Here is a 42,243-nt window from a genome sequence, read left to right as displayed (position 1 = left end):
TGCTCGACCGCGTACTCGTCCAGCTCCGACAGCAGGCCGTCCACATCGTCGCGATCGACGGTCAGGTCCTCGGCGAAGTGCCGGTCGCCAGTGGCGTCGGGCACATACTTCACACAGACAACGATCCTCAAGCTCACGCCGGCTCTCCTTACTGTTCGTGGATGTCCGCGCTGCCCCACCGGAGCACCTGAACGAGAGTATGGCACTCAGTACCCTCAGTAAAGGTACTCAGTGTCGCTCTCGCCACGCGCTGATGCTACGTTCCCTTCATGGCGGACGTACGCGACGAGGGCAGGGCGACCCCAGCGGTGAGCGGGCCCGGGCCGTCCGGCAGAGCACCCATGCGCGAGGTGCTCATCGAGGCCGCGTTCCAACTCTTCGTGGAGCATGGCTTCGAGCGGACCACGGTGGACGACATCGTGGCGCGGGCCGGAGTGGGGCGACGGTCGTTCTTCCGCTACTTCCCGTCCAAGGAAGACGTCGTCTTCCCCGACCATGAGCGCTGCCTGACCGAGATGAGCGCCTTCCTCGCGACGAGCACCGACGGCGAACCGCTCGATGTGATCTGTGACGCGGCCCGCCTCGTCATGCGGATGTATGCCGCGAACCCGGAGTTCTCCGTGCGGCGTTATCGGCTCACCCGCGAGGTGCCCAGCCTGCGCGGCTACGAGCTGTCCGTCGTACACCGCTACGAGCGCACCCTGGCCCACTACCTGCGGCAACGCTATGCGGGGGACCCGAACGGAGCCCTGCGGGCCGAAGTGGAGGCCGCGGCCATCGTCGCCGCGCACAACAGCGGACTGCGGACCTGGCTGCGCGGCGGGGGGCACGGCGATGGCCCGAAGGCGGTGGATCAATCGCTGGCCTTCGTCCGGCAGACGTGGGGCAGTGCCGACGAATCCGCGGAGAGCGGCGCCGCCGCCGCGCCGGGGAGCGAGGAGGACGATGTGGTGGTCATCGTCGCGCCACGGAAGGCTCCCCTGTGGCGCGTGGTGCAGAAGATCGAGAAGACGCTGGGGGACGACTAGCCACCGGCGTGGCACTCAGCACCTTGGGCGGGTACTCAGTGCCATACCGTGGCCAGATGCCGGGTTCATGAGGGCGGCGCCGACCCGTTCGTTGCCGCCCGCGAGTACCGATGCACACCGTCGGCGAATGCCACCGTCGCCCGGCCCCGCAGCACCAGGACATCCAAATGGGCGGCCGTCTCATTGATCGCGAGCATCTGGTTGAAGGCGCTCAACTCCGCGAACGGCACGGCACGGCGCGTCCAGGCGAGCCGGCGCGCCACCGCGTGGGCGTCGAGTGTGTTCTCGCCCAGCGCCGCCAGGCTTCTGGCCAGCCGCTCGTCGTGATGGTCGAGCAGTTCGGCGACCCGGGTGTGGGTGCTGTCGGCCACCGGCCCGTGTGCGGGCAGCAGGCGGGCGTCGGCGTAGCGGGTCATCAGCCGTAGCGAGTCCAGGTAGTCGGCGAGCGGACGGCCGCCGGGCTCGGCCAGCTCGAAGCCGATGGACGGGGTGATATGCGGCAGGACGTGATCCCCGGAGAACACCAGCCCCCGCTCTTCGTCCAGGAAGACCACATGGCCCTTGGTGTGTCCGGGGGTGGGGACGACACGCAGTTCGCGCTCGCCGAAGCGCAGGGTCTCCGCGCCGAGCCAGCGGTCGGGTGCCTCCCACACACTCGGGTCGTAGCCGCCGTGGTCCATCGCCTCGATCTGGTCGGCGAGGTCCCCTGCTCCCGCCGCGCGCAGGGTCCGCAGTGAGCCCACCGGCTGGTCGCTGCGCAACCGGTCGAGCATCTCCAGGCCGGGGAGTTCCCCGGCGCCGAGGTAGACGCGCGAGCCCAGCAGCCGGCGCAGTTCCACCGCCTGGGTGTAGTGGTCGCGGTGGATATGGGTGACCAGGATGTGGCTGATGTCGCCGGGGTCGCGGTCGATGGCGGCCAGGGCGTCCTCGAGCACCTTGCGCGCCTCGGGGATCGCCCAGCCCCCGTCGATCATGACGATGCCGTCGTCGGCCAGATCCTCCAGGAGGTAGACGTTGACGGCGCGCAGCCCGTCGCCGGGAAGTGGCAGCGGCACGCGGTGCACCCCGGGCTGTACGGTCTGGATTCCGGCCGCCGCCCAGGGAGCCTGGTCGAACCGTGCCGTCATGATCCTCCCTCGCGGGTGTGCAGCCTGATGGCCAGCTCCCGGGCTCCGCCCCGGTCGAGCTTGCCGACCTTTGTCTGGGGCAGTTCCTCGACGTCGTAGACGTACTCGGGCCATTTGGTCTTGGACAGACCGACGCTCTCCAGATGGCCGGTCACCTCGTCCAGTTCGACGCCGCCGCCGTCCTCGGCGACGACGAGCAGCGCCACGCGTTCGCCGAGGACATCGTCGGGGACCGGCGCGACACAGGCTCTGGCCACGCGTGGATGGCTGGCGACCGCGCGCTCGATCTCGGTGATGTCGATGTTGCGGCCGCCGCGGATGATGATGTCCTTCTCGCGGCCCATGACGGTGAGGGTGCCGTCCTCGTGGACCATCAGCAGGTCGCCGGTGGGCAGATAGCCGTCCTCCGTCAGCGCCGGCGGATCGGTTCTGCCCTCGCGGGCGTATCCGAGGAAGAGGGAGGGGCCGCGGACCTGCGCCCGGCCGGTCACTCCGGGCCCGGCCGCCTGACCGTCGGCGGTGAGCGCGCGTACGTCCGTCCCCGGGAAGGGGCGGCCGTCTCTGCCGAGCCGGATCTCCTCGGGGTCGTCGGGGCTCGGCGTGGTGTGGCCCAGGCATTCGGACATGCCGAAGACGCGGAGGATCTTGGTGCCCAGGGACTGTTCGGCCCTGGCCAGGGCTCCGCGGTCCATGGGCCCGCCGCCGACGGTGATCGACCGGACGCCCCGCAGAATGCCGGAGCCGGCCGCTTCGGTGCCCATCTGAAGCGCCATGGTCGGTACGCACATGGTCCAGCGGACACCGGCCTCGGCCATCCGCCGCAGTGCGACCGCCCGGTCCCACTTCCCGGTCAGGACGAGGGGCCCGCGCAGCACAAGGGAGAGATAGACCCCGAAGCAGTAGGCCGCCGTGGACGACAGCGGCACGATCGCGGCGATGGCGTCGCCCGGTGCCAGGCCGTTGACGTCGATGGTGCTCGTGGCGGCGTAGCGCAGGGCCCGCTCGGACTGGACGACGCCTTTGGGGCGCCCGGTCGATCCGGAGGTGAGGCCGATGAGGGCGCCGCCGGACCACCGCGACACCTCGCGTTTTCCGGGTGCGGACCGGCAGGCCCAGCCGTCGAGCACGGTCCGTGCCGGGTCGGGCAGCCGGGTGGGCACGGCCCACTCGTCCATCGCCGAGGGCTCGGCGACGACGGCGTCCGGGCGGATGTCCTCCCATGCGGCGGTGAACTCGGCGGGTGTGGTGTGCCGATTGACCACCGCGAGGACCCCGCCGCGCAGTCCCACGGCGAGGGTGGCGGCGACGGTGCGCCATGAGTTGTCCGCCTGGACCAGGACGGTGCCGACCGAGCCGTCGGGCTCGCCCGGGGACAGCGCTCCGGCCAGCCGTTGGGCCTCGTCGAGCAGTTGCCGGGCCGGATGGCTGCCGGTGTCGTCGATCACGGCGATGAAGTCGGCCTCTTCCGCCTTCTGCTGGAACTCCCGCACTACCTGTCGCATCCTGCCCCTCGTCGCGCTGTGCCGAACTCCGTTTGCCGAACTCTGGTGCTTGCCCTGCCGCCGGACCGCGCCGGGCGGCCCGGAATCCTCAGGATTCTCAGGCGGCGAACATCTCCGCCTCGTGTCCCATGACCGCGATCCGGCGGCCCTTCATGTCGCCGACCTGGGCGACGGCCGCGGCCCACTCGGGGCTCGCGAGGGCCTTCTTCAGGTCCTCCGGGGAGTCGAAGCCGAGCACGGAGATCCCGTCCCAGCCCTCGGAACGCGGCTCCAGAGCGGTGTCGATATCGGTGTGGCGCCAGGCGCGCAGCCCGGGCAGGCGGTAGGTCAGCTCCGCGTGGTCGCCGCGCCACCAGGTGATGAACTGCTCATGCGTCCACTCCGGGGGCCGGGCTGCCAGCAGGACCAGGTTGTACATGACGGTGCTCCGCACGGGGTCGAGGGGATGGGGTGGTGAGCGGATCCGATACCGCTCAGGTGAAGCGGATCTCGGATGAGCGCCCGATCAGCAGGCGCCGCAGCCGGCCTTCGCCGTTCACCTGCCCGGCGGCGACGAAGCCGGCCTCGGGGACGCCCGCGCGTCGTACCTCGCCCAGGAACAGCTCGTCCTGGCCGAGCGTGGTGGCCGACAGCATGTGGTGGGTGCGGGTGCCCTTCTCACGCTGTTCGAGATAGCCGACGAGGGCGGCGCGGTCCCCGGCGAAGTCGGTGGCGTTGCCGTCGCCGGTGGAGAACAGGATGGACAGCGAGAAGTCGTCGCTGATCAGGTCGAGGATCCGGGACGGCTCGTCACCGTCCAGTATCTCGAACCACGCGGTGAGGAAGGGGGCCGCGGCCGGGGTGTCCGTCATGCCCGGCTCCCGTCGTCCGCCCAGTCGACCAGTTCGAAGGAGGTGGTGAAGAAGGACTGGTAGCGCGACAGGAGGCCGCCGTGCGAGATCACCGCGGCGGAGAGGAAGGAGCCGGTGTACCGCCCGCCCTCCGTCACCACCCCGTACACGGTCTCGACGTCGCCGTCCCGGCTGTGGCGCAGGATCTCATGCGACCGGTCCTTGGGATTCCGGCCGGCGATGTAGGCGGCGAAGTCCTCCTTGGACTTGCCGGTGACCTCACTGCCCGGCAGGGCGATGAGGAAGCGGAAGTCGGGTTCGAGCAGGTCCAGCGTCCGTTCCGGATGGTCGCTGTCCATACTGGCCATATACGTGCGCAACGTCATGACTGCGCCCTTTCGATGGGGTGGCCGAGCGCTCCCGGCGATCCGCGGCCGCTGCGACGGCCCCAGATCAACCTGAGTTCAGTTCAATTCAGGTTGGATGCTAATCCCGGGGAAACACGGCTGACAAGAGTCCGTACGAAACGCGAAACGGCCCCCGGCGGATATCCGCCGGGGGCCGGAAGCGACAGGGCCGCTCAGGGGGTCAGGTGGCGACCATGCGTACGCAGGCGCCCTCGATCAGCTCGCTGACCTCCGACAGCGGCGTCGGCCCCGAGGGCCGGTACCACCGCCAGACGCTGACGATCAGGCCCAGCACACCCGAGCCCAGCAGTTGTGCGTCCCGGAGCGGGAAGGCGCCCATGGACATGCCCCGGACCAGCAGGTTCGTCCAGTTCCGCTCGACGAGCTGGACCAGCTTGCGGGCCTCGACGCGCTCGGCCTCCTCCCGCTTGGACTTGCGCGTGCCGGAGAGCAGATCCATGTGGTTGTGCAGGATCCGCATCTGGAGGACCTCTTGGTCCGAGACGTCGTAGGCCGCGCGCACGGCTGCCCGGAGCGCCTCGGTCGGGTCCTCGACGCCCTCGGTCGCCTCCGTGAACTTGTCATGCGACCGCTGGAGCTCCAGCCGCATGATGGTCAGCAGGCAGTGCGTCTTGGACTCGAAGTAGTGGTACAGCGCGGTCTGCCCGATGCCGACCCGCTCCGCCACGGTGGACCACTTGGTGGCCTCGAATCCCGTCTCGCCGAAGCAGTCGACGGCGGCCGCCAGGATGGCGGCGCGCTTGGACCTCGGCCCCGCTTCCGGTTCAACGATTCTCGTCGCCATGCCTCGTCTCCTGGCTGCCGCCCACCGTGTCCGTACCCGAGAGTAGCCCCAAGTTGAACTCAGTTGCCAATCGACGTGAACAGCGCCGGGTCAAAGGCGCTCCAGCACGGTCGCGTTCGCCATCCCGCCGCCCTCGCACATCGTCTGAAGACCGTAGCGCCCACCGGTCCTGCGCAGTTGGTGGACGAGCGTGGTCATGAGGCGGGCGCCGGTGGCGCCGAGGGGATGGCCGAGCGCGATGGCGCCGCCGAAGGCGTTGACCCGCTGCGGGTCGGGGCCGATCTCCTTCTGCCAGGCGAGGACGACGGAGGCGAACGCCTCGTTGATCTCCACCAGATCGATGTCGCCGATCGACAGCCCGGCCCGGTCCAGGACCTTCTCGGTGGCGGGGATCGGACCGGTCAGCATATGGATCGGATCGGAGCCGACGACGGCCATGGTGTGCACGCGCGCGAGCGGGGTCAGGCCGTGGCGGCGCACCGCCTCCTCGGACGCGATCAGCAGGGCGGCGGCTCCGTCGGAGATCTGGCTGGAGACCGCGGCGGTCAGCCGGCCGTCCTCGGTGAGGGTCTTCAGCCCGGCCATCTTCTCCAGGGTGGTGTCGGCGCGCGGGCCCTCGTCGGCGGTGAGCCCGAAGGCCGGGGTGATCTCGTCGTCGAAGGCGCCGTCGGCATGGGCGGCGAGGGCGCGCTGGTGGCTGGTGAGCGCGAATTCCTCCATGTCCGCCCGGGAGACGCCCCACTTCTCGGCGATCAGTTCGGCCCCGTGGAACTGGGAGACCTCCTGGTCCCCGAAGTGCTCGCGCCAGCCGTCACCCGCGTACGGGCTGCCCATACCGGCCTGTTCACCGACGGTCATGGGGCTGGCGATGGGCACCAGGCTCATCACCTCCACCCCGCCGGCCACCACCAGATCGGCGGCCCCGGAGCCGACCGCCTGGGCGGCGAAGTGCACGGCCTGCTGGGAGGATCCGCACTGGCGGTCGATGGTGGTGCCGGGGACGTGCTGCGGCAGCCCGGCCGACAGCCATGCGGTGCGTGCGACGTTGCCGGTCTGCGCGCCGATCTGGCTGACGCACCCGAAGTACACGTCGTCCACGGCGCCCGGGTCGGCTCCGGTGCGCTCCAGCAGGGCGCGCAGTACGTGGGCGCCGAGGTCGGCGGGGTGCACGCCGCTGAGCGTGCCCTTGCGGCGGCCGACGGGGGTGCGGACGGCTCCGACGATGAATGCTTCCGACACGGTGGGGCTCCAGGGGTTTCGGGGAGGTGTCAGGTGCTGGGGGCGGCGCGGGTGAAGTCGGGCGCCCGCTTGCCCAGGAAGGCGGCGACGCCCTCGCGGCCCGTGGCGGAGGCGGCCGCGGCGGCGATCGCACGGGCCTCGCGGTCCAGATGCGTGCCGAGGTCCGCGGTCAGCCCGGTGGCGACGAGACGGCGGGTGGCGCCGAAGGCGGCGGTGGGTCCGCCGCACAGCGCCTCGGCCGTGCGGAGGGCCTCGGCGGCCAGCAGGCCGGGGGCGACGGTCCGGCTCACCAGGCCGATGGCCTCGGCTTCCGCCGCCTTGATGCGGCGGTTGGTCAGCAGCAGGTCCAGGGCCCGCTTCGGGCCGATGAGCCGGGGCAGGAACCAGCTCACTCCGGCGTCCGGTGAATAGCCGATCCCGGTATAGGCGGTGGTGAACGAGGCGTTGTCGGCGGCGAGGGTCACATCGGCGGACGCGGCCAGGCCGATGCCCGCACCGGCGACGGCTCCCTGCACGGCGGCCACCACGGGCGCGTCGCCCGCCGCGAACATGCGCAGGGCCTCGTGGAGCGCGCCGGTCACCGTGCTGAGGTGCTTCTCCAGCGGCTCACCGGAGAGCCGGGAGAACTCCCCGAGGTCGCCGCCGACGCAGAAGGACTTCCCCTCGCCGGTCAGCAGCACGGCCCGTACGGGCTCGGCCGCGCAGACCCGCGCCGCGTCCAGCAGTTCGCGTGCCATCTCCAGGTCGATGGCGTTGCCCGCCTCGCCGCGGCGCAGGGTGACGCGGGCCAGGCCGCCGTCGATCTCGATGCCGACCCTCATCGCGCGGTCCAGCCGCCGTCGACGGTCAGCACCTGCCCGGTGCAGTACGAGGAGGCGTCCGAGGCCAGGAACAGCAGCGCGCCGTCGAGTTCCTGGGCGTCGCCGCCGCGCCGCAGCAGGGTGTTGCGCTCGACCCAGCGGCTGGAGCGCTCGTCGCCGAAGAGGTCCGCGGTCATCTCGGTGCGGAACCAGCCCGGGGCGAGCGCGTTGACGCGGGTTCCGCCCGGGCCCCACTGTCCGGCCAGCTCGCGGGTGAGCCCGATCAGTCCGGCCTTGGACGCCACGTAGCTCGCGCCGCCCAGGGGGGCGGCGGTGACCAGGCCGAGGATGGAGGAGACGTTGATGACGCTGCGGGGCGGCGCGCCGTCCCCGGCGGGTTCCTCGGCCACGAGGCGTGCCAGGTGGAAGGGGGCGGTGAGGTTGACGCCGAGGACGTCGGCGAAGGCGTCCGGGGATTCGTCCTCGGCGCGGGTCTCGCCGGACGTGGCCGCGTTGTTGACCAGGATGTCGATGCGGCCGGTGGCGGCCCGCGCGGTCTCGATCAGCCGCGTACGGTCGGCGGCGAGCGAGACATCGCAGGCGACGGGGTGGATTCGGGCGTCGGAGTCGGCGAGTTCCGTCAGCCGGTCGATCCGCCGGGCGGCGGCGTACACGGTGGCGCCTGCCTGTGCGAGAACGGCGGCGAAGCGTGCGCCGAGCCCCGCGGACGCGCCGGTGACCACGGCCGTCCGGCCCTCGAGCGAGAACAGTTCCGCGGCGGGCCGGGGCGCACTCATCCCTCCACCCCGATCGGCAGGGCGGTCGCGCCGCCGTCCAGCACCAGGGTCTGGCCGGTCATCCAGGAGGAGGCGTCGGAGGCCAGGAACAGCGCCGCGTGGGCCACGTCCGCCACGGTGCCCAGGCGCCGCAGCGGCAGCTTGGCGGTGAGGATCGGCTCGCGGACCTCCCATACCGCCCGCGCCAGCTCGGTCTTGATCAGGCCGGGGGCGATGGCGTTGACGCGGGCGTGCGGCCCCAGTTCGTAGGCGAGCTGCCGGGTCATATGGAGCATGGCGGCCTTGGTGGCGTTGTAGTAGCCGATATGCGGGTCGACGACGAGCCCGCCGACGGAGGCGATGTTGACCACCGCTCCCCCGTGTTCGGCCATCCAGGCGCGCCAGGCGCACCGGGTCCAGGCGATCATGCCGTACTGGTTGACGCGGACGGTCTTCTCCGCGCGCGGCAGGTCCAGGTCGAGCAGATCGCCGTGGTACGGGTTGGTGGCCGCGTTGTTGACGAGGATGTCGAGGCGGCCGAAGCGGGCCATGGTCTCCTCGACACACCGCTCGGCCTGCTCGGGTTCACCGGCGTTCGCCACCACCGTGTGCACATCGCCGTCGCCCTTGACGCGCAGCAACTCCTCGCGGGCCGCGGCGAGTCCGGCCGGTTTACGGGCCGCGATCACCACATGTGCGCCGGCCGCCCGGTAGGCGGTGGCGATGCCGAGGCCGATGCCACGGGATCCGCCGGTGATGACGGCCACCTTGCCGTCGAGGCTGTTGGCGCTCACGCCGCTCCTGTCTCCGTGCCGGTCTTCTTCTTGTATTGCGCGAGTTCCTGGCGGGCCACCGTGCGCAGATGGACTTCGTCGGGGCCGTCGGCGATCTGTAGCGCCCGGGTGATGGCGTACAGCCGGGCCAGTACGGTGTCGTCGCTGACGCCCGCCGCGCCGTGTGCCTGCACCGCCCGGTCGACCACCTTGTGGGCGACCTCCAGCGCCGCGACCTTGATGGCGGCGACCTCCATACGGGCGGCGGCGTTGCCCACGGTGTCCATCAGCCAGGCCGATTTGAGGACGAGGAGACGCAACTGCTCGATCTCGATGCGGCTGCGGGCGATCCACTCCCGGACCACTCCCTGGTCGGCGAGCGGTCCGCCGAAGGCGGTGCGTTCGGTGACGCGCTCGCACATCAGCCGCAGGGCGCGCTCGGCGAAGCCCACGGCGCGCATCGCGTAGTGCATCCGGCCGGGACCGAGCCGTCCCTGGGCGAGCGCGAAGCCCTCGCCCTCCCCGCCGAGGATGTTCTCGACCGGCACGCGGACGTTCTCGAAGAGCACATCGCCGTGTCCGAGCCGGTCGGTGTAGCCGAACATCGGCAGGTCGCGCAGGACCGTGACGCCCGGGGTGTCCCGGGGGACGAGCAGCATGGACTGCTGCCGGTAGGTGGGCGCGTCCGGGTCGGTCTTGCCCATCAGGATGATCAGCTTGCAGTCGGGGTCGAGGATCCCGGAGGTGTACCACTTGCGGCCGTTGACGACGTAGCTGTCGCCGTCGCGGGTGATGCGGGTGCGGATGTTGCGGGCGTCGGAGCTCGCGACCTCCGGCTCGGTCATGGCGAAGCAGGAGCGGATCCGAGCGTCGAGCAGCGGGCGCAGCCAGCGTTCCCGCTGCTCGGGGGTGGCGTATAGGGCGAGCAGCTCCATGTTGCCGGTGTCGGGCGCCGAGCAGTTGAACACCTCGGGGCCGATGATGGAGCGGCCCGCCAGCTCCATGAGCGGCGCGTATTCGAGGTTGGTGAGCCCCGCGCCCCAGTCGCCGTCGGCCATGAAGAGGTTCCACAGGCCCTCGGCGCGGGCCTTCTCCTTCAGCTCGGCCATCACCGGCGGCAGGGCGTGCGGGTTCTCCCCTTCGGCCAGTTGCCGGTCGTACGTCGTCTCCGCGGGGAAGACGTGTTCGTCCATGAACGACCGCATGCGGTCCTGGAGTTCACTCGCCCGTGGCGAGTATCCGAAATCCACGATTGCTCCTGTTGGGTGGGGGCGTACCGCTGCGGATCAGCCGAGGATGTCGCGGGCGGTGCGGATCATCGCGGCGATGGTGGGCGGCAGGCGTTCCTGGTCCGGGTCGTGATGCTTGCCCTCGCGGTGCCGGCGCAGGTTATGGCCCATGATCGCGGCCATCTTCATGCGGCCGAGTGCCCGGAACCAGTCCATCGCGGGCAGTGCGGGCCGCCCGTCGAGGTAGGTGTCCAGCAGTTCGGCCTCGCCGGGCAGTCCGGGCACGGCGTGTCCCAGTTGGGGGAAGTTGCGGTGGTCGGCGAAGAGCAGGAACCAGCCCAGGTCGATGCGCGGGTCGCCGACGCTCCAGATCTCCCAGTCGACGACGGCCACCGCGCGCTCGCCCACGCACAGCACATTGCCGAGCCGGAAGTCGCCGTGCAGCAGCACCGGTGGGAGGCCGTGGGGTACGCCGTCGGCGAGACGCGCGAGCAACTCCTCGCCGTCGGGCCGCAGTTCGACGGGAACGGCCCGCAGGGTGCGGCTCCACCGCTCCAGCTCACCGGCGGCGTCCAGCGGTGCGGGCGCGTCGAGCCCGGGCGTGTGCACATCGGTGCCGTGCAGCCGGCGCAGGACGGAGGCGATCTCCAGCATCCGGGCGCGGGCCGTCGCGGGGTCCACCTCATGGTCGTCCAGTACCGGCTCGATGGCCTCCCCGGCCGCGAAATCCATGGCGAACCAGGCCGGTTGGGTCTCGTCGACGGCCACGACGCCCGGCACCGGCACCATGGATCCGGCCAGCGCGCCGAGCACCCGTGACTGGCGCAGGACGTCGTTGCGTCCGACGGGCCGCTGCCCCGGGGGCACCGCCTTGACAACGTAGCGGGCGTCCCCGGCCGCCACCTCGTAGGTCAGCCCGGAGTGGCCGCCCGGCAGCACCGTCAACTCGCCGACCGGCGCGCCCGGGTGGTGGCGGGCGAGCCGGTCGCGGACCCGGGCGGCCAGCTCCGGCACCTGGGTGGCCATGCTCATCGGACGGGCTCCTTGGGCAGGCCGAGTACGCGCTCGGCGAGGATGGTGCGCTGGATCTCGTCGGTGCCGCCCGCGATGCTGTAGCCGGGGGCGCCCAAGAGGTGTTCCGTCCAGGCGTAGGTGCCCCACTCCCCCGTGTCCGCCACGAGGCTCGGCCCCAGCAGCTCGGACACCAGGTCGCTGGTGCGCCGCATGGTCTCGGTGGCGTACAGCTTGCCGACCGATGCCTCGGCGCCCGGTTCGCGCCCGGCGACGAGAGCGGCGGTCACCCGCAGTCCCATGAGCCGCTGGACGAGGGTGCGGAGGTGGAGGTCGGCGGCCCGCTGCTGTTCGCCACCGGTGAGCGGGCGCGACAGGTTTCCGGCCAGGTCCAGCGCCCGGTCGGCGTTGTCCAGGCCGAGGCTGCCGGAGTCGAGCCGTTCGGCGGCCAGCACACTGAGCGTGACCCGCCACCCCTCGCCGACCGGCCCGAGCCGGTCGGTGTCGGGCACCCGCACACCGTCCAGGTAGACCTCGTTGAAGCTGGTGCCACCGGTCATCTGCCGGATGGGCCGTACGGTGACGCCCGGCGCGTCCATGCGCACCAGGAAGACGGTGATCCCGGCGTGCTTGCGGACGTCCGGATCGGTGTGGCACACCGCCACGCCCCAGGTCGCCACGCGGGCCCCGGAGGTCCACACCTTGTGCCCGGTCAGCACCCAGGCGTCGTCTCCCTCGCGCACCGCCCGGGTGCGCACCGCGGCGAGGTCGGAGCCCGCCTCGGTCTCCGAGAACAACTGGCAGGCCAGTTCGTCGGTGCGCAGCATGGGCACGAGCCAGCGGCTCTTCTGTTCCTCGGTGCCCCACAGGCCGATCGCGGGGGCGACGAGCGCTTGGGTGACGGGGAAGATCTCGGGGCGGTGCGGTACGTCGAAGGCCGCCTCCTCACCGCGGTAGAGCTGCTCGTAGTACGCGGGCAGACTTCGTCCGCCGTACTCCTGCGGCCAGTTCAGCGCGGACCAGCCCTGGTCGTAGCGGGTGCGTTCCCACTCCTGGACGCGGGCGGTGTGCTCGCGCTCCTGCTCCTCGGTCCAGTTCTCGAATACGGCGACGGAGTCGGAGCCGCTGCCCCACTCCCCGCCCGTGGCGCGGGGCCGGGCCACTCCGGCGAGCCACGTCCGGGCCTCGGCGCGGAACTCATCGGGTTCCGGGATACCGCTCATCTCTTCCTCCACCTCCGATCGGGGGCCGTTCGGCGGGACGTTCCGCCGGACATTCGGCGGGACATTCGGCGGGACTTTCAACGGGACAGGACCGTGCAGGCGCTCACGCCGGGGGCGCCGTACACATGGGTGAAGCCGATCCTGGGGCGGTCCGGGACCTGGCGCTCACCGGCCCGGCCGCGCAGTTGCTGGACGACCTCGTAGACCTGGCGCAGTCCCGAGGCGCCGATGGGTTCGCCGTTGGCGATGCAGCCGCCGTCGGTGTTGACCGGCAGTGTCCCGCCGATCGCGGTGGCGCCGGAGGCGATCAGCCGCTCCTGCTCGCCGTCCTCGCAGAATCCGCACTCGGCCATGTGCATGACCTCGGCGCCACTCTCGGTGTCCTGAAGCTGGCAGACGTCGACATCGCCGGGGCCGAGCCCCGCCTCCTCGAAGGCGGCGGCCGAGGCGTCACGGCTGACGCTGGTCAGTGTGCCCCCGGGAATCCACGGGCTGAACACCTCGAACGAGCCGAAGCGCCGGGTGCGTACGGCCGCCGAGCGCAGGGTGACCGGTGTGCCGTCCATCGCGCGGGCGGCCTCGGGCGAGCAGAGGACCAGCGCCGCCGCGCCCGCTCCCGGGGAGCAGAACATGAAGCGGGTCAGCGGATCGCTGACCATGCCGGATTCCAGGATCTCCGCGGCGGACACCGGTTCGCGCCGCCATGCCTCGGGGGTCAGGCCACCGTTGCGGTACGCCTTCTCGGCGACCAGCGCCAGGGTCCGCGGGGTGATCCCGTGGTCGAGCATATAGCGCTGGATCTTCATGCCGAAGAACTGGGTGGTCACCATCAGCCCGTCGCTGCCGTACTCCGCGCCCAGGCCCCAGTCCTCGGGCCTGGGGTCGAAGGCGCCGCGCGGGTGTTTGTCGAAGCCGACGGCGAGGACGACGTCCGCCATACCGGAGCGGATCGCGTTCACGGCGGAGATCAGTGCGCTGCCACCGGTGGCGCAGCCGTTCTTCACATTGACGAACGGCAGCCCGGTGAGGCCGAGTTGGGCCACCAGGGTGTCCGCGAGGCCCGCGCTGTCGCTGCCGCCGAACGCGGCCCGCACCCGCGGCCACGCGATCCCGGCGTCCGCCAGCGCGGCGTTCACGGCGGCGACGGCGAGCTGCCGGCCGGCCGCCTCCGACCGGCCGAACGGGGTGCGCCCCGCGCCGCAGATCAGCACATCGGTGCTCAAGAGCCCTCCTCGCTCAGGGGTGTGGGTCTGGCCCGGGGCACCCCGGGACCGGCGGTCACGGAGAGCGGCATGCCGATGCGGACGGCGTCGAGGTCCTCGACATCGAGGACGGCGGCCACCCGCACGCCCTCCGCCAGCTCGACATAGCCGAGCGCGAACGGCTCGAAGCCTCCGGGCGGGGCCTGGTAGGGCGGCGACTTGGGGGCGTACCGCTGCACCGTCCAGGTCCACAGCGTGCCCGTGCCCTGGAGGGCCGCCGGATCGGCCGGCCCTCCGCAGCGCGGGCACGTGTCGTCCGCGGGGTACACCGTCACCGAGCAGCCGGAGCAGCGTGCGCCCTGGAGCCCGCCGGCGGCAGGGCTCCGCGGATCCGTGGTCATCCGGATCAGCGCCCCTGCCACTTGGGTTCGCGCTTCTCCAGGAACGCCGACACGCCCTCGTTCGCGTCCTCGGAGTTGAGCGCCACGCCCACGGCGAGGTGCTCCATCACCATCAGGGACTGGGTGTCGGCGTCCAGGCTGCGGTCGATCGTCATCTTCGTGAGCCACATGGTGAAGGGGCTCTTGTCGGCGAGGTGGCTGATGAACTCCTCGACCGTCGCGTCCAGCTCCTCGGCCGGGGCCGACTTGTTGATCAGGCCGAACTCGGCGGCCTCGATGCCGGAGAGCAGCTTGCCGGTGAGCATCAGCTCCTTGGTCTTACGGATGCCGATCATGCGCGGCACCCGGTAGATCGGACCGGCCCCGCCGAACAGCGCGCGGCGGATGTGGAAGTCGCCGATCTTCGCGTCGTCGGCGGAGATGGCGAAGTCGCAGGAGATCATGATCTCGAAGCCGCCCGCGGTGACATGGCCCTCCAGGACCGCGACCGAGGGGGTCTTCATCGAGTACAGGCGGTCGCACACCTTCGCGGACTTCACCGCGACGTCGATCGCGTTCGACTTGCCGACGTAGTCGGCCTTCAGGCTGTCGAGGTCGAACCCCGAGCAGAACGTGCCGCCACGGCCGCGCACCACCAGGACCCGCAGCTCGGGGTCCTCGTCCACCTCGGTGATGATCTCGTCGAGCCGGTCCAGGATCGGCACGGTGACGCAGTTCTTCTTCCACGGACGGTTGAGCCACACACGGGCGACGTGGCCGTCGCGCTCGAACTGGATCTCTTCTTCCGTTGTCATCCCTCACCCCTCTGAAACTGAACTGAATTCATTACAACTTTGATTCCGGAGCCGCACGGTGTCAAGCCCTTGATCGAGACACACCTATTCGGGTTCAGGCGGCGGGGCGAGGGGCGAGGCCCACGAGCCCGGCGAGCCGGGTCCGGTGCTGGTCCGCCGTGCCGAACAGCACCTCGGCGCCGCGCGCCCGGCGCACATACAGATGAGCCGGGTGCTCCCAGGTGAAGCCGATCCCGCCGTGCAACTGGACGTACTCGGCCGTCGCCATGCGGAAGGTCTCGGAGCAGACCACGGCGGCGGCGCAGGCGGCCACCGGCAACTGCGGCGAGGCGATGGCGGCGCAGGCGGTCGCGTACGCGGACCCCGAGCGCGCCGCCTCCAGCGCCACCAGCACATCGGCCAGCCGGTGCTTGACGGCCTGGAAGGACCCGATGGGGCGGCCGAACTGGTGGCGCTGGGCCACGAAGGCGACCGTGGCGCCCAGCGCGTGCCCGCTGCCGCCGACCTGCTCGGCCGCCAGCGCGGCCCGCCCGGTGTCCAGCGTGGCCGAAACCGCGCCCTCGGCCTGCTCCGCCGTGCCCACGGCGGTGGCCGGGGCACCCCTGAACTCCACCAGCGCCTGGCGCCGCGTCTCGTCCAGGACGCGGCGCGGGGTCCGCAGGCAGGTGCCGGGGGCGGGCTCACAGGCGAAGATCCGAGGTCCGGCGGGTGTTCCGGCGCGTACGAGGACCAGCTCCGCGCCGGCCCCGTCGAGCACGAAGTCCGCCCGGCCGCACAGCACCCAGCCGTTGCTCCCCTGTTCCGCGGTGACGGCGGGCTCGCGGGACCCACCGGAACGGCCATCGGGGCCGAACCCGGCCACGGTGGCGGTGAGCGTGCCGTCGGCGATCCGGGGCAGATAGCGCTCGCATGCCGTACGGTCGCCGCTGAGCAGCAGGGCGTGTGCGGCCAGGACCACCGTGGGGAGCAGCGGCGCGCAGTACAGGGCGCGCCCGGATTCCTCCAGGGCCACGGCCAGCTCGGCGAAGGTGAAGCCCGACCCGCCGTACTCCTCCGGAATGGCCAGGCCGTGGACGCCGATCTCGCCCGCGAGCCGGGCCCAGAGCGCCTCGTCGTATCCGCGCGGGGTGGCCAGATGCTTGCGCACCTCCTCGATACCACTCGCCTCGGCATAGAGGTCCCGCAGGACGGTGCGCAGTTGTCGCTGTTCATCCGTTTCGGACAGCAACTGGGGGTCGATCTCGGGGTGGCGACGGTGCATGGGATCTCCATCGTGCTCGTACGGCGGGCGAGGAGCGCAAGAATTGAACTCAATTCATGACCGTAGGCATGGGACTCCAGGCAGGCAAGACCATCCGGCGCCAGGATCGGGCGGGCGGGATCAGGGCGCGCCCCGGATCAGGGTGCGCCCCGGATCGGGGTGCGCCCGGCTCCGCTCAGGCGGTGAACCGGCCACCATTGGCGAGCAGCACCGCGCCGAGGTTCGCCGCGGCATCGCTCGCGAGGAAGAGGGCGATCTCGGATATCTCCTCGGGCGTCGCGTACGGGCGCACCCGCGGGTCGGCGAAGGTAGACCGCAGCGCCTCGGGGGTGCGGGCCGCCATCCCCGTGTCCGTGGGCCCCGGCGCCACCAGGTTCACCCGGATCCCGGACGCGATGACCTCCTTGGCCACGGCCTGGGCCAGGGCGTGCACACCCGCCTTGGAGGCGGCGTAGTGCGGGTAGCCGACGGGCGCGTCGAAGGCCGACGACGATCCGATCACCACGATCGCTCCGGCCCCGCGGGGCCGCATGACCCGCACCGCGGCGCGCAGCACATGGAAGGTTCCATCCAGGTTCACGCGCACGACCCGCCGCCAGGAGGCGTCGTCGAGGGAATCGGTCAGCTCGACCGGACGGCCTTCGACGGCCGCGTCCGCGATGCGTTGCTTCGCCTCCGGATCGTCGGCCCCCGCCGCGTGCACCAGGATGTCGAGGCGCCCGTACCGGTGCAGTACATCCTGGACGGCACTGTCGACGCCCGCCGCGTCCGTGACGTCGAGCGCGAGTGCCCGGGAGGCGGGCGGTCCCTCGGCCACGGCCGCCGCGCCGTCGCCGTTCACGTCCGCCAGGACGACGGCCCGCGCCCCTTCCGCGGCCAGTTGCCGGGCGACCGCCGCGCCGATGCCCGAGGCGGCCCCCGTCACCATCGCGACCCTGTCGGCGAACCTCCCCGTGCGGACCTCTTCGCTCGCCACACCGATCCCCTTCCGTTGCCTCAGCCATCTATTGAACTGACTTCACCTCTGCTACCGTGGCAGCCGCAGCGCTGACAAGACCCTGGACGGTGAAGATGAGGGCACTGCGGCTGATGGCCTGGGGCGAGGCTCCGGCACCGGCAGAGGTCGAGCGGCCCGTCCCCCACGGCGCCGAGGTGCTGGTGCGGGTCGAAGCCGCCGGGTTGTGCCGCTCCGATCTGCATGTCATCGACGGCGCTCCGGGCGCGCTCCCCTATCTGCTGCCGTTCACCCTCGGCCATGAGGTCGCCGGGCAGGTCACGGCCCTGGGGCCCGCCGCCGACGGGGTGAGCGCAGGTGACCGCGTGGTGCTCTACGGGCCGTGGGGCTGCGGCTCCTGCGCCCGGTGCGCCGCGGGCTCCGACAACTACTGCGACCGGCGGAACACCCTCGGCTGGCACGGGGCCGGACTGGGCCGGGACGGCGGAATGGCCGAGTATCTGCTCGTCCCCTCCGCCCGCCATCTGGTGCCGATCGGCGATCTGCCGGCCGACCAGGCCGCCCCGCTCTCCGACGCGGGCCTGACGTCCTACCACGCCGTGGCCGGACTCCGGCCCGCCCTCGGCGAGGGCACCACCGCCGTCGTCATCGGTGTCGGCGGGCTCGGCCACCTCGCCGTCCAGGCCCTCCGCGCGACCACCGCGAGCCGTGTGCTGGCGGTGGATGTCCGGGAGGACGCCCTGGCTCTCGCGGACCGCTCCGGCGCGGACTTCGGCACCCTGATGCGGCCGGACACCGCCCGCGTCCTGAGGACACGCAGCGGTGGCGTGGGAGCGGACGCCGTCTTCGACTTCGTCGGCGCCCCACAGACGCTGGAACTCGCGACCGGTGTCCTGCGCCCCGGCGGCGAACTCGCCGTCGTGGGAAGCGGCGGCGGCAGCCTGACGGTGTCCAAACCGGGTGTCCTCCCACCCGGTTTCCGGCTCTCACTGCCCTTCTGGGGAACGCGCCAGGAACTGGCCGCGGTCGTCGCGCTGGCACGTTCGGGGGCGCTTCAGGTCGAGACGGAGCGCTTGCCGCTGTCGGCCGCCGCGGAGGCGATCGACCGGCTTCGCCGGGGCCGGGCGCGGGGCCGGACCGTGCTCGTACCGGACTGATCACATTCGCGGTGGACCGATGGCTCCGGCTCATGGACGCGGGGCCCACGGACGCGCGGGCTTGTGGACACTCGGACTCACGGGCGCGCACGCTCACGGATGTCGGCAACTCACGTACGCGGAAGGGAAGTTCAGCATGCGCTTCGACGGAAAAGTGGCGATCGTCACCGGCGGTGCCCGGGGCATGGGCGCCACACATGTACGGGGCCTGGTCGCGGAGGGCGCCCGGGTCGCCGTCTGTGACGTCCTGGACGACGAAGGGGAGGCCCTGGCCGGGGAACTCCCCGACACCCGGTACTGCCACCTCGACGTCACCGACGAAGCGCAGTGGCGTTCGGTCGTGCGCACGGTCGAGGACACCCTCGGCCCGGTGGATGTCCTGGTCAACAACGCGGGGATCATGCACTACGGCGGTGTGGAGCAGCAGTCGCCCGAGCAGTTCCGCCGGATCATCGACGTCAATCTGGTGGGCGCGTTCCTCGGCATGCACACCGTCCTCCCCCGCATGCGCGACCGTGGCCAGGGGGCCGTCGTCAATGTCTCCTCGGCCGCCGGTATGACGGGTTTCGCCGGTGGCATCGGCTATGTGGCGAGCAAGTGGGGGGTGCGCGGGATGACCAAGGCCGCCGCACTGGACATGGCGGGCAGCGGGGTGCGGGTGAACTCCGTCCACCCGGGTGTCATCCGTACGTCCATGGGTGAGACCGCCTCACCCACGCTCTTCGCCCATCAGCCGGTGCGGCGCATCGGCGAGCCCGAGGAGGTCACCCGCATGGTGCTCTTCCTCGCGAGCGACGACGCCTCGTACACCACGGGCGGAGAGTTCCTCATCGACGGCGGCCAGACCATCGGCCACGGCGGCCACTCCGCCGCGGATTAGCGCGGCGCGCGGATTGGCGTGGCGCGCGGATTGGCGTGGCGCCGAGATGCCCGCGGCCGTGCGTGGCGGCCTGCCGCCGCCACGGCCGAGCGCCCGCTACACATCCTTGCGGACGGTCAGCAGGGAACCGATGCCGATCAGGCAGACCAGCATGACGAAGAACGCCGGGGAGAGCAGGTTCCCGGTCCGGTCGACCAGGAAGGCCGCGATGTACGGAGCCGTACCGCCCGCGAGAACGGTGCCGACGTTGTACCCGATCGCCATACCGGTGTAGCGGACCCGGCGTTCGAACAGATGCGGCCACAGACTCGCCGCCGGGACCTGTACGAACGCGCTGCTCAGCATCAGCAGCAGATATGCCAGACCAGCCAGCGCCAGGCTGTCCTGGCCCATGAGCACCATCGCGGGGTAGGCGGTCACCAGGAAGCCCAGCAGCCCGCCCATCAGGACGCGGCGGCAGCCGAACTGGGCGGCGAGCCGGCCGGCCGGCACCATGAGCAGCACGGTGACGAGCACGACACCCGCGCTCAGCCAGTACACCAGCGTGGTGTCGTATCCCAGGTTGGTGGTCAGGTAGATGCCGATGTACGTCAGCCCGAGGAAGATGGCGCCACCCTGTGCCATGGCCAGGCCGACGGACTGGAGCAGCGCCGTACGGTGGGTGGCCAGGACCTCTCGGATCGGAGCCGCGGGGATGTCGGCGCGCTGTGCGGCCTCCTTGAATTCCGGGGTGTCCTCGATCCGCAGCCGGGCCCACAGGCAGAGGATGGTGAGCGGCACGGCCATCAGGAAGGGCAGCCGCCAGCCCCAGTCGCCCATCTGTTCCTTGGTGGTGAGAGCGGAGATCGCTCCGGCCGTCGTGGCCGCGAACATGAACCCGAGATTGGACCCGATGGGCGTGACGGCGCCGAGGAAGGCCCTGCGCTGGGGTGGCGCGGACTCGTAGATGTAGGTGTAGGCGCCGACCGACTCGCCGCCCGAGGAGATGCCCTGCGCCAGCCGGGTGATGAACAGGAGCACCGCGGCGAACACGCCGATCTGGCTGTAGGTGGGCAGCAGTCCGGTGAGGCTGCTGGCCACCCCCATGCACAGCACCGAGGAGACCAGCGCCTTGCGACGTCCCCAGCGGTCGCCGATCCATCCGAAGAAGACACCGCCGATCGGCCGCACCACGAGGCCCGTCGCGAACACCGCGAGCGCCGCCAACGTCGAGGCCGCTGGATCGTCGCCCGGGAAGAACTGTGGAGCGATCGCCACGGCGAGATAGCCGTAGACGCTGAAATCGAAGTACTCGATCAGGGTGCCGATGCTCCCGGCGAGCATGGCGCGGCGCACCGTACGGGGGTCGTACGACACCGACTCCTCCGGCGCCGCGGGCTCCTCCCCCGGCGGCGCTGGCTGCTGTGTGGTGCTCATGATCCGGCTCCCTTCCCCGCGGCACGGTCCGTACCCTGCCGACGCCCGGGACGCTACAGAACTGAACTCAGTACAGCTAGCCATCGAATACGAGTTTTCTCCAGGGGCGCGACAGAGACCCTGGACGCGATCAGACACCCAGACCGGAAGGGCTCCGCGCATACGGCACATGACCTGCGGTTCAGCCTGGGGCGGAGCGCCGCGCGAGAGGGTCACCGCAACGGCACACGCCCGACCGGTTGAGGATCTGAATTGGATTCGGTTTACTCGTAAGGAGCGGGGTGCGCCGGATGCGGTCCCCCGCGCTTCAGACCGGCTTCGCGTCGTGGGTACGCGGTCGCGCGCCCGCAACGCGAAGTGTCGCCGTACAAGTAGGCAGTAGCCAAGCTCGGGAGTGCAACGTGCCCATCGGGTTCGAGATCGATGAACGGGTCGCCGGGATCGCACGGCGCACCACCGAGTTCGTACGGGAGGTGGTGATACCCGAGGAGGAGGCGTGTGACGGCAACGTCCATGCCGGGCCGGAGCCACTGCGCCGCCGCCTTCAGGACGCGGCCCGCGAGGCGGGCGTGTTCGCCCCGCACGTCGGCGCCGAATGGGGCGGACTCGGACTGGACCTGTGCGGACAGGCGGTGGTGTTCGAGGCGGCCGGGTACTCGCTGCTGGGACCCCTCGCGCTCAACTGCGCGGCTCCCGACGAGGGCAATACGCATCTGCTCGAGGTGGTGGCCACGGAGGAGCAGAAGGAGCGGTATCTGCGCCCGCTGGCGGCCGGTGAGGCACGCTCGTGCTTCGCGATGACCGAACCGGCGCCGGGCGCCGGCTCCGACCCGCGTGCGCTCACGACGACCGCGACGAAGGTCGACGGCGGCTGGCGGCTCGACGGCCGCAAGTGGTTCATCAGCGGCGCCGACGGGGCGGCCTTCGCCATCTGCATGGCCCGCACCAGCGGCGGCCCCGGCGACCCGGGCGGCGCCACGATGTTCCTCGTCGCCGCCGACAACCCCGGCATGAAGCTCGTCCGGAATATCGACACCCTGGACCAGGGCCTCTTCGGCGGACACAGCGAAATCGCCTTCGAAGGCTGCGAGGTCGCGGACGATGCCGTACTGGGCGAGGTGGACCAGGGCTTCGCGTATGCCCAGGTACGCCTCGGGCCCGCGCGCATGACCCACTGCATGCGCTGGCTCGGCGTGGCCCGGCGGGCGCAGGACATCGCCCTGGAGCGCGCCGCGGACCGTTCCGCCTTCGGCAAGCCGCTGGCCGAACTGGGCATGGTGCAGCAGATGCTGGCCGACTCCGAGATCGACATCGAGACCGGCCGGGCGGTGCTGTGGCGGGCCTGCTGGGAGCTGGACCAGGGCCGCCCGGCCGCCCAGCACACCTCGATCGCCAAGACCTACGTGTCCGAGGCGGTCAACCGGGTGGTCGACCGGGCCGTCCAGATATGCGGTGCGCTCGGCATCTCGGGGGACGCCCCGCTGTCGCGGCTGTATCGCGAGGTACGTCCGTTCCGTATCTACGACGGCCCATCCGAGACCCATCGCTGGGCCATCGCCAAGCGCGCGGTGCGGGCGGCGCGGGAGCGGCGGGGCGCCCGGTGACCGGCTCCGGGACGACGGTGGCCGGAGTGGACGTGGCCGCGTTGCAGCGCTACTTCGAACGCCATGTACCCGAGTGCGCGGGCCCGCTCACGGTCACGCTGCTTCAGGGCGGGCGCTCCAATCTCACCTACGCGGTGACCGACGGCGTACACCGGTGGGTGGTGCGACGGCCGCCACTGGGGGTGCTGACACCGACCGCACACGACATGGACCGCGAATACCGCGTCGTCGCGGCGCTCGGCGACACCGCGGTGCCGGTCGCCCGGGCCGTACTGTCGTGCACGGACCCGGAGGTGATCGGGGCACCGTTCTGCGTCGTCGACTTCGTGGCGGGCACGGTGCTGCGCGACGGCGACGAGGCCGCAGCGCTCCCGCCCGACGACGCGCGGCGGGCCGCTGACGCGCTGGTGGACGCCCTGGTCACCCTGCACTCGGTGGACGCCGCCGGCGTCGGGCTCGGCGACTTCGGCCGGCCCGACGGCTATCTGGAGCGCCAGGTGCGGCGATGGCGCGGGCAGTGGGACAAGGTCGCCACGCGGAGCCTGCCCGACCTCGACGAACTGCACGGCAGGCTGGCCCGATCGCTGCCCGCGAGCGGCGCCCCGGCCATCGTGCACGGCGACTACCGCCTGGACAACGTCATCCTGGCACCCGGCGAGTTCGGCCGGATCGCCGCCGTCCTCGACTGGGAAATGGCCACGCTCGGCGATCCGCTCGCCGACCTCGGGATGCTGCTCATGTACTGGGACCGGACCTGCGAACCGGTCCTCGCGGCGCGCCACGTCCCGACGGCCAATCCCGGCTTTCCCTCGGGCCGCGAGGTGGCCGCGCGATACGCCGAGAAGTCCGGACGCGACATCGATGGCCTGCCCTTCTACCAGGCGCTTGGCTGTTTCAAGCTCGCCGTCATCGCGGAGGGCATCCACGCCCGCTATTCGGCGGGACAGACGGTCGGAACGGGATTCGAGCGGGTCGGCTCCGCGGTGCCCGCGCTGCTGCGCTCGGGGCTGGAGCTGCTGCCGTGACCGTTGACACCGGAGATGCCGCGACCGACACCGAAGATGCCATGCGAAACGCCACGCAAGACGGAGAAGAGCCCGTGCGAGACCGACTGTCCGGACAGATCGCCCTGGTCACCGGCGCGACCGGCGGCATAGGCACCGCCATCTCGCGGCGGCTTGCCGCCGAGGGCGCCAGGGTGGTGGTGACCGATGTGGACGCCGACCGCTGCGAGCAGTTGGCAGCGGAGCTGACGAGGGATCTGGCGGCCGATGGAGCGCGGGCGCTGGGCCTCGCGCTGGACGTGAGCGACGAGGAGGCGTGGCGCGGCACGGTCGAGCGCGTGGTCTCCGAACTGGGCGGCCTGTCCGTGCTCGTCAACAACGCGGGTATCGCCCAGATGCGCACCGTGGAGACGGAGACCCAGGAGTCCTGGGACAAGGTCATCGCGGTGACCCAGGGCGGTGTCTGGCTCGGCATGAAGCACGGCGGACCCGCGATCGAACGTTCCGGTGGCGGCTCGATCGTCAACATCGCGTCGATCTTCGGCACGGTGGGCGGCTTCGGCAGCCAGTTCTCGTACCACGCGGCGAAGGGTGCGGTGCGGCTGATGACGAAGAACGCCGCCCTGCACTGGGCCACGCGCGGTGTCCGCGTCAATTCGGTCCATCCCGGTTTCATCGAGACCCCTCTCTCGCGCGAACTGTGGCGGGGCACTCCCCGTCACACCGCGATGGTCGAGGGCACCCCCATGGGGCGGCTCGGCACGCCGGATGAGGTCTCGGGGGCCGTGGCGTTCCTCGCCTCCCAGGACGCGAGTTTCGTGACCGGCTCCGAGCTGTACGTGGACGGCGGCTGGACGGCACGCTGACGCCCCACCGCCCCGTCGCGGGGACGGCGCCCCACCACCCGGTCGCGGCGGACGAGCCGGGTGGTGGGGCGGCGAGCGGTCAGTCCGTCGCCCGTGACGCTCTCGTCCGTGCCGCCGTCGGCGTCGTGGTGGCGGTGGTGGTGGCGGTGGCGGTATCCGCGGCGGTCAGGCCGAACACCAGGGCCGAGGCGATGCCGCCGGCGTAGGCGCGATGCCACAGGCCGCCGGTGTCCGACCCGGCCGCGAGGAGTCCGTGGAGCGGTTCGCCGTCCCCGCGCAGGACACGGGCCCGGTCGTCGATGCGCACACCGTGAAAGGGGAACGTGATGGCCGGTACGGTCTCGATCACGTAGTACGGCGGTTCGTCCAGCGGGAGGCGGTCGAGCTGTCGGCCGGGCACCGGCTCCAGCCCCGCCGCGGCGTCTTCGTTGAACAGCTTGACCGCGTCGCGTACGGCCTCACCCCGATACCCCCATTCCTCCGGGAGGTAGGCCAGTTCCTCGAGGTCTTCGGCGAGTCCCACACGGCCGCCCCGCTTGCCGGCCAGAGCGAACTTGTCCACGGCGACCGCGCCTTCGACGTACGACCCGACGACCCAGTCACGGAAGCCCCGGGCGTCAGCGATGAGCAGACCCCGGCTCTCGGGCTGTTCCAGCAACGCCATGGCCGTGAGGTGGTCGCCCAGCGTCTCGTCCACGAACCGGTCGTTGAGCACGTTGAGCAGGAGGGCGTGCTCGCTGTAGTAGAGCGACAGGTCGACGAAGTCGGCCGGGTCGGCGAACGAGACGCCGCTGGGGATGAGATGGCCGTAGAAGCCCGCGTCATCGTGGCCGGTGGCGGCACCGACCTGGGTGGCCAGACGGTAACCGCCGCCGCGGCTGGAGGAGTTGGAGCGGAGCTGCATGTCTCCCGCACGGGGGTGCACATGGGCGGTACGGAGTTCCGGATCGCCCTGAAACCCGCCGGTCGCGATGAGCGTGGACCCGGCACGCGCGCGCATGCGCGCGCCATCGGCCAGTCTCAGCTCCGCCCCCGCCACGACCCCGTCCTCGACCACCAGCCGTTCGGCACACGTCTCCAACAGCACCGTGCCACCGCCTTCGCGACGATCCGACGGCAGGTGTCGACATACTGATGGGTGTCGAACTGGTGCCCGCGGCCGAAACTGAGGACGCGCTGCGCATTCTTGATGTCCACGCCCAGCGAACGAATCCATGCGACGCCTTCGGGAAACCGATCCACGAGCGCGCGCCTCAGCCCAGTGTCTCCCGATGGATTGTGCTGGTCCATGACGTCATGGCTCGGCGCGGTCCATGCGTAACCCGCGAAGCGCGCGGAACCGCCGACGTCCGTACCGATCTCCACGACCATGACGGACAGACCGTTGCGAACGGCGCGGGCACCGGCGGTCAACCCCGCCATACCCGCACCGATGACCAGCAGGTCCACATTCTCCACGCGCATGTGACTCCCCTCCGGCGATGAGCTCGACGGCTCGCCAAGGGCGACGACATGCCCTTGACGACCCTCCCAGCAAAACCGAATCCAATTCAAAGCACAAGCATCGGACCGGTACACATCGGCATCGCCGAAGTGAATCGCTTTCAGGATGCGGAAGAGATCTCAGCGCTCCTGGAGTGCCGCCAGGGCATGGACGGTCGCGGCGGTGTCCGGGTACAGCCGCCGGTAGAGGGCGTACAGCTCGTCGTAGCGCCCGGTGTGCTCGGCGCGGGGTGTCACCGTCTCACGCACCGGGTTCCAGTCCTCGATGGTGGCGTCCCCGACGAGCTGCGCGGCCAGCAGAGCATCGCCGTAACCGGCGCCGATGGTGATGGTGCGCAGCTCCTGCGGGCGGCCGGTGATGTCGGAGACGATCTGCGTCCACAGGGAGCCCTGGGTGCCGCCGCCGACGGCCACCACGCGGCGGATGTCGCCGCCGGCCGCCTCGATGACCTCGATGTTCTGGCGGACGCCGAAACCGGTGGCTTCGAGTGCGGCCCGGTAGAGGTCGCCACGGGTGTGGGACAGGGTCAGCCCGGCGATCACTCCGCGGGCGTCCGGGTCCATGATCGGGGTGCGCTCGCCGGAGAAGTACGGGAGCATCAGCAGGCCATTGGCGCCGGGGCCCGACTCGGCGGCCAGCGCGGTGAGTTCGGCGTGGTCGCCGTCGGCGAACAGGTCCCGCAGCCAGTTGGCGACCGCACCGGAGGTGGCCATGCCACCGGCCAGATTCCGGGTTCCGGGCAGGGCGCCGACCGTGCCCCACAGGGACGGGCTGGTCAGCGGCTTGGGCACGGTGTGGATGAGGAACATGGTGGTGCCGTACATCAGCATCAGATCGCCGATGTGCTGCGCCCCCACGCTCAGGGCCTCGGCCCAGGCGTCGATGGTGCCGGTGGTGACGGGGATCCCGGCGGGCAGGCCGGTTTCCTCGGCGGCCTCGGCGGTGAGGGCCCCGGCCGCCTCACCGGGCCGGCGCAGTGGCGGCAGTTCGATGCCGGGGGCGACCTCGGCGGCCCAGGGGGCGTACCACTCGCCGGCGAGCGTGTCGTACAGCGGGGTGCACTGGCTGGCCGAGTGGTGGTCCAGGACGTAGTTTCCGGTGAGCTTCCTGACCAACCAGGAACTCGGCATATACAGCCGCCGGGCCCGCGCGTAGACCTCGGGCTCCACCTCCGCGATCCAGGCGATTTTGGGCCCGGCGGCCTGTGTGGTCAGGGCGGAGCCGCAGCGGCGGATGATCTCCTCGGCGCCGAGCCGCGCCTCGATGCGCTGGATCTGCTGGACCGAGCGGGTGTCCACCCCGTACAGAACGGCGGGGCGCAGCGGGGTGTCGCGCTCATCGGCCAGCAGAACGCAGGGCCCCATGCCACTGACCCCGACGGCGACCACGGCGGTGCCACCAGAGGCGGTATGGGCGGTGGTATCGGCGGCGGTATCGGCGGCGGCGGTCAACTCCCGGGCGAGTTCGACGAACTCGCGCCACCAGACGGCAGCGTCCATCTCGAAGTGGCCGGGGCCGGGCCTTGCGGGGGTGTGCTCCCGAGTGGCCGAGCGGATCAGTGTGCCATCGAGGCCGACGAGGACGCCCTTGCTGCTCGAGGTGCCGATGTCCACACCGATGACTGCGTTGCGAGGCATGGCGAGCACGCTGGCAGAAGGCGATTTCAGCGTCAAGAGAGTCTTGATATATGGCCTCTATCCGGGAGAAAAGCCATATCAACTATGAGTATTTGTGACACAGATCACGTCCGTTTTGCCGGATTACCGGGTCCCCGCGCCCCGCCATGATGCCCGTCAGGAATCAACAGCGGGAGCGAGGATCGCATATGGACAGCAGTCGAAGCGTCGGGTCGTGGCGGGAACTTGGCGGACATTTAGGCACCGCTGTGGTGCTGGCCGGTGGCGTACTCGTGGGCGCCATCAACATCTATCTGGCCGCGAGCCTGCTGCCGACGGCGGTGGCGGACATCGGCGGTGAACGCCTCTACGCATGGAACACGACCGTGTTCCTGATCGCCCAAGTGGTCGCGACCATGCTCGTGAGCCGGACGCTCGCCCGGAGCGGCGACATTGGCTCCTACTTACTCGGCTTCGGTGTCTTCGCCGTGGGTTCGGTGCTCTGCGCGGCGAGTCCGGTGATGCCGGTGCTGCTCCTCGGCCGCGGTGTGCAGGGGCTGGGGGCAGGCTTGCTGACCGGTCTGGGGTTCGCTCTGATTCATTCGGCACTGCCGCGCCATCTGTGGGTACGTGGCAGCGCGTTGATCTCCGCCATGTTCGGTCTGGGCAATTTCTTCGGCCCGGCTCTGGGCGGGCTCTTCGCGCAATTCGGCTCCTGGCGCCTGGCGTTCGTGGTGTTGGCCCTTGTCTCCGTGGTGCTGGGGGCGTTGGTACCAAGGGTTCTCCCGGGTAGTGGCCGTACCGAGGGAGACCCGGTTCCGGTGGCAACGAGGTCGTTGTTGCTTGTCATCGGGGCCGCAGGCGCGGTGAGCATCGCCGGGATTCTCTCCAATGCGCTGGTCATGGCGGTGTTCCTGGCCCTGGCGCTGGCGCTGGCCTGGGCATTCGTACGGACGGAGAGGCGCACGAGGGTGCGCGTCCTGCCCCGCCTGACGTACCAACCCGGCTCCGCACTGCGGTGGGTCTACCTGACCATCGCCCTTCTCGCCTCCGGTGTCGCGGTGGAGACCTTTCTCCCGTTGTTCAGCCAGCGACTGGGCGGCCTTCCGCCGGTCGCCGCCGGATTCTTCGGCGCGGCTCTGTCACTGGGCTGGTCGGTGATCCAGGTGATCAGCTCCTCAGCACGCCGGGAGCAAGCGGTCCGGCGGCTGCGAGTGGCCGGTCCTGGGCTGCTCTCCGCCGGGCTCGCCACGCTGGCCTTGCTGCAACATCGCGGTCCATCGGTGCTGGCGGTCATCGCCTGGCTGCCCGTACTCCTGATCGCGGGCGCGGGAATCGGCCTGGCCATGCCCCATCTGTCCGTCGCTGCGATGGCCAGCACGACCGACAAACAGGAAGGGGAGAAGGCGGCCGCGGCGATCGCGATCGTATTGACGATGTCCACCGCGTTCGGTGCGGTGCTCGCCGGCTTCCTGGTCAATGTCGGTGGACCATCGTTGATTTCCTCCGCGCGCTGGCTGCTGTTCGGCTTCGCCGCTCTCACCGCCTTGGGGACGCTCACCGCGTTGCGCGCTGAGCACCGCGGCACCCGGTCCGCCGAAGGGCGAAGTGCGGATGAGGTGGAGACCACCAACAGTTGAGACCACCAACAGGCCGTGAGGCGCCCACGGCCGCCGGTCGCTGATACGTCAGTCCGGTGGCCCGGTGGCAATGGTGTGGCCAAGGAGGTGCAGTGGGGCGGCGCTCACTCCGGCCGCCTCGACCGCGTCCCAGTAGGCATGCGCATGGGAGGCGTTGACCAGCCCGTGGACCAGTGGCAGGTCGGACACGGCGGTGTGCAGCAGGGATTCGAGTCGGCAGGAGGCGACCGTGCCCGGCAGCCAGGACCGTTCCGCGTATCCGGAGGCGGCGGCCGGTGGGAGGTTGTCCGCGATGTGCCGCTCGGTGTCGCCGACCGCGAGCAGGCCGCCTCCGACGGTCAGCACATCACGCTGCCCGCGCATCCGGGCGAGAGCACGGGCGGTGTCGAAACAGTGCGGGAAGGAGTCGTCGACCACGACGGTGTCGGGGCGCAGCCGGTCGACGTCGAGGACGGCCGTGCCGGCGCTGACGGCGGTGACGATCAGGTCGGCCTCGTACACGGCAGGGGGAAGGGCCGGGGCGGACTCGGCCGTCGCCACCGACCCGGCCAGCCCGCTCCCGCGCAACTCCGTGGCGAGTGCGCGCAGGCGGGGCGCGCTGCCCTCGACATCGCACAGCACCAGGTGGGCGGGCGGGCGCGGGGCGTGGGTGAGGAGCAGGTTGAGGGAGGAGGTGCCGATCGAGCCGAGTCCGACCATGGCGACGGTCAGGTCGCCGAGGTCACGTCCGCTCGCGGCGAGTGCGGCGTGGACGGTCTTGACCACGGACACGGCGGTGGCGGCATGGCCGGTGGTGACTGCCGTCGTCGCCCGGTCGGTGGCCCGCACCACCTCGAATCCGTAGCCGGTCAACGCGGGGATCATGCCCGCCAGGGACACGCAGCGTGCGCCGAGGGAGGCGGCGTGGCCGACGGCGCGGGCGGTGTGACCGGTGAGCGCGCTCCCCGCGACCAGTTCATCCGCGAACAGCGGCACCGCGACGAAGGCGGAGCGGCCCAACGGTGTGCTGATCTCCTCCAGCAGGCGGGGACCTCCGTCCGGGAAGAGCAGGTCTCGCATGCGTTCGCGCGGCAGGTCGGGTTCCGGTATTCCGGCGAGCGCCGCCAGGTGTCCGGGGGCCGGTAGGTAGCCGATGAGCGCGGCGTCCGTACCACCGAAGGCGCGCGGCGCGGGGGCGGGTGCCGGGGTAGGGGTGGGGGTGGGGGTATGTCGCGGGCGGGGCGTGGCCGCCCGGGTGAGCTCGTCCCGCAGGGCGCGGGTGAACGCGGTGAAGGTGGGCGTGTCGAGGGCGGCGGCCGAGGCCCGCAGGGTGACGCGCAGACCGTCCCCGACCGGCCGGACGGCCAGGAACACGTCGGTGCCCACCGGGGGCGGGGCGAGTTCCGTGTCGTGGTGGTCCCAATCGAGGGTCAGGGTAGCGCCGGTGGGTGGGCCGAGGGCGGAGAAGTCCAGGTAGCTGAAGAGGAACTGAGTGGCGCGCGGCAGGCCGGGCGGGGCGGGCGAGTCCAGTGGGCCGGGCTGGTCGTCGGACGGCTCGCCGTGGGTGCCGCCGCTTATGCTGCTACGGCCACCACCGCTCATACCGCCACCGGTGTCGCCGACGGTGCCGTACATCCGGGCGGCCACGGCCTCCTCGGTGATCAGAAGCAGGTCCTCGCGGAAGGAGCGGAACGACCCGTCCGTCACGGCAGGGCGCAGCGGCACGGCTGCCGCCAAGGGACCGAACAGTCGGCTGATGTCGGGCAGCGGGTGGTCGCGTCCGGTGACCGCCAGCCCGAGGACGAGGTCCCGTTGCCCGGTGAGGTCCGCCAGGGCTCGGTAGTAGGCGGTCAGGACGGGGGCGTACGGCGTAGCGCGGAGGGTGGTGGCGAGAGTGCGCAGCCCGGCCGTCGACTCGGCGCCGAGAGTGAACCCCGCCGACCTGAACTCCGACGAGCCGGCCCCCGTGGCCTCGGCACCCGCCGTCGCGTCGCTCCCCGCGCCCGGGCGTCGCAGGTCGGGCCGTTGGTACGGGGTGGCGTGGCGGGCCCGCCAGGCGGTGGCGGCCGGAGCCGGGCCAAGGGGCAGGTCCGGCTGCTGGAGCAGGGCGACATAATCGCGGAAGGTGCTGCGCAACAGGGGCAGCCCGGTCGGCTCGCCTCGGCCGAGCCGGTCGTAGACGGCGATCAGTTCCCGGCCGAACAGGGCAGCGCTGTAGCCGTCACCGATGAGGTGATGGGCGTGGACGACGAGCGTGTGCTCGTCGGGGCCGGTGGTGAGCACGTGCAGGCGCAGCAGGGGCCAGGCCCACGGTTCGAACCGGCGACGGCGTTCGTCGGCGACCCGCTCCTCGATCAGGCCCGGGGATGCCAGCGTCTCGAAGTCGACCGGGAGCCGCAGCGCGGGCGGAAGTTCCTGCTGGACCGGCGGACGGACGCCCGCGGGGAAGACGGTGCGCAGCATGGGGTGACGGACGACGAGCGCGTCGACCGCGCGCTGAAAGACTTCGGTCCGCAGCGTGCCGCGCAGGCGCAGCCGGGCCAGCCACGCGGAGCCGGATCCCGGCGCGATGGCCTCGGCGACCAGGAAGCCGCGCTGGGTCGGAGTGAGGGCGTACGGCGTGAGGTCCGCGCCGGCGAGGGCGGAAGTGTCACCGCTTCCGGTGGTGGGAGGGGTACTCGGAAGGGGCAACATCCCCGGGCCGGACGGGTTCCCGGGGCCGGACGGCACGGGCCAGTCGGGCAGGACAGGCGGCGCTTGCGCATTGGGCGAGTTTCCCGGCGCGGGCGGACTTGCCGGAGCGAGTGGGTTTCCCCGAACGAGCCGGTCGGGCAGGGTGGGTGGGGTTGCCGCGTCGACAGCCGTGTCCACGGTAGCGGCCACGTCCGCGATGGCGGCCACGTCCGCGATGGCGGCCACGTCCACGTGGGCCATCTCATCCACGGCAGCGGCAAGGGCGGTGAGCGTGCTGTGCTCGTAGATGACCGTCGGCCTCGGCAGGGTGGCGTCTCGCCGTTCCCGTTCGTACGCCTTCTCCAGCCGCGCGAACACCTCCAGGACGAGGATGGAGTCGCCACCGAGCGCGAAGAAGTCGTCCTCGCGGCTGACCTCGGCGACACTCAGCACCTCGGACCAGATACGGGCCAGGGCGCACTCGGTTGGCGTAGCCGGCGCGGCCCCCGGGGCCTCCGCACGGGTGGGCGGGCGTTCGTCCGTCGCCGGTCCCGTGTCCGCGTCGGCGGCCGACTCGTCCAGTCGGCGGCGGTCGACCTTGCCCGTGCTGGTCAGTGGCAGCGCGGCCAGGAACCGGAATCGAGCCGGGAGCATGTAGTCCGGCAGGGTGCCGCGCAGATGGGTGCGTAGGTGTGCCGGATCGGGTTCGGGGCCGTCCGGCAGGGGTTCGACGTAGCCGGTCAGCTTGCCGTCACGGTGGAGTACGGCGGCGTGTGCGACCCGGGGGTGGGTTTGCAGCACCGCCTCGATCTCCCCCGGTTCGACCCGATGGCCTCGGATCTTCACCTGGTCGTCGAGGCGGCCGAGGAACTCCATTGCGCCGTCGGGCCGTTGGCGGACCCGGTCGCCGCTGCGGTACCAGCGCTTCCCGTCGCGCTCGGCGAACGCCGCCGCCGTGAGCGCGGGGTCGCCGAGGTATCCCGGCGTCAGTCCCGTTCCGCCGATGAGCAGTTCACCGGGCTCACCGACCGTGCAGCGGCGCCCGTCCTCGGCCACCACCACGACTTCCGCGCCGGAGATGGGACGGCCGATCGGCAGTCGTCGCACCTCGTCGCCGGGGCGGGTCTCGATGAGGTGGCAGGTGGCGTTGATGGTGGTTTCCGTCGGCCCGTACAGGTTGGCGATGCGGTGGCCGGGTCCGAACAGGTCGTACCAGCGACGGACATGCGCTGCGGGCAGTGCCTCGCCACCGACGTGGATCCAGCGCAGCGCCGACAGATCGGGGCGGGGCGCGCCGCGCCGTACCCGGGTCTCGGCGGCGGTCAGCAGTCGTTCCCACAGCGTCGGCACCGAGCTCCACACGGTGATCCGGTCCTGTACGACCCGGTCCAGCAGCGCCTCGGGGTCACGGACCAGATTTCGCGGCAGGGTGTGAACGGTGGCTCCGACCAGCAACGGTGCCAGCAACTGGCGTACGGAGGCGTCGAAGCACACGGAGGCGGTCTGGGCGAGCCGGTCGCCCGAACGGTAGCCGAAGGTGTCCACGGCCCAGTCCAGGTAGTTCACCATCGCCCGGTGGGTGATGGGCACGGCCTTGGGGCGGCCGGTGGATCCCGAGGTGAAGATGACGTAGGCGATGGCGTCGGGGTCGGCGGGTGGGGTGGGGTCCGCCGCGCGCAGTGGCTTCGGTGTCGGTGTCGGTGTCGGTGTCGGTGTCGGTGAGGGATCGTCTATGGCCACCGTCGTCACGGCATCGAGTGTCTCGGCCGTCGCTCGGGTGGCGTCGTGGCACACCACGGTCCGGGCCGTCGAGCGGTTGAGCTGGTCGGCCAGGCGTGCGGTGGGATGGGCGGCGTCCAGCGGCACCCACCCGGCCCCGGCCCGCAGGATGCCGACGACGCCCACGACGGTGTCGGCACCCGGCTGGGTGAGGAGGCCGACCAGGTCCCCGGGGACGACGCCCCGGGCGCGCAACCGGTCGGCGAGTGCGGCGGAGGCCCGGTCGAGTGCGCGGTAGGTCATGGTGGCATCACCGGTTTCGACCGCGATCTGGTCGGCGGCCACCCGGAAACGGGCCGACAAGCGCTCGACAATCCCGCGCCCGGCCCCGGGGACGGTGGCCGGTGCCGGAACATCGCCCTCCGCGGGCGTGGCGAGTTGCCTGTGTTCCGCGCGTTCCGCCTGTTCGGCGAGTTGCGCGAGATGGCCCAGTTCGGCGAGGTGTTCGCGTGCCAGGCGCTCCACCGTGGTCCGGGTGAACAGCCGGGCCGGGAAGTTCCAGGAGAAGCGCAGGGCTCGGTCGCTCTCCCAGCACAGCAGCCCCAGGCGCGTGGCGGCGGAGGCGGTGCGCGCGGCAGCCGGGCGCACCGTGACCGGGCAGTCGGGGTCGGTGGTGGCGGGGAAGCGGGCGAAGCTGAACCCCGCCGGGGAGGCCGTACGCGGCCGGGATCCGGCGGTGGGCAGCAGCCGGGCGATGTCCAGGCTGGTCAGCCGGGCGTGCCGCTCCGCGTCCAGCCAGATCGCGCGCAACCGCTGGGCCAGGGCGGGGGCCGGTTCGTCGGGGTCGACGGCGGCCGACAGCGGCAAGGTGTCGGCGAGCGGGCCGACCAGCCGGTCGAGACCGGACAGCCGGAGTTCGCGACGGGCGCGGGCCACGTTGACCGCGATGCCGCGCTGCCCGCTCCACCGGGCCAGACAGCGCGCGTACGCGGCCAGCAGCAGGTGGAAGAGGGAAACACCGTGGGCGGCGGCGCACTTGCGCAGTGCGGCGGTGAGGTGGGGGTCGGTGGCCACCTGGTGTGCGCTGAGGGGTGCGGCGGGCGGCGCCTCCGGGTCGCCGTCCCAGGGCAGGTCCAGCGTCGTGGGGTGGGTGGCGAGCGTGTCATGCCAGTACCGCTGGTCCTCGGCGAACTCCGGTGCGGACCGTTCCGCCTCGACGGCGGCGGTGTAGTCGGCGAAATCGCTTTCCAGCGTTGGCAGTTCGGGCGAGCGGCCGTGCGCGAGGGCGGTGTAGACGGACCACAGCTCCTCGCCGAGGATGTTGAGGCTGAACCCGTCCGCGGCGGCGTGGTGCAGTACCAGCAGCAGGTGAGCCAGGTCGGCGCGTGCGCGTACCAGCACCGCGCGCACCGGCGCCTCGTGGGCCAGGTCGAAGGGGCGGTTGCACAGCGCCTCCTCCAGGTCGGCCAGGGGGCCGTCGGCGTGGCGTACCTCGTACCAGGACGGCATGGTGTGCGGTTCGGGCGGCGCCACGCGTTGCCTGGGCGCCGTGGCGTCGGCCTCGATCCTGATGCGCAGCATCGGGTGGCGTTCGGCGAGGAGCGCGAGCGCGCGGCCGAGCAGAGCGGTGTCCAGGGGGCCGTTGACGGTCTGGCGCACATACGCGTACGCGGAGACCCCGGGGTGGAGTCTGCCGCCCGTGTGAAAGGCCAGTTGCACGGGTGCGAGGGGAAGCGGGGCCCCGTTCTCGAACCCGCCCGTACGGTCGGCGGTGGGGTGCGATGGGGGCGCGGGCTGTTGCGCCGCCCCCGTCCGAGCGGTTGTTGCCAGGTGGGCGGCCAGCTCACCGATCGTTCGGTACTCGAAGAACAGGGTGGGCGGGAGGGAGCGGCCCAGCTCCGCCTCCAGCCTTCTGACGAGGTCCACGGCGGAGAGCGAGTCCAGCCCCATGGTCAGGAACTGCTCTTCGTCGGCGACTTCGGCGGGCGCGCGGTGCAGCGCCTCGGCCAGGAGGCGGCGCAGAACGCCAGTGATGCGGGGCGGGGCGGCGTCGGCGGCGCTCGGTGTGGTTGCGAAGGGTCCCGTTGTGGGTGTGAGGGGTCCTGTTGCGGTTGCGGGGAGCCCGACGGCGGTCCCGGACTCGGCAGCGGCCGGCACGAAGGCCCTCGGCTCATCGGCAACCGACGCGCTGAACTCAGGCCCGGCGGCGGCCGGCACCGCGGCCCCTGACCCTGACCTTGCGGTAGCCGACACCGCCGTCAGATCGGCCACCACCAACTGCGCGGCGTCGATACCGCATGCCGCATGCAGCGCGGCCAGGCCCGCGCCCGTGGTCAGGGGCGCCACGCCCCGTGCCGTGGCGGCGGTTCGCGACGGCTCCGCGGCGGCCAGCCCGGTCTCGGCGAACGCGGCGAAGTTGAGCGACTGCCACGGCCGCCCGGCCGCCCGTTCGGAGGCGGCGAAGGCGTCGAGGAAGGCGTTGGCCGCCGCGTAGTCACCGAGTGCACCGGCCAGCCCGGGCAGCACTGGAGCGACCGAGGAGAGGGCCACGCATACCGCCGGACGGTGGCCGTGCCGCCACAGAGCCCGGGACAGCAGGTGGCTGCCGCGCACCTTGGCGGCCATCACCTCGGCCATCTCCTCCGGTGTCTTGGCCCGCAGCGTGCCGGCGCGCGCCACTCCGGCGGCGTGGAACACCCCGTCCAGCGGCGGCAGGTCCGCGATCAGCTCCTCGACATCGGCTTCGACGGACACATCCGCCACGCGGTATTCCGCCGTGGCGCCGAGCGCGCCGAGTTCGGCCATCAGATGGTCCGCCGGAGGACGAGCCGACCGGCCGACGAGGACCAGGGTCGGCCGACCGCGTCCGGCCAGGTCACGCGCAAGCTCGGTGCCGATCCCGCCCGTACCGCCGGTGATCAGATACCTACCGTCGGGTGGCAGCGGCGAGGACAACGGCAACGAGTCGGCCGCCATCGCCACGGGGGTACGGACCAGACGGCGGCCCGCCCGCCACGCCACCGCGCCGCCACCCGGCGCGTTCCGCGCGAGCACCTCCCGCTCCAGGGCGTCGAGCCGGACGTCCAGGGAGTCGTACGAGGAGAGGTCGACGCCGTACGCGGTGAGGCCCGGAAACTCCTCGGGGAGCGCGAGCACAAGGCCGGTGAGCAGCGCCTGGGCGGGGCGTGGCCGTTCGGCGGTGGCGCCGGTGGCGTGCACATCCTCGGTGACCGCCACCAGACGGCTACCGCCCTGGCTCATCGATGGGAGCAAGTCCCGCAGCGTGGACAGGACGGTGTGCGTCGCGGTGTCGAGGTCCGCCACGGTCGCGCACTCGGCGGCCGGTCCGGCGAGCCAGACGGTGAGCTGCGCGGGCAGCTCGGCGAGGGAGGCGTCACCGTCCCTGCGGACCGTGATACCGCGCCGCTCCAGCCGGTGGGCCAGCGCACGCGCCAGTCCCGAATCCGGCCCGGCCAGCCGGACGGTGTGCGGTGTGTCCCCGCCAGCCCCAGGAGGCGTCTCACACCAGGTGAGTCGGTGCAGCGGCGCCACCGCAGGCTTGAGTTGGTGCTCGGCCACGGGCTCGGGCCGATGCCAGGCCCCATGCTCGGACCGGCCCTTCGGCCGATGCTCGGACTGGTCCTCGAGTCGGTGCTCGGGCCCATGCGCGGCCCGGTGCTCGGACCGGCCCTCGGGCCGCTGGTCGGCCCAGTGCAGTGGCCAGTGGCGACGGCGCTGGAAGGGGTACGTCGGTACGGCCACGCGCGCCCGCCCGGCACCCAGTGCCGCGTGGTCGAGGTCCACCCCTCGCGTCCACAGCCGCCCCAAGGCCGTCAGCAGGGCCTGCCCGGGGTCGGCGCCGGTGCCCGGGGCCGCCAGCGCCAACACCTCCGGCGACGGGTCGCGTTCGGCCGCCACGGCGCGGACCGGCCCCGGCAGGGTGCTGGCGGGCCCGAGCTCGACGAAGGTGTCGTATCCATCGTCCAGCAGACGCTCGACGGCGACGCCGAAGCGTACGGGACGCAGGGCGTGTTCGCGCCAGTGGGCCGGGTCCAAAGACGGCTGCCACTGGGCCGTCAGCGTGCTGAGCAGGGGCACCGACGGCCGGCTGGGGGTCAGTTCGGCCGCCACGGCTGCGAGCGGATCGGCCACCGGGCGTATCGCCGGGGAGTGGAAGCCGTGGGAGACGGGGAGTTCGCGGGCCGTAATCCCATCGGCGACCAGCCGCCCGACGGCTCGGTGGACGGCGTCCGGGGCTCCGGCGATCACCACGTGCCCGGGGGCGTTGACCGCGGCCACGCACAGCGCACCGGCCGACTCGGCCACCATCGCGGCAACGGCATCGTCGCCGCCGCGTACGGCGGCCATGGCGCCCGGTGCGGCCAGATCGCGCATCAGGCGCCCTCGCTCGGCGGCGAACCGCACTGCCTCGGCCAGGGTGATCGACCCGGCGACGCAGGCGGCGGTGATCTCGCCGACGCTGTGCCCGGCGACCGCGTCCGGGCTCACGCCCCAGGCGCGCAACTGCCGGGCCAGCGCGACACCGAACGCGACGAGCAGCGGCTGGGAGACCTCCGTACGGGCCAGATCGACGGGCGTGGCATCGGCATCCAGGCACCACTGGACCAGGGTGCGCCCCCGCACCGGGCCGACGAGTGCGGACGCCTCCTCCATCACACGGCGGAACTCCGGTGCGGTGCGGTACAGGGCGCGGCCAAGCCCCGGTCGCGCGGTGCCCTGGCCGGGCAGCAGGAACACCAGCCGGGGCCGGGAGCGGGCCACCGCGGGGGTGGAGTGGGCTTCGAGGCGTTCGGCGAGGTCACCACGGGACACCACGGCCAGGCGGTGGCCGCCATGGTCGCGGGCGGTGTTGACGGTGGCGCACACGTCGCCCTCGTCGAGCCCCGGGTGAGCCCGCAGATGGGCCGCGAGGTCACGGGCCGCGGCTGCCAAGGCGTCGGCGCCGCGGGCCGAGAGGGTCAACAGATGCGGGCCGGCCTCGGCCCTTGAGCCGTCCTCAACGTCTGAGCCGTCACTCGAACCAGGCTGAACACCCGAGTCGTCAATCACGCCACGCTCCAGGTGCGGGGCGGTCTCCGGTCGGCCGCGGCGCGACGGGCGCTGGCGCAGAGGGGGGCGCGGAGGCGGGGGTGCCTGCTCGAGGATGGCGTGCGCGTTGGTGCCGCCGAACCCGAAGGCGTTGATTCCGGCCACCAGTGGGCCGGGGGCCGTCCATGCGCGATGCTCGGTGACCACGGCGAAACCGGGCGCGCCATCGTCCGGGAGGGTGGCGGGCGGATCGTGGTGCAACGACGCGGGCAACTGTCGGTGGCCGAGGGCCAGGACGACCTTCACCAGGCTCGGCATGGCGCCGGCGTTGAGCAGATGGCCGAGGTTGGTCTTCACCGAGCCCAGCAGTCGGGGCCGCCCGTCGGCGCGTGGCGCGAACGCCTGTGCCAGGGAGCGCAGTTCGACAGGGTCACCGAGGGCGGTGCCGGTGCCGTGAGCCTCGATGTAGGACACGCTGTCGGGGTCGACGCCCGCATCGCGGTACGCCTGGACGATGATCTCCCGCTGGGTGAGCGCGTTGGGGGCCAGCAGGCTCAGCGAACGCCCGTCGTTGTTCACCGCGGTGCCACGCAGCAGCGCAAGAACCCGGTCGTCCGCGCGGTACGCGTCGTCCAGTCGGGCGAGCACGATCGCCGCGCCGCCCTCCCCGGGGACGAAGCCGTCGGCCGCGGCGCTGAAGGCGTGACAGCGCCCGGTCGGCGACAGCACGCCCGCCTGCTCCAACAGCCGGTGGCCGGTCGGGGCCAGCGCGAGGTTGACCCCGCCGACCACGGCGAGGTCGCACTCCCCGGACTGGAGGCTGCGGCGTGCCAGGTGCAGCGCGACCAGGGCCGAGGAACACGCGGTGTCGACGGCGAGGGCCGGACCGGTCAGGTCCAGGCTCTGCGCCACGCGGGCGGCGATGAGGTTGGGGAGGTTGCCGACCAACGCGGCGGGAGGCAGCCCGCCGTACGGGCCCGAGGCCCGGGAGAGCAGTTCGCGGTAGCCGCTCTCCCCGGTCGCGGCGAACACGCCGATGCGGCGGCCCGTCCGTCTGGGTCCCGCGTAACCGGCGCGTTCCAGGGCTTCGTGGGCCAGTTCCAGAAAGATGCGGGCCTGGGGGTCGGTCGCGACCGCCTCTTGGTCGTCCATGCCGAAGTACGTGGCGTCGAAGCGGGACGGGTCGTCCAGGAAGGCGCCCCACCGGGCGGTGTTCTCCGGCCGGGTCGTCCATCGGGCGGGCGGTACGGGGCCAACGGCGTCGTGGCCGGCCACGAGCTGGTCCCAGAAGGCGTCCGGGGTGTCCGCGCCGGGGAAGCGGCAGGCCATGGCGACGACCGCGATGGCTCCCGGGTCGCTGTCGTTCACGGTCCCGCTCGGGCTCAGGATCGGACTCGGGGTCGGGGTCGGGGTCGGGGTGGCGCGGGGCCGAGCGGCCTCCGGCGGACCGCCGTGCCACGTCGCCACCACGTGTTCGGTGAGCGCGGCGACCGTGTCACGGTCGCGCAGCACGGCCGGTGGCACGGGGACGCCGAAGGTGTCCTCCACCTCGGCGAGCACCTCCATAGCCGTCAGCGACGAACCACCGATGGCCAGGAACCCGTCGTGCGGGCCGATGGTGTGCTCAGGCCGGTCCAACACCCGCGCCCAAATGCCGGTGACAACCCGCGCCACCTCCCGCCGCGAGCACGGCCCTGCGGGGACGTCCCGCGCAAGGGGGACGGCAGGGGCGGGAACACCCGCGCCCGGGGTGCCGGGCCCCGATGCGCCCACTGGCTGAGAGTCCGCATCCGGGGCGCCTGACCCCGAAGCCCCCGCTGCCGGAACGCCCTGCGCCGGAACGGCAGGGGCCGCCTCGGCAGAGACCGACACATCCTCGGTCGGAATGGCAGAAGCCGAGCCGCCCTGGGCTGGGATGGAGGCGACCGGGGCCGCGGAGGCCGGAACCGCAGACGGCGGAGCCGCCGAGGTCGGGGGCGCAGAGAACGAGGCCGCGGAAGCCAACGACGCGGACCCCCCGTCCCCGCGCCCCCACCGCTCCTCGACCGCCGCATAGGCCCCCGCCTCGAACCGCTCCCGCATCGCACGGCGGCGCAGCTTGCCGCTCGTTGTCCGGGGGAACGCGCCCGGTGGCAGGGGCAGCGCCCGTACGTCGTCGTGCGCCAGGGCCTGGCGTACCCGCGCCGCCACCTGGGCCAGCGTGGCCGACGCCGCGCGCGGTGGCCTGGTCCAGCGTACGAAGACCACCACCCGTTCCGCGCCGTCGGCCGGGTCGGTGGAGCCCACCACCGCGGCCAGGGGCGACGTGGGCAGGCCGGGGGTGGCCATTGCCACCTGCTCCAGGTCCGGGGCGTGGAAGGTGCGGCCGCCCACGAACACCACGTCCTTGTGGCGGCCGGTCACACACAACCGGCCGTCGGCCAGGAATCCGAGGTCACCGGTGCGCAGCCAACCATCGGCGAACGTGGCGGCGGTCGCCTCGGGGGCCTTTCGGTAGCCGCGCGCCACCTGCGGGCCGCGTACCCGGATATGGCCCACCCGCCGTTCGTCCAGCGGGCGGCCCGCGTCGTCCACGATGCGTACCTCGCACCCGGGCACCGGCAGGCCGACGTCCATCAGCTCCACGGCGTCCGGGCCCAGGTCGGTGTCCAGCGCGCGGCCGCGGCTGAGGGCCGCCCGGTCCAGGACACGTGGCACCGCCACCTCGTCCAGGGGCGGGAAGGTGACCGCCAAGGTGGCCTCGGCCAGGCCGTAGACCGGCAGCGGGGCCCGCTCGTCGAGCCCGGACGCCCCCGCCTGCGCGGCGAACCGCCGCCACACCGCCGGGGCGATCGGCTCGGCGCCGACCAGGACCAACCGTACGGAGGTCAGATCGAGCCGGGAGAATGCCTCGTCGGGGATCCGCCGTACGGCCAGGGCCAGGGCGAAGTTGGCGGCGGACAGGAGTGTCGCCCGGTGCCGGGCCGCCATCTCCAGCCACAGCACCGGCCGCTTGGCGAACGACAACGGCTCCAGCCGCACCTGTTTGGCGCGCGCGGCGAGCGGGGCCAGGTGGGTGCCGATGAGGCCCATGTCGTGGAAGTACGGCATCCAGCTCGCCACCACATCGTCGGAGGTGAGGGCCGCGGCGAGGCGGATCTGCTCCAGGTTGGCGAGGACGCAGGTGTGCGTCAGCTCGACGCCCTTCGGGTCGCCGGTGCTGCCCGAGGAGAACTGTAGAAAGGCCACGTCGCCGGGTGCGGGATCCGGCAGCCGGGCGGGCGGACGGCCCTGCCGCAGCTCGCCCAGCCGCAAAGGCTCGACCTCACCCGGCAATTCGGCCAGCAGTGTCTCGGTGGCCTCGTCCACGGCCACCCGCGGGCGGCCGAGCGATTCCCACACCGGCACCACCCGCCGGACATCGGACGCGAGCGGCACCGGGATGAGACCGGCCAGCAGGGCGCCCCAGAACATCGCCTGGAAGTCGGCACCGCGGTCGGCGAGCAGCGGGACACAGGTGCCGGGTGCCACCCCGGCCGCGAGGTAGCCACCAGCGACGCACAGCGCCTCGTCCCGCAGCCGTGCGAAGGTGACCGTCCGCTCACCGCCGTCTCCCCGGACATGCACCAGCACCTGGTCCGGGGCCGCGTCGGCGGCGTCCAACAAGACCTGCGGAAGCGTGGTCTCGCCATTCGGTCCCGTCATCAAGATCCCCAACTCACTTGCCGTCCCCTAGTGGGAGGCGCGCAGGGGGCGTCGGGTTCCCGGGGTCGGCAATCTCTCACCTCGGCGGC

28 protein-coding genes and 2 pseudogenes are annotated in these 42,243 nt (G+C 72.0%); 7 read left to right on the top strand and 23 right to left on the bottom strand.

Annotated elements, in window-relative coordinates:
• Window positions 1–137 (bottom strand): annotated as a pseudogene (locus KN815_RS11285) (electron transfer flavoprotein subunit beta); the annotation flags it as partial.
• 132 nt (window positions 138–269) lie between these two features.
• On the opposite strand from KN815_RS11285, the gene KN815_RS11280 reads away from it, so the two are divergent.
• Window positions 270–1,028 carry a TetR family transcriptional regulator gene (locus tag KN815_RS11280; protein WP_216341641.1) on the top strand — a complete coding sequence of 253 codons (759 nt, stop codon included), beginning with the start codon at window positions 270–272 and terminating at the stop codon, window positions 1,026–1,028.
• A gap of 65 nt (window positions 1,029–1,093) precedes the next feature.
• On the opposite strand, the gene KN815_RS11275 is transcribed toward KN815_RS11280, so the two are convergent.
• The 18 genes from KN815_RS11275 to KN815_RS11190 all read right to left on the bottom strand — a co-directional run bounded on the left by KN815_RS11275 (window position 1,094) and on the right by KN815_RS11190 (window position 17,384).
• Window positions 1,094–2,155 carry an MBL fold metallo-hydrolase gene (locus KN815_RS11275; protein WP_216341640.1) on the bottom strand — a complete coding sequence of 354 codons (1,062 nt, stop codon included), beginning with the start codon at window positions 2,153–2,155 and terminating at the stop codon, window positions 1,094–1,096.
• Window positions 2,152–3,657, bottom strand: coding sequence for a class I adenylate-forming enzyme family protein (locus tag KN815_RS11270; protein ID WP_216341639.1), 1,506 nt, complete (start codon window positions 3,655–3,657; stop codon window positions 2,152–2,154). The genes KN815_RS11275 and KN815_RS11270 overlap by 4 nt, the downstream gene beginning before the upstream one ends.
• Window positions 3,658–3,754: 97 nt before the next feature.
• Complete coding sequence (locus KN815_RS11265) at window positions 3,755–4,075, bottom strand: EthD domain-containing protein (RefSeq protein WP_216341645.1); 321 nt, start codon at window positions 4,073–4,075, stop codon at window positions 3,755–3,757.
• 55 nt (window positions 4,076–4,130) lie between these two features.
• Entirely contained in the window at window positions 4,131–4,508 is a 378-nt protein-coding gene (locus KN815_RS11260) for a hypothetical protein (protein WP_216341638.1), read from the bottom strand.
• Complete coding sequence (locus tag KN815_RS11255; protein WP_216341637.1) at window positions 4,505–4,873, bottom strand: nuclear transport factor 2 family protein; 369 nt, start codon at window positions 4,871–4,873, stop codon at window positions 4,505–4,507. The genes KN815_RS11260 and KN815_RS11255 overlap by 4 nt, the downstream gene beginning before the upstream one ends.
• A gap of 202 nt (window positions 4,874–5,075) precedes the next feature.
• Window positions 5,076–5,699: a TetR/AcrR family transcriptional regulator gene (locus KN815_RS11250; RefSeq protein WP_211122485.1), complete on the bottom strand. Its 624-nt coding sequence runs from the start codon at window positions 5,697–5,699 to the stop codon at window positions 5,076–5,078.
• Window positions 5,700–5,789: 90 nt separating this feature from the next.
• Window positions 5,790–6,938: an acetyl-CoA C-acetyltransferase gene (locus KN815_RS11245; protein ID WP_216341636.1), complete on the bottom strand. Its 1,149-nt coding sequence runs from the start codon at window positions 6,936–6,938 to the stop codon at window positions 5,790–5,792.
• A gap of 29 nt (window positions 6,939–6,967) precedes the next feature.
• A complete protein-coding gene (locus tag KN815_RS11240; protein ID WP_216341635.1) occupies window positions 6,968–7,759 on the bottom strand; it encodes an enoyl-CoA hydratase/isomerase family protein in 792 nt (263 codons plus the stop codon).
• Complete coding sequence (locus KN815_RS11235; protein WP_216341634.1) at window positions 7,756–8,535, bottom strand: SDR family NAD(P)-dependent oxidoreductase; 780 nt, start codon at window positions 8,533–8,535, stop codon at window positions 7,756–7,758. Before KN815_RS11235 ends, KN815_RS11240 begins: the two co-directional genes overlap by 4 nt.
• Entirely contained in the window at window positions 8,532–9,308 is a 777-nt protein-coding gene (locus tag KN815_RS11230) for an SDR family oxidoreductase (protein ID WP_216341633.1), read from the bottom strand. Before KN815_RS11230 ends, KN815_RS11235 begins: the two co-directional genes overlap by 4 nt.
• Window positions 9,305–10,537: an acyl-CoA dehydrogenase family protein gene (locus KN815_RS11225; RefSeq protein ID WP_216341632.1), complete on the bottom strand. Its 1,233-nt coding sequence runs from the start codon at window positions 10,535–10,537 to the stop codon at window positions 9,305–9,307. The genes KN815_RS11230 and KN815_RS11225 overlap by 4 nt, the downstream gene beginning before the upstream one ends.
• A gap of 36 nt (window positions 10,538–10,573) precedes the next feature.
• Window positions 10,574–11,548, bottom strand: a complete 975-nt coding sequence (locus tag KN815_RS11220) for a phosphotransferase family protein (RefSeq protein WP_216341631.1) — start codon at window positions 11,546–11,548, stop codon at window positions 10,574–10,576.
• Window positions 11,545–12,750 carry an acyl-CoA dehydrogenase family protein gene (locus tag KN815_RS11215; protein WP_216341630.1) on the bottom strand — a complete coding sequence of 402 codons (1,206 nt, stop codon included), beginning with the start codon at window positions 12,748–12,750 and terminating at the stop codon, window positions 11,545–11,547. Before KN815_RS11215 ends, KN815_RS11220 begins: the two co-directional genes overlap by 4 nt.
• 77 nt (window positions 12,751–12,827) lie before the next feature.
• Window positions 12,828–13,973: a thiolase family protein gene (locus KN815_RS11210; RefSeq protein ID WP_216341629.1), complete on the bottom strand. Its 1,146-nt coding sequence runs from the start codon at window positions 13,971–13,973 to the stop codon at window positions 12,828–12,830.
• On the bottom strand, window positions 13,970–14,353 hold the full coding sequence (locus tag KN815_RS11205; protein ID WP_216341628.1) for a Zn-ribbon domain-containing OB-fold protein: 384 nt from the start codon (window positions 14,351–14,353) through the stop codon (window positions 13,970–13,972). The genes KN815_RS11210 and KN815_RS11205 overlap by 4 nt, the downstream gene beginning before the upstream one ends.
• A 5-nt stretch (window positions 14,354–14,358) precedes the next feature.
• The gene (locus KN815_RS11200) at window positions 14,359–15,147 is read right to left on the bottom strand and encodes an enoyl-CoA hydratase/isomerase family protein (RefSeq protein ID WP_216341627.1); all 789 of its coding nucleotides are present in this window, start codon (window positions 15,145–15,147) and stop codon (window positions 14,359–14,361) included.
• A 94-nt stretch (window positions 15,148–15,241) separates the two neighbouring features.
• Window positions 15,242–16,408, bottom strand: coding sequence for an acyl-CoA dehydrogenase family protein (locus KN815_RS11195; RefSeq protein ID WP_216341626.1), 1,167 nt, complete (start codon window positions 16,406–16,408; stop codon window positions 15,242–15,244).
• A gap of 175 nt (window positions 16,409–16,583) precedes the next feature.
• Window positions 16,584–17,384: an SDR family NAD(P)-dependent oxidoreductase gene (locus tag KN815_RS11190; protein ID WP_253208897.1), complete on the bottom strand. Its 801-nt coding sequence runs from the start codon at window positions 17,382–17,384 to the stop codon at window positions 16,584–16,586.
• A 95-nt stretch (window positions 17,385–17,479) separates the two neighbouring features.
• Here KN815_RS11190 and KN815_RS11185 point away from each other — a divergent pair, with 95 nt between their 5' ends.
• Entirely contained in the window at window positions 17,480–18,520 is a 1,041-nt protein-coding gene (locus KN815_RS11185; RefSeq protein WP_216341643.1) for an NAD(P)-dependent alcohol dehydrogenase, read from the top strand.
• 136 nt (window positions 18,521–18,656) lie between these two features.
• Entirely contained in the window at window positions 18,657–19,400 is a 744-nt protein-coding gene (locus KN815_RS11180; protein ID WP_216341625.1) for an SDR family oxidoreductase, read from the top strand.
• Window positions 19,401–19,496: 96 nt separating this feature from the next.
• On the opposite strand, the gene KN815_RS11175 is transcribed toward KN815_RS11180, so the two are convergent.
• Window positions 19,497–20,816, bottom strand: a complete 1,320-nt coding sequence (locus KN815_RS11175; protein ID WP_216341624.1) for an MFS transporter — start codon at window positions 20,814–20,816, stop codon at window positions 19,497–19,499.
• A gap of 401 nt (window positions 20,817–21,217) precedes the next feature.
• Here KN815_RS11175 and KN815_RS11170 point away from each other — a divergent pair, with 401 nt between their 5' ends.
• The 3 genes from KN815_RS11170 (at window position 21,218) to KN815_RS11160 (ending at window position 24,290) form a co-directional block, all read left to right on the top strand.
• Window positions 21,218–22,420 (top strand): acyl-CoA dehydrogenase family protein, encoded by a 1,203-nt coding sequence (locus tag KN815_RS11170; protein ID WP_216341623.1) that lies wholly within the window; start codon window positions 21,218–21,220, stop codon window positions 22,418–22,420.
• Window positions 22,417–23,445 carry a phosphotransferase family protein gene (locus KN815_RS11165; RefSeq protein WP_216341622.1) on the top strand — a complete coding sequence of 343 codons (1,029 nt, stop codon included), beginning with the start codon at window positions 22,417–22,419 and terminating at the stop codon, window positions 23,443–23,445. Before KN815_RS11170 ends, KN815_RS11165 begins: the two co-directional genes overlap by 4 nt.
• A gap of 74 nt (window positions 23,446–23,519) precedes the next feature.
• Window positions 23,520–24,290, top strand: coding sequence for an SDR family NAD(P)-dependent oxidoreductase (locus tag KN815_RS11160; protein ID WP_216341621.1), 771 nt, complete (start codon window positions 23,520–23,522; stop codon window positions 24,288–24,290).
• 79 nt (window positions 24,291–24,369) lie between these two features.
• On the opposite strand, the pseudogene KN815_RS11155 reads toward KN815_RS11160, so the two are convergent.
• Together KN815_RS11155 and KN815_RS11150 are read right to left on the bottom strand one after the other, a co-directional pair.
• Window positions 24,370–25,712 (bottom strand): annotated as a pseudogene (locus KN815_RS11155) (FAD-binding protein).
• A 201-nt stretch (window positions 25,713–25,913) separates the two neighbouring features.
• Entirely contained in the window at window positions 25,914–27,431 is a 1,518-nt protein-coding gene (locus KN815_RS11150; protein WP_216341620.1) for an FGGY-family carbohydrate kinase, read from the bottom strand.
• A gap of 188 nt (window positions 27,432–27,619) precedes the next feature.
• On the opposite strand from KN815_RS11150, the gene KN815_RS11145 reads away from it, so the two are divergent.
• A complete protein-coding gene (locus KN815_RS11145; protein ID WP_216341619.1) occupies window positions 27,620–29,050 on the top strand; it encodes an MFS transporter in 1,431 nt (476 codons plus the stop codon).
• Window positions 29,051–29,098: 48 nt separating this feature from the next.
• Here KN815_RS11145 and KN815_RS11140 read toward each other — a convergent pair whose 3' ends face one another.
• Complete coding sequence (locus KN815_RS11140; protein ID WP_253208896.1) at window positions 29,099–42,154, bottom strand: non-ribosomal peptide synthetase/type I polyketide synthase; 13,056 nt, start codon at window positions 42,152–42,154, stop codon at window positions 29,099–29,101.
• Window positions 42,155–42,243: the final 89 nt, after the last annotated feature.

It is taken from the genome of Streptomyces niphimycinicus (assembly GCF_018883605.1).
Taxonomy (GTDB): Bacteria; Actinomycetota; Actinomycetes; order Streptomycetales; family Streptomycetaceae; genus Streptomyces; species Streptomyces niphimycinicus.
This window is presented reverse-complemented; position numbering and strand designations above follow the sequence as displayed.

Coding starts and splice junctions, on each gene's coding strand:
- KN815_RS11220 (WP_216341631.1), bottom strand. CDS start 11,548: ATGAGCATGGCCACCCAGGTGCCGGAGCTGGCCGCCCGGGTCCGCGAC.
- KN815_RS11175 (WP_216341624.1), bottom strand. CDS start 20,816: ATGAGCACCACACAGCAGCCAGCGCCGCCGGGGGAGGAGCCCGCGGCG.
- KN815_RS11275 (WP_216341640.1), bottom strand. CDS start 2,155: ATGACGGCACGGTTCGACCAGGCTCCCTGGGCGGCGGCCGGAATCCAG.
- KN815_RS11270 (WP_216341639.1), bottom strand. CDS start 3,657: ATGCGACAGGTAGTGCGGGAGTTCCAGCAGAAGGCGGAAGAGGCCGAC.
- KN815_RS11140 (WP_253208896.1), bottom strand. CDS start 42,154: ATGACGGGACCGAATGGCGAGACCACGCTTCCGCAGGTCTTGTTGGAC.
- KN815_RS11240 (WP_216341635.1), bottom strand. CDS start 7,759: ATGAGGGTCGGCATCGAGATCGACGGCGGCCTGGCCCGCGTCACCCTG.
- KN815_RS11235 (WP_216341634.1), bottom strand. CDS start 8,535: ATGAGTGCGCCCCGGCCCGCCGCGGAACTGTTCTCGCTCGAGGGCCGG.
- KN815_RS11195 (WP_216341626.1), bottom strand. CDS start 16,408: ATGCACCGTCGCCACCCCGAGATCGACCCCCAGTTGCTGTCCGAAACG.
- KN815_RS11150 (WP_216341620.1), bottom strand. CDS start 27,431: ATGCCTCGCAACGCAGTCATCGGTGTGGACATCGGCACCTCGAGCAGC.
- KN815_RS11180 (WP_216341625.1), top strand. CDS start 18,657: ATGCGCTTCGACGGAAAAGTGGCGATCGTCACCGGCGGTGCCCGGGGC.
- KN815_RS11185 (WP_216341643.1), top strand. CDS start 17,480: ATGAGGGCACTGCGGCTGATGGCCTGGGGCGAGGCTCCGGCACCGGCA.
- KN815_RS11260 (WP_216341638.1), bottom strand. CDS start 4,508: ATGACGGACACCCCGGCCGCGGCCCCCTTCCTCACCGCGTGGTTCGAG.
- KN815_RS11205 (WP_216341628.1), bottom strand. CDS start 14,353: ATGACCACGGATCCGCGGAGCCCTGCCGCCGGCGGGCTCCAGGGCGCA.
- KN815_RS11215 (WP_216341630.1), bottom strand. CDS start 12,750: ATGAGCGGTATCCCGGAACCCGATGAGTTCCGCGCCGAGGCCCGGACG.
- KN815_RS11255 (WP_216341637.1), bottom strand. CDS start 4,873: ATGACGTTGCGCACGTATATGGCCAGTATGGACAGCGACCATCCGGAA.
- KN815_RS11250 (WP_211122485.1), bottom strand. CDS start 5,699: ATGGCGACGAGAATCGTTGAACCGGAAGCGGGGCCGAGGTCCAAGCGC.
- KN815_RS11280 (WP_216341641.1), top strand. CDS start 270: ATGGCGGACGTACGCGACGAGGGCAGGGCGACCCCAGCGGTGAGCGGG.
- KN815_RS11145 (WP_216341619.1), top strand. CDS start 27,620: ATGGACAGCAGTCGAAGCGTCGGGTCGTGGCGGGAACTTGGCGGACAT.
- KN815_RS11200 (WP_216341627.1), bottom strand. CDS start 15,147: ATGACAACGGAAGAAGAGATCCAGTTCGAGCGCGACGGCCACGTCGCC.
- KN815_RS11265 (WP_216341645.1), bottom strand. CDS start 4,075: ATGTACAACCTGGTCCTGCTGGCAGCCCGGCCCCCGGAGTGGACGCAT.